This is a genomic window from Hyphomonas sp., assembly GCF_036964145.1.
Taxonomy (GTDB): domain Bacteria; phylum Pseudomonadota; class Alphaproteobacteria; order Caulobacterales; family Hyphomonadaceae; genus Hyphomonas.
This window is the reverse complement of the sequence record NZ_JBALUC010000004.1, coordinates 113221-168830: the sequence shown is the minus strand read 5'-3', so window position 1 is coordinate 168830 and position 55610 is coordinate 113221. Positions and strand designations below refer to the sequence as shown.

General features: G+C 61.7%; 57 protein-coding genes and 2 tRNA genes (2 of these 59 only partly in view). 24 read left to right on the top strand and 35 right to left on the bottom strand.

The genetic code is table 11. The features are described 5' to 3' along the window. From gltX to V7660_RS12965, 3 genes are all read left to right on the top strand, one after another. A protein-coding gene (gltX, locus tag V7660_RS12975; RefSeq protein WP_335603474.1) for a glutamate--tRNA ligase crosses the window boundary here: on the top strand, positions 1-549 show its 3' portion. It extends 792 nt beyond the left edge of the window; only the last 549 of its 1341 coding nucleotides appear in the window; its start codon lies beyond the left edge, outside the window; the stop codon is at positions 547-549. A gap of 9 nt (positions 550-558) precedes the next feature. Beyond that, positions 559-831, top strand: a complete 273-nt coding sequence (locus tag V7660_RS12970; RefSeq protein WP_335603473.1) for a hypothetical protein — start codon at positions 559-561, stop codon at positions 829-831. A 180-nt stretch (positions 832-1011) separates the two neighbouring features. After that, positions 1012-1341, top strand: coding sequence for a hypothetical protein (locus tag V7660_RS12965; protein WP_335603472.1), 330 nt, complete (start codon positions 1012-1014; stop codon positions 1339-1341). Positions 1342-1475: 134 nt separating this feature from the next. On the opposite strand, the gene V7660_RS12960 is transcribed toward V7660_RS12965, so the two are convergent. After that, on the bottom strand, positions 1476-3416 hold the full coding sequence (locus tag V7660_RS12960; protein WP_335603471.1) for an acetyl/propionyl/methylcrotonyl-CoA carboxylase subunit alpha: 1941 nt from the start codon (positions 3414-3416) through the stop codon (positions 1476-1478). Continuing rightward, positions 3349-4254 carry a DUF817 domain-containing protein gene (locus tag V7660_RS12955; RefSeq protein ID WP_335603470.1) on the bottom strand — a complete coding sequence of 302 codons (906 nt, stop codon included), beginning with the start codon at positions 4252-4254 and terminating at the stop codon, positions 3349-3351. The genes V7660_RS12960 and V7660_RS12955 overlap by 68 nt, the downstream gene beginning before the upstream one ends. 132 nt (positions 4255-4386) lie before the next feature. Here V7660_RS12955 and V7660_RS12950 point away from each other — a divergent pair, with 132 nt between their 5' ends. Next, positions 4387-4743 carry a hypothetical protein gene (locus tag V7660_RS12950; protein WP_335603469.1) on the top strand — a complete coding sequence of 119 codons (357 nt, stop codon included), beginning with the start codon at positions 4387-4389 and terminating at the stop codon, positions 4741-4743. Here the strand turns inward: V7660_RS12950 and V7660_RS12945 are convergent. The 6 genes from V7660_RS12945 to V7660_RS12920 form a co-directional block, all read right to left on the bottom strand. Further along, positions 4727-5527: an enoyl-CoA hydratase-related protein gene (locus V7660_RS12945; RefSeq protein WP_335603468.1), complete on the bottom strand. Its 801-nt coding sequence runs from the start codon at positions 5525-5527 to the stop codon at positions 4727-4729. The genes V7660_RS12950 and V7660_RS12945 overlap by 17 nt on opposite strands. A gap of 5 nt (positions 5528-5532) precedes the next feature. Then, entirely contained in the window at positions 5533-6579 is a 1047-nt protein-coding gene (locus V7660_RS12940; RefSeq protein WP_335603467.1) for an acyltransferase family protein, read from the bottom strand. A gap of 83 nt (positions 6580-6662) precedes the next feature. After that, positions 6663-6971 carry an EF-hand domain-containing protein gene (locus V7660_RS12935; protein WP_335603466.1) on the bottom strand — a complete coding sequence of 103 codons (309 nt, stop codon included), beginning with the start codon at positions 6969-6971 and terminating at the stop codon, positions 6663-6665. 118 nt (positions 6972-7089) lie between these two features. Further along, on the bottom strand, positions 7090-7677 hold the full coding sequence (locus V7660_RS12930; RefSeq protein ID WP_335603465.1) for an NAD(P)H-dependent oxidoreductase: 588 nt from the start codon (positions 7675-7677) through the stop codon (positions 7090-7092). Between the two features lie 84 nt (positions 7678-7761). After that, positions 7762-8295, bottom strand: a complete 534-nt coding sequence (locus tag V7660_RS12925; protein ID WP_335603464.1) for a hypothetical protein — start codon at positions 8293-8295, stop codon at positions 7762-7764. 3 nt (positions 8296-8298) lie between these two features. After that, positions 8299-9906, bottom strand: a complete 1608-nt coding sequence (locus V7660_RS12920) for a carboxyl transferase domain-containing protein (protein ID WP_335603463.1) — start codon at positions 9904-9906, stop codon at positions 8299-8301. Positions 9907-10029: 123 nt separating this feature from the next. Here V7660_RS12920 and V7660_RS12915 point away from each other — a divergent pair, with 123 nt between their 5' ends. After that, positions 10030-11820: a patatin-like phospholipase family protein gene (locus V7660_RS12915; protein ID WP_335603462.1), complete on the top strand. Its 1791-nt coding sequence runs from the start codon at positions 10030-10032 to the stop codon at positions 11818-11820. Here V7660_RS12915 and V7660_RS12910 read toward each other — a convergent pair. From V7660_RS12910 to V7660_RS12890, 5 genes are all read right to left on the bottom strand, one after another. Then, positions 11817-12932 (bottom strand): lysozyme inhibitor LprI family protein, encoded by a 1116-nt coding sequence (locus V7660_RS12910; RefSeq protein WP_335603461.1) that lies wholly within the window; start codon positions 12930-12932, stop codon positions 11817-11819. The genes V7660_RS12915 and V7660_RS12910 overlap by 4 nt on opposite strands. 45 nt (positions 12933-12977) lie before the next feature. Further along, positions 12978-14150, bottom strand: coding sequence for an isovaleryl-CoA dehydrogenase (locus V7660_RS12905; RefSeq protein WP_335603460.1), 1173 nt, complete (start codon positions 14148-14150; stop codon positions 12978-12980). 36 nt (positions 14151-14186) lie between these two features. Next, the gene (locus tag V7660_RS12900) at positions 14187-15377 is read right to left on the bottom strand and encodes a lysozyme (protein ID WP_335603459.1); all 1191 of its coding nucleotides are present in this window, start codon (positions 15375-15377) and stop codon (positions 14187-14189) included. A gap of 107 nt (positions 15378-15484) precedes the next feature. Further along, positions 15485-16867, bottom strand: a complete 1383-nt coding sequence (gene mgtE, locus V7660_RS12895; RefSeq protein ID WP_335603458.1) for a magnesium transporter — start codon at positions 16865-16867, stop codon at positions 15485-15487. Between the two features lie 122 nt (positions 16868-16989). Next, entirely contained in the window at positions 16990-17418 is a 429-nt protein-coding gene (locus V7660_RS12890) for a MarR family winged helix-turn-helix transcriptional regulator (RefSeq protein WP_335603457.1), read from the bottom strand. A 243-nt stretch (positions 17419-17661) separates the two neighbouring features. Here V7660_RS12890 and V7660_RS12885 point away from each other — a divergent pair, with 243 nt between their 5' ends. Next, positions 17662-18273 carry a tetratricopeptide repeat protein gene (locus V7660_RS12885; RefSeq protein WP_335603456.1) on the top strand — a complete coding sequence of 204 codons (612 nt, stop codon included), beginning with the start codon at positions 17662-17664 and terminating at the stop codon, positions 18271-18273. An 81-nt stretch (positions 18274-18354) separates the two neighbouring features. Here V7660_RS12885 and V7660_RS12880 read toward each other — a convergent pair. After that, positions 18355-18439: transfer RNA gene (locus tag V7660_RS12880), tRNA-Leu, on the bottom strand. 85 nt (positions 18440-18524) lie between these two features. Between V7660_RS12880 and lipB the strand changes: the two genes are divergently transcribed. Then, the gene (lipB, locus tag V7660_RS12875) at positions 18525-19223 is read left to right on the top strand and encodes a lipoyl(octanoyl) transferase LipB (protein ID WP_442910049.1); all 699 of its coding nucleotides are present in this window, start codon (positions 18525-18527) and stop codon (positions 19221-19223) included. Here lipB and V7660_RS12870 read toward each other — a convergent pair. From V7660_RS12870 to V7660_RS12855, 4 genes are all read right to left on the bottom strand, one after another. Next, positions 19220-19990, bottom strand: a complete 771-nt coding sequence (locus V7660_RS12870; RefSeq protein ID WP_335603454.1) for a hypothetical protein — start codon at positions 19988-19990, stop codon at positions 19220-19222. The two genes, lipB and V7660_RS12870, sit on opposite strands and share 4 nt — an antisense overlap. 23 nt (positions 19991-20013) lie before the next feature. Beyond that, positions 20014-20535 carry a DUF805 domain-containing protein gene (locus V7660_RS12865; RefSeq protein ID WP_335603453.1) on the bottom strand — a complete coding sequence of 174 codons (522 nt, stop codon included), beginning with the start codon at positions 20533-20535 and terminating at the stop codon, positions 20014-20016. A gap of 145 nt (positions 20536-20680) precedes the next feature. Next, positions 20681-21127, bottom strand: coding sequence for a DUF805 domain-containing protein (locus tag V7660_RS12860; RefSeq protein WP_335603452.1), 447 nt, complete (start codon positions 21125-21127; stop codon positions 20681-20683). A 166-nt stretch (positions 21128-21293) separates the two neighbouring features. Beyond that, positions 21294-23297 carry an acetyl/propionyl/methylcrotonyl-CoA carboxylase subunit alpha gene (locus V7660_RS12855; protein ID WP_335603451.1) on the bottom strand — a complete coding sequence of 668 codons (2004 nt, stop codon included), beginning with the start codon at positions 23295-23297 and terminating at the stop codon, positions 21294-21296. A 143-nt stretch (positions 23298-23440) separates the two neighbouring features. Here V7660_RS12855 and V7660_RS12850 point away from each other — a divergent pair, with 143 nt between their 5' ends. Then, entirely contained in the window at positions 23441-24418 is a 978-nt protein-coding gene (locus tag V7660_RS12850) for a hypothetical protein (protein WP_335603450.1), read from the top strand. Here the strand turns inward: V7660_RS12850 and V7660_RS12845 are convergent. Together V7660_RS12845 and V7660_RS12840 are read right to left on the bottom strand one after the other, a co-directional pair. Beyond that, complete coding sequence (locus V7660_RS12845) at positions 24415-24867, bottom strand: ion channel (RefSeq protein ID WP_335603449.1); 453 nt, start codon at positions 24865-24867, stop codon at positions 24415-24417. The genes V7660_RS12850 and V7660_RS12845 overlap by 4 nt on opposite strands. A 16-nt stretch (positions 24868-24883) precedes the next feature. Then, complete coding sequence (locus V7660_RS12840; RefSeq protein WP_335603448.1) at positions 24884-25828, bottom strand: hypothetical protein; 945 nt, start codon at positions 25826-25828, stop codon at positions 24884-24886. 147 nt (positions 25829-25975) lie between these two features. Between V7660_RS12840 and V7660_RS12835 the strand changes: the two genes are divergently transcribed. From V7660_RS12835 to V7660_RS12825, 3 genes are all read left to right on the top strand, one after another. Beyond that, the gene (locus tag V7660_RS12835) at positions 25976-26791 is read left to right on the top strand and encodes an SDR family NAD(P)-dependent oxidoreductase (RefSeq protein WP_335603447.1); all 816 of its coding nucleotides are present in this window, start codon (positions 25976-25978) and stop codon (positions 26789-26791) included. 171 nt (positions 26792-26962) lie between these two features. Continuing rightward, entirely contained in the window at positions 26963-27637 is a 675-nt protein-coding gene (locus tag V7660_RS12830; RefSeq protein ID WP_335603446.1) for a TorF family putative porin, read from the top strand. Positions 27638-27796: 159 nt separating this feature from the next. Next, complete coding sequence (locus tag V7660_RS12825) at positions 27797-29617, top strand: cation:proton antiporter domain-containing protein (RefSeq protein ID WP_335603445.1); 1821 nt, start codon at positions 27797-27799, stop codon at positions 29615-29617. Between the two features lie 13 nt (positions 29618-29630). On the opposite strand, the gene V7660_RS12820 is transcribed toward V7660_RS12825, so the two are convergent. From V7660_RS12820 to V7660_RS12790, 7 genes are all read right to left on the bottom strand, one after another. Further along, the gene (locus tag V7660_RS12820) at positions 29631-30167 is read right to left on the bottom strand and encodes an MlaC/ttg2D family ABC transporter substrate-binding protein (RefSeq protein WP_335603444.1); all 537 of its coding nucleotides are present in this window, start codon (positions 30165-30167) and stop codon (positions 29631-29633) included. Between the two features lie 280 nt (positions 30168-30447). Continuing rightward, positions 30448-30534 (bottom strand) — tRNA-Leu (locus V7660_RS12815). Positions 30535-30607: 73 nt separating this feature from the next. Then, positions 30608-31819, bottom strand: a complete 1212-nt coding sequence (locus V7660_RS12810; protein WP_335603443.1) for an acetyl-CoA C-acetyltransferase — start codon at positions 31817-31819, stop codon at positions 30608-30610. Positions 31820-31825: 6 nt separating this feature from the next. Continuing rightward, complete coding sequence (locus V7660_RS12805) at positions 31826-32608, bottom strand: enoyl-CoA hydratase (protein ID WP_335603442.1); 783 nt, start codon at positions 32606-32608, stop codon at positions 31826-31828. 74 nt (positions 32609-32682) lie between these two features. Next, entirely contained in the window at positions 32683-33168 is a 486-nt protein-coding gene (locus tag V7660_RS12800) for a hypothetical protein (RefSeq protein WP_335603441.1), read from the bottom strand. Further along, positions 33165-33938: a competence/damage-inducible protein A gene (locus V7660_RS12795; protein ID WP_335603440.1), complete on the bottom strand. Its 774-nt coding sequence runs from the start codon at positions 33936-33938 to the stop codon at positions 33165-33167. The genes V7660_RS12800 and V7660_RS12795 overlap by 4 nt, the downstream gene beginning before the upstream one ends. A 23-nt stretch (positions 33939-33961) precedes the next feature. Further along, positions 33962-35302 carry a serine hydrolase domain-containing protein gene (locus V7660_RS12790; protein WP_335603439.1) on the bottom strand — a complete coding sequence of 447 codons (1341 nt, stop codon included), beginning with the start codon at positions 35300-35302 and terminating at the stop codon, positions 33962-33964. 126 nt (positions 35303-35428) lie between these two features. On the opposite strand from V7660_RS12790, the gene V7660_RS12785 reads away from it, so the two are divergent. The 3 genes from V7660_RS12785 to map all read left to right on the top strand — a co-directional run bounded on the left by V7660_RS12785 (position 35429) and on the right by map (position 37047). After that, complete coding sequence (locus V7660_RS12785) at positions 35429-35866, top strand: OsmC family protein (RefSeq protein ID WP_335603438.1); 438 nt, start codon at positions 35429-35431, stop codon at positions 35864-35866. 22 nt (positions 35867-35888) lie between these two features. Continuing rightward, the gene (locus tag V7660_RS12780; protein WP_335603437.1) at positions 35889-36125 is read left to right on the top strand and encodes a hypothetical protein; all 237 of its coding nucleotides are present in this window, start codon (positions 35889-35891) and stop codon (positions 36123-36125) included. Between the two features lie 100 nt (positions 36126-36225). Continuing rightward, positions 36226-37047 (top strand): type I methionyl aminopeptidase, encoded by an 822-nt coding sequence (gene map / locus V7660_RS12775; protein ID WP_335603436.1) that lies wholly within the window; start codon positions 36226-36228, stop codon positions 37045-37047. A gap of 6 nt (positions 37048-37053) precedes the next feature. Here the strand turns inward: map and V7660_RS12770 are convergent, their stop codons facing one another. Continuing rightward, positions 37054-37650: a cupin domain-containing protein gene (locus V7660_RS12770; protein WP_335603435.1), complete on the bottom strand. Its 597-nt coding sequence runs from the start codon at positions 37648-37650 to the stop codon at positions 37054-37056. 137 nt (positions 37651-37787) lie between these two features. Here V7660_RS12770 and radC point away from each other — a divergent pair, with 137 nt between their 5' ends. Beyond that, the gene (gene radC / locus V7660_RS12765; protein ID WP_335603434.1) at positions 37788-38468 is read left to right on the top strand and encodes a RadC family protein; all 681 of its coding nucleotides are present in this window, start codon (positions 37788-37790) and stop codon (positions 38466-38468) included. Between the two features lie 5 nt (positions 38469-38473). Here radC and V7660_RS12760 read toward each other — a convergent pair whose 3' ends face one another. After that, positions 38474-39151, bottom strand: coding sequence for a Fe2+-dependent dioxygenase (locus V7660_RS12760; RefSeq protein ID WP_335603433.1), 678 nt, complete (start codon positions 39149-39151; stop codon positions 38474-38476). Between the two features lie 76 nt (positions 39152-39227). Here V7660_RS12760 and V7660_RS12755 point away from each other — a divergent pair, with 76 nt between their 5' ends. The 6 genes from V7660_RS12755 (at position 39228) to rnhA (ending at position 45323) form a co-directional block, all read left to right on the top strand. Then, positions 39228-40079 carry a hypothetical protein gene (locus V7660_RS12755; RefSeq protein WP_335603432.1) on the top strand — a complete coding sequence of 284 codons (852 nt, stop codon included), beginning with the start codon at positions 39228-39230 and terminating at the stop codon, positions 40077-40079. Between the two features lie 144 nt (positions 40080-40223). Further along, positions 40224-41741, top strand: coding sequence for a spinster family MFS transporter (locus tag V7660_RS12750; protein ID WP_335603431.1), 1518 nt, complete (start codon positions 40224-40226; stop codon positions 41739-41741). Positions 41742-41769: 28 nt separating this feature from the next. After that, positions 41770-43266: a spinster family MFS transporter gene (locus V7660_RS12745; protein WP_335603430.1), complete on the top strand. Its 1497-nt coding sequence runs from the start codon at positions 41770-41772 to the stop codon at positions 43264-43266. 9 nt (positions 43267-43275) lie between these two features. After that, on the top strand, positions 43276-44256 hold the full coding sequence (locus V7660_RS12740; RefSeq protein ID WP_335603429.1) for a homoserine kinase: 981 nt from the start codon (positions 43276-43278) through the stop codon (positions 44254-44256). After that, positions 44253-44840, top strand: coding sequence for a hypothetical protein (locus tag V7660_RS12735; RefSeq protein ID WP_335603428.1), 588 nt, complete (start codon positions 44253-44255; stop codon positions 44838-44840). Before V7660_RS12740 ends, V7660_RS12735 begins: the two co-directional genes overlap by 4 nt. A gap of 39 nt (positions 44841-44879) precedes the next feature. After that, positions 44880-45323, top strand: coding sequence for a ribonuclease HI (gene rnhA / locus V7660_RS12730; RefSeq protein ID WP_335603427.1), 444 nt, complete (start codon positions 44880-44882; stop codon positions 45321-45323). Here rnhA and mnmH read toward each other — a convergent pair. Next, the gene (gene mnmH, locus V7660_RS12725) at positions 45320-46372 is read right to left on the bottom strand and encodes a tRNA 2-selenouridine(34) synthase MnmH (RefSeq protein WP_335603426.1); all 1053 of its coding nucleotides are present in this window, start codon (positions 46370-46372) and stop codon (positions 45320-45322) included. The genes rnhA and mnmH overlap by 4 nt on opposite strands. Before the next feature lie 76 nt (positions 46373-46448). On the opposite strand from mnmH, the gene selD reads away from it, so the two are divergent. Together selD and V7660_RS12715 are read left to right on the top strand one after the other, a co-directional pair. Then, the gene (gene selD, locus V7660_RS12720; protein ID WP_335603425.1) at positions 46449-47507 is read left to right on the top strand and encodes a selenide, water dikinase SelD; all 1059 of its coding nucleotides are present in this window, start codon (positions 46449-46451) and stop codon (positions 47505-47507) included. Between the two features lie 69 nt (positions 47508-47576). Continuing rightward, on the top strand, positions 47577-48017 hold the full coding sequence (locus V7660_RS12715) for a TlpA family protein disulfide reductase (protein ID WP_335603424.1): 441 nt from the start codon (positions 47577-47579) through the stop codon (positions 48015-48017). A 3-nt stretch (positions 48018-48020) separates the two neighbouring features. Here V7660_RS12715 and V7660_RS12710 read toward each other — a convergent pair whose 3' ends face one another. The 4 genes from V7660_RS12710 to pdeM form a co-directional block, all read right to left on the bottom strand. Continuing rightward, entirely contained in the window at positions 48021-48452 is a 432-nt protein-coding gene (locus V7660_RS12710) for a hypothetical protein (RefSeq protein WP_335603423.1), read from the bottom strand. Positions 48453-48475: 23 nt separating this feature from the next. After that, positions 48476-49465, bottom strand: coding sequence for an NAD(P)H-dependent flavin oxidoreductase (locus V7660_RS12705; RefSeq protein WP_335603422.1), 990 nt, complete (start codon positions 49463-49465; stop codon positions 48476-48478). Between the two features lie 89 nt (positions 49466-49554). Continuing rightward, a complete protein-coding gene (locus tag V7660_RS12700) occupies positions 49555-50982 on the bottom strand; it encodes a DEAD/DEAH box helicase (RefSeq protein WP_335603421.1) in 1428 nt (475 codons plus the stop codon). A 219-nt stretch (positions 50983-51201) separates the two neighbouring features. Next, positions 51202-51924 (bottom strand): ligase-associated DNA damage response endonuclease PdeM, encoded by a 723-nt coding sequence (gene pdeM / locus V7660_RS12695; RefSeq protein ID WP_335603420.1) that lies wholly within the window; start codon positions 51922-51924, stop codon positions 51202-51204. A gap of 154 nt (positions 51925-52078) precedes the next feature. On the opposite strand from pdeM, the gene V7660_RS12690 reads away from it, so the two are divergent. After that, entirely contained in the window at positions 52079-53248 is a 1170-nt protein-coding gene (locus V7660_RS12690; protein ID WP_335603419.1) for an acyltransferase family protein, read from the top strand. On the opposite strand, the gene V7660_RS12685 is transcribed toward V7660_RS12690, so the two are convergent. Further along, positions 53245-55610, bottom strand: the 3' portion of a protein-coding gene (locus V7660_RS12685; RefSeq protein ID WP_335603418.1) for a ligase-associated DNA damage response DEXH box helicase. The gene runs 133 nt beyond the window's last position; the window shows 2366 of its 2499 coding nt (coding positions 134-2499); its start codon lies beyond the right edge, outside the window; the stop codon is at positions 53245-53247. The two genes, V7660_RS12690 and V7660_RS12685, sit on opposite strands and share 4 nt — an antisense overlap.

Here is a 55610-nt window from a genome sequence, read left to right as displayed (position 1 = left end):
TCCAGCCTGCTCGCCAAGATCGGCACATCCGATAATGTCGAAGCGCGCGAGACGCTGGACCAGCTGGTCGCGGAATTCGATTTCGGCAAGATAGGCCGCGCCCCGGCGCGCTTTGACGAGGCCGAACTCTTGTCGCTGAACGCGGCGATTTTGCATGGCCTGCCGTTTGATGCGGTGAAGGACCGGCTCGCCGACGTGGACCCCCGCGCCGCCGACGAGGCGTTCTGGACTGTGGTGCGCGAGAATTGCTCCCTGCTGCCGGATGTGGCCAGCTGGGTCGAGACCGTGTTCGGCGAGATCACGCCTCTGGTAGACGCTGAAGACAAGGACTTCGTGGCGACCGCCGCGACCCTGCTGCCCGAGGGCGACCTGACGGGCGAGAGCTGGAGCCAGTGGGCGAATGCCGTGAAGGCCGAGACCGGCCGCAAGGGCCGCGGCCTCTTCATGACGCTCCGCAAGGCGCTGACCGGACAGGAACACGGCCCCGACATGGGCGCGCTGCTGCCGCTGATCGGGCGGGACCGGGCGCTGGAGCGGCTGGAAGGTTAGCCGCATAGAATGAAGCAGCTCACAAAGGTCATGATCATTGGATTTGCTTCGATTTTCGCGGCGTATGGGCTTGCAACGTTCGGAATCGGCTTTTTCACCAATAATGTTGCGGGTATCGCCCTGCTGATCTTTGTGGCGGGTTTCCTCCTTTGGCGCCCTATCTACATTTTCGATCTGCCCCTGTCTGAGGCGGTGCGCGCCAAACCATTCATGACCGCGATGAACATGATCTGGCTGCTTCAAATTTTCATAGCTGGAGTTCTTCTCTGCACCATTTCCTAGAAATGACCGAGAAGAGAAGTCTCAAGCAAACCTCAGAAACTTGAAATCATTTGCCTTTTGATATTTTGGAACAAAGTCAGAACTTTTTCCTTTCCAAAAGGTGAATATTCTGGTTATGTTCCCTTATCGCAGATCAAGCGAAGAACAGGTTCAGCACACAGTTTCACGAGGGGTTTCAGCATGTCGGGTTTGGTGATCAAGGGATGTGAGTACGATCCAATCGAGTCCAAGGATGTCGTCTATGGCGATGGTTTCCGGATGGAGCTGGAACAGGCGATTGCGCTGGCCTCGACGGGCGTTGAATTCTGGGCCGCCGAGCGTGATGGCTCTGCCGCGCCCATCTCTGTCGCCAAGAATGAATATGGCGAACTGATCCTGAAGACCGAGCCGACGGCCTACGCCGCCAACCCGCTTGGCGAGATCAGCGCGCCGCCGATCGTGCACCGCCGCTATCGCCCCGAAGCGCAGATGCCTGCACGGATCCATCCCGGTTACGCTGTCGCGGCCTAGTCACGCAGCGGCCCCTACCCTTTACATGTTTCCTTGCCTGACGCGTCTCCACACCCACTCTCCAGGCGCGCAGGATTGATCCGGCCTCACCTGACCGGATTGGAGGGGTCACACCAGCATGTGAAGGGTGGGGGTTACTCCGCCTCCAGATGAACCAAGATATCGCCCTCGGCGACCTGGTCCCCGGCGGCAGCCTCCACGGCTTCTACCACCCCGTCGCGCGGCGCCGGCAAGGTGTGTTCCATCTTCATCGCTTCCATCACCGCAACCGGATCGCCCTTGGTGACCGTATCGCCCGGCTTCACATGTACGGCGAGCAGCTTGCCCGGCATCGGCGCGCTGACAGTGTCGCCGCCCAGCACCGCCTCCACATCTGCGTCATAGTCCGGCACCTCAACCAGAACCGTGTCTCCGCCGGTCGTCACGGCATAGCGACGCGGCGAGATGTCTGTCACGAAAGGCAGCGGCGCGTCCGGATCGACCTCATGCTCTGACGGATCGAACCAGTCGGCATCGGCGCCTACGGCAATTGCGGCCTTGCGCACAGGCGAAGCGTTCGAGCGGAATCCATCGCGGATTCCCCACGGCGTGATGGCGCCGGCATCATCCAGTTCAACATCACTCACCGCCAGAACTGACGCATGCTGATGTGCGGCGGGCGGATGGGTCAGCGCATCCCCCTGCTCCGCAATCCAGTTCACATGATGCGTGCCTTCGCGGAAGGCCTCCGACAGGGCGCAGCGGCGCAGGAAGCCTGTATTGGCCGGCACGCCCGCCAGCTGTGTGTGCGCCAGCGTCTCGGTCAGCAAATCCACGGCGGCGTCGCGATCCTCTCCGTGCACGATCAGCTTTGCGATCATGGAATCATAGCTCGCCGGCACGCGGTCGCCCGTCTCGAAGCCGGCATCCCAACGAACCGTCTCGCCATCAATCGGCTGCAACAGGCCGAATTCGAGGATCAGGCCCGCGCCGGGGCGAAAGCCATCGGCCGGGTCTTCGGCGCAGATGCGCGCCTCGATGGCATGGCCCATCAACGGGATCTCGTCCTGCGCCAGAGGGATTTCCTCGCCGGAGGCGACCAGCAATTGCCAGGCGACAAGATCCTGCCCGGTAATCATCTCGGTGACGGGATGCTCGACCTGAAGCCGGGTGTTCATTTCAAGGAACCAGAACGTGTCGACGCCCAGCGGCTTGGACCCGTCCACGATGAATTCCACCGTGCCGGCGCCCTGGTATCCAACAGCCTGCGCCAGCTTCACCGCCGCCTCCGTCATGGCCGCGCGAACCTCGTCCGGCATGCCGGGCGCGGGCGCTTCCTCGATGACTTTCTGGCGGCGGCGCTGCAGCGAGCAATCGCGCTCATAGAGGTGGACGACATTGCCATGTGCGTCGCCGAAGACCTGCACTTCGATATGGCGCGGCTGCTCGACCAGCTTTTCCAGCATGACCCGGCCATCGCCAAAGGAACTCTCGGCTTCGCGCACCGCGCTTTCGAGTTCGGCCTTCAGCTCGCCCGCCTTGGAGACGAGGCGGATACCGCGTCCCCCGCCCCCGGCGACCGCCTTGATCAGCAGCGGAAAGCCCACGCCTTTCGCGGCCTTTGCGAGCGTTTCCAGCTCCTGGCCTTCGCCGCGATAGCCGGGCAGCACAGGCACACTGGCCTCTTCGGCAATGCGTTTGGCTTCATCCTTCGGGCCCAGGGACCGGATCGCCTTGGCGGACGGGCCGACCCAGATCAGCCCGGCTGTCTCCACGGCTTCGGCGAAATCGGCATTCTCGGACAGGAAGCCATAGCCCGGATGGATGGCATTGGCGCCGGTCGCCCTGGCCGCGGCAAGGATGGCCTCGACCTTGAGATAGCTTTCGGGCGCAGGTGACGGGCCGATATGGATCGCTTCGTCGGCTTCCCGGACATGTTTCGCGCGCGCATCGGCGTCAGAATAGACGGCGACCGTCGCAATACCGAGCTGGCGACAGGTCTCAAAAATGCGGCAGGCGATCTCGCCCCTATTCGCGACGAGCAGCTTCTGGATCTTCAATGCGTGGCCCTCCCGGCGCCCGGTGGGCTTTGCCATGTACGGCCGCCACCAGGACAAAACTGATTATCATCAGCAGATACCATGATCCGAGTTTCGATAAAGAGACCATCTGCCAGCCATGCTCTTGCCCGGGATAGGCCCAGGCACGGGCGAATGTTCCAAGATTTTCGGCGAACCAGATGAAGATTGCCACCAGCCCGAAGCCGATCACGAGCGGCATCGGCCGGTGCGCCTCATCGGCGCGAAACCAGACCATGCTGGGCCCGTAAACCATCGCTATGCCCACGAACAGGGCGATCCTGACATCCGGCAGCCAGTGATGCGCGAAGAAATTCACATAGATCGCCGTCGCCAGCAGGCCCTGCAACCAGAGCGGCGGGAACCGGTCGAACCGGAACTCGAAGATACGCCAGACCCGTGCAAGATAGGAGCCCACCGCGCCATACATGAAGCCCGTGAACAGCGGCACCGCGCCGATGCGCAGGAAACTGTCTTCCGGATAGATCCAGCTGCCATGTGCGGTCTTGAACAGCTCCATCACCGTGCCGACGACATGGAAGACGAGAATGATCCTCGCCTCCTCCCAGGTCTCAAGGCCCGTCCACAGCATCATGATCTGGATGGCGAGCGCGCCGAGCACGAGGAAATCATAGCGCGAGAGGCGCGCGCCGTCCGGATACCAGACAAAGGTGAGCAGCAGCAGGCCCAGCATGAGGCCGCCAAACAGGCACGCCCAGCCCTGCTTGATGCCGAAGGCAATGAATTCAAAGACCGCCTGACTGACCGGCCCGGTCACGTAGCGGGCATGCAGGGCCGCGCGGGCGGCATGCAGGCGCTGCTGGGCGCGCGTCGGGGCAGGTTTGGGCGTCTCCATCCCCTCTTCTATCCGGGTCAATCACGGCGCAATCGGGGCGCGGCGGGGACCTTTGCCGGTCCAAATTCCGGCTTTGACACCCTTCCGAGCTGTCGTAAGGGTTAACGGGCAGAAACCACACGGGAGTGTCTTATGGCCTATGCATCAGGTATCGGAATCAGCAGTCTTGCCGGCGTGGTCGGCGCCGTTGTCGGGGGCTATATCGGCTTCACGCAGGCGGCGGACATCAGCAATCTGGAGCCGGTTTCCGGCGCGCTGATCCTGGGGGCGATCGGCTTTGTGGCAGGCAGCGCAGGCGCCTTCCTCCTGAAATCCCTGATGCAGTTCGTCATCTACATCATCCTGTTCGGCATTGTGGCGTATTTCTTCCAGCACCAGATCGAGGCGCTCACAGGGATAAACCCGGTGAGCGCGACGCTGAATTTCCTGGCGGACCTTGGCCTGCCCGTGAGCGCGAAGGACAGCGTTCTGGTTACCGACCCCAGCTAGGCGGGCGCTTGTCGAGGAAGGCCTCGATGCCTTCCTTGCCCTCATCCGAAACACGGCGCGCAGCGATGCGCTTTGACGTCTCGTGGCTGAGATCCTTGTCGATGAACACGCCGGAGACGTCGCGCACCAGCGCCTTGCTCTCGGCCACCGCGCCCGGCGCCGCCGCGAAGACGAGATCGGCAAGGTGCTCTTCCATCGCCGTCATCTCGGCTTGGTTTTCGACGACATACTGAACGAGGCCCAGCTTTTCGGCATAGTCTGCGTCGAACGTCTCGGCCGTGGTGAACAGGGCCTTGGCCCAGCGCGCGCCGATCGCCTCGATGACATAGGGGCTGATCGTGGCCGGCGTCAGGCCGAGCCGCGCTTCGGAAAAGCGGAACTTGGTGCCCTTCATCGCCACAGCCACATCACACGCTGCCACGAGGCCGGCCCCGCCGCCCATGGCCGCGCCCTGCACCAGTGCCAGCGTCATCTGGGGCATGTCGTAGAGCGTGCGAAGCATTTCAGCGAGGTTCATCGCATCGCGCTCATTGTCCTCGCGCGTGTGCATGGCCGCCAGCTTCATCCAGTTGAGGTCCGCACCGGCGGAAAAGCTCTTGCCCGCGCCGCGCAGGATCATCATGCGAATAGTGCGCTGGTCGGCGATGGTGTGGAACACATCGGTCAACTCGGCGATCAGTTCGGCATTGAAGGCATTGTGCACGTCCGGCCGGTTGAGCGTGACGACGGCGAGGCCTTCCTGTGTCGCTTCGAGCGTGATGAGATCATAATCGGAATCGCGCATAGGGATCAGTCCTGTTCAGTGTTGGAAGCTACCTTGCGGTAGTGGCTGGATGGGCGCAAGGCGGTCCGCTCGACAAGATGCCACAGCGCATAGCTGGCGGCGATGACCGCAACTGCAGAGAGGAGAAATCCAGCCGCATAGCCGAGCGCCGCAAAGGCCGCGGCCATGACCAGGCCCTGCAGGATCGGGAAATGGGTGATGTAGACACCATAGCTGATGTCGCCGAACCGCGCGACATTGAGGGCCGGCCCCGGCAGGAAGGCGGCGCAGGCAATCAGGCCCGCCAGTCCCGCAGCGCGCAGCGGCTCAAGCCAGGGATGCAGCGCCGACAGGAGGGCCAGCGCCAGCCCCGCCGCACCGAACCAGAGCGGCCTCGCCCTGGCCAGATCCCAGACCTGCCACAGCGCAATGCCACTGGCGAAAAAGGCCATCTGGCCGGGTAGCTGGCGCGCCAGCACAGGGGCGAGCGGATAATCCAGCAGGACCGGCACATAGTGGCGCCACGCCTCCCCTGCCGCATAGAGCGCCACCAGGGCGATCCATTGCGCCCGGCCCATGCGCCGCAGGATCCATCCGATGATGGGCAGGCAGAGATAGAACATGACCTCGATCTTCAGCGTCCACAGGGCGCCATTGACCTCTGTGAAGCGATTGCCCTCGAACAGGCCGGGCAGGTCTGGCGACAGGAAATTCAGGAAGACGAGGTTTGCACCAATATATTCCGCGACGCCGCCAAGATTTCCACCCATCAGCAGGCTGATGAGCGCGGGAATGAGGATCACGGCGGCATAGGCCGGATAGAGTCGTCGCACACGCTTTCCGGCATAATCGGCAAGGCTTTGAGACCGCACAAGCGAGCCGGCGACCAGCGCGCCGGAGACGATGAAAAATCCCTGAATGGCAATTTCGGCGACATGCCCCCAGGCGCGCTCCAATCCGCTCATCGGGGCAAGCGCGGACAGTACAAGGGCATGATAGGCAAACACCGCAGAGGCGAGCGCCAACCGGATGAGATCGAACCTGTTTGCCGCCAATCGGTGCCCTGTCGCCATCGGCGCTGTTTATCTTATCCGTTCCAAATGGAAAGGGGCCCGCTGGACCGGCGGACCCCTTCAGCACCGACTGGGTGGGCAGCCTACCGACCCGGCCGGCCAGCCGCCGTCACGGCGCTGTGCTCGGACCGTCCCCGCCAGGCAGCAAGGGCATCTGCCAGTTCTTCCTCGGAAACGGTTCCGTTCGAATTGAGGTCGAATTTCGTGAACTTGGCTTTCGCCTCCGACTCGCTGGCCATGCCCGCGCTGCCGGAATAGCTCACATATTCATCCTCGCTGATCAGGCCATCATCATCCAGATCCAGCAACGAGAAGTCGGGCATCTCGCCCGCATGACCCATCAGGGCCGTCATCATCGCCGCCGTTACCAGAAAGCTGCTACGTCTGACCATGTTCGAACTCCTTCTCACTCTATGCGTCGCAGGGGACCGCGACAGGACTGAACTTACCCGAAACACCTGGTAATGATGCGTGAAAAGACGTTCACGACGAAGATGTAATGAATGCGGCTCAGACCGCTTCGCCGCCGATCTCTTTCATGAAGGTGAACCAGGATTCCACCTTGGACGGCGTCAGTTCGTCAACGCTGCCGATGATCGTATGGTGCATCGGCTTGAAGCCGGAAAGGCCGAGCACCCCCCGCTCCAGCGCCTTCAGGGCGCCCGCATCCATACCGAAGCGATAGATGAGGTCCGGCATGCCCATCGTCACGACAATGCGCGCCGACTTGCCCTTCATCATCCGCTCCGGCCAGCCAGCATTGGACTCACGCGTCTTCAGGAAGAATTCTGCCCGGGCCGCCTGTTCGAAAAAGGCCTTGAGCCGCGCCGGCATGCCGCCCAGCCAAAGCGGAAACGCGATGAAGACATGGTCGGCCTCGGCGATCTTTTCGCGCTGGCTGAGGATGGGTTCCGGCGGCGGGTCGTTGAATTCTGCCTGCGAGGTCAGGAAGGGCACATTGAGATCTGCTACCCGGATGCGGGATACCTTGTGATTGGTGGCCTCGGCGCCCTCGGCATAGGCATCGCAGAGCGCGTGGATCAGATGATCGGGATCGGGATCGGGGTGGCCATCGATGATACAGATAGAGCGGGTCATGGGGGTCAGCCTCCTGCCATGTGACAGGGGGCTTCTAGCATGGCTCTGCAACAGGTTTTATACGTAGGATTACTACTGACTTGTTCACGTAAGATATGCTGTATCGCCCGCTTGGCGGATGGAATCTCTCGCTCGATCGAACATATCAAACACTTCCAAATGTTCCGCTGTATAATGTTTGGAAAGCGTTCGACTCAATTGGCGTGCAGTGAACGTCGTATTTTCGTAGGCTTTCCAAAAGCGGTCGCTCCGGCGCGCAGCTGATGTAAAGATCGCGCCAAACTCCTGCAGGGCGATCTCATATGACGTGAAATGCTGGTCCACCTTCTCAGGCAGTTTGTCCTTGGACGTTACCATCGTGCGGAGCGTACTAATTCGCTCTCTCAACAATTCAATCATCCAGGTTTCACGATTGGCACCTTCTTGAGTCCAGTTCCGTGTTGCGAAATTGTATAAGCGCCTTTGAATCGTGATAATTTCTTTTACAACAGCCCGTCTTTCGCGCTTGCCAATCTCATGCCGGGAAAACACCGCACCAATCAGCGTAAACAAAACTGCCAGAGTGAGTTCCCAAACATAGGGGCCTATCGATGTAAGCAGATCGCTGTATTTAGTCATACCCTACATCCGGAATAGGCCGAAACCTCGGTCCGGGAACGGAGCATTGAGGCTGGCTGACAGGGCGAGGCCCAGCACGCGGCGGGTGTCGGCCGGGTCGATGATGCCGTCATCCCAGAGGCGCGCGGTGGAGAAATAGGGCGAGCCCTCGGCCTCATAGAGATCGCGGATCGGCTGTTTGAAGCCCTCTTCCTCGGCGGCGGACCATTCACCACCCTTGCGCTCGATGCCGTCGCGCTTGACCGTGGCGAGCACGCTGGCCGCCTGTTCGCCGCCCATGACCGAGATGCGGGAGTTCGGCCACATGAACAGGAAGCGGGGGCTGTAAGCCCGGCCGCACATGCCGTAATTGCCCGCGCCGAAGCTGCCGCCGGTCACGACGGTGAATTTCGGGACGCTGGCGGTGGCCACGGCGGTTACCATCTTGGCGCCATCCTTGGCGATGCCGCCAGCCTCGTATTTTGACCCGACCATGAAGCCGGTAATATTCTGGAGGAATACCAGCGGAATGCGGCGCTGGTCGGCCAGTTCAATGAAATGCGCCGCCTTCTGGGCGCTTTCAGAGAACAGGATGCCGTTATTGGCGAGGATCGCGACCGGCATGCCATAGAGGCGCGCAAAGCCGCAGACGAGCGTTTCGCCATAGAGCTTCTTGAACTCATGGAATTCCGACCCGTCAACGAGGCGCGCGATCACTTCGCGGGCGTCATAGGGTTCGCGGACATCCTGCGGCACGAGGCCATGCATTTCGGCCGGATCATAGAGCGGCTCAGCCGGTTCGGTCAGGTCGAAAGGCTGGGGCTTCGGCTTTGCCAGCGTACGAACAATGGAGCGCACAATGGCAAGCGCATGGGAATCATGGGCCGCGTAATGGTCGGCCACGCCGGACTGGCGGGCATGAACGTCTGCGCCGCCGAGGTCTTCGGCGGAGATCACCTCCCCTGTCGCGGCCTTCACCAGCGGCGGACCGCCGAGGAAGATGGTGCCCTGCTTGCGCACGATGATGGTCTCGTCCGACATGGCCGGCACATAGGCGCCGCCCGCGGTACAGCTGCCCATGACCGCCGCGATCTGGGGAATGCCCTTCGCGCTCATCTGGGCCTGGTTGTAGAAGATGCGGCCGAAATGCTCGCGGTCGGGAAAGACTTCGGACTGGTGCGGCAGGTTCGCGCCGCCGCTATCGACCAGATAGATGCAGGGCAGATGATTCTCGAGCGCCACTTCCTGCGCGCGAAGGTGCTTCTTCACCGTCACCGGGAAGTAGGCGCCGCCCTTCACCGTGGCATCATTGCAGACGATCAGGCATTCGCGGCCTTCGACCCGGCCCACGCCCGTGATGAGACCCGCGCCGGGGGCTTCATTGTCGTACATGCCATTGGCCGCCAGCGCGCCGATCTCAAGGAAGGCCGAGCCCGGATCCAGCAGGCGTTCGACTCGCTCCCGCGGCAGCAATTTGCCCCGCTCGACATGGCGTTTCCGGGACGCTTCCGGCCCGCCAAGTGCCGCTTCGGCGGTTTTTTCGCGCAATTCGGCAAGAAGCGCGCTCATGGCCGCTTTGTTGGCGGCAAATTTGCTACCGGACACATCAAGGCTGGATTTCAGAACCGGCATAACGCCTCCCACTGGAATTTTGTGCCTGCTTAGCGGTGCCCGGCCCACCTGTCACGCGGGCGTCATGCGAATTTGAAACACAGGGGATGAGCGAAAGGCTTTGAAAAGGGAATCGAAATGGGCATGTTCTTCAACATGGGCATTGATATCACTCCCCGCCTGCGGGCCATCGAATTCCTGAAGGATGTCCCGCGCCGGGCCATGAAGGCCGCTGGCAAGGAAGCCGACTGGTTTTCCCTTCCGGCCGGCAAGCCGCTCTACCTCGCGGGCGAGCCCGCAGACACGCTGTATTTCGTCCTGTCCGGCACGCTGGGCATCTTCCGCGAAGGCCCGCACGGCAAGACCGAATTCGTGGGCCATATCCGCTCCGGCGAACCGGCGGGCGAGATGTCCCTGTTCCTGGGCGGGGTCGATCTGACCGGCGACGGCCAGCCGAATGATGCCCCGCACACGAGTTCGGTCTATGCCCTGCGCGACACTGAGCTCGTCGGCGTCTCCCGCAAGGGATGGGACCGGATGGTCCGCGCCGAGCCTGAGCTGCTGGAAGCGATGATCCGGGTGATCCTGCTTCGCCTCGGCAAGTCCGGCGACCGGGTCGCCAGCGCCGCGCCGAAAGTGTTCACGCTGGTGGCGACGTCGCCCACGATTGACCTCAAGCTGCGCGCCCGGTCCCTGAAGCAGGCGCTCGAACGCCTTGGCCGCAAGGCCATCATCGTGGACGAGAAGATGGGCGATGAGCGCCCCGCCGCCTATTTCGACGAGCTGGAGCGCACACATGATGTGGTGATCCTGATCTCGGCCATCGGGGACAATGCCTGGTACCGCCTGTCGATGCGCCAGGCCGACCGGATCTGGGTCGTTGGCCGCGCCGATGCGCGCCCGTCCAATCCGCTGATGCCGGATGACCAATCCCCTGCCCGCGCGCTGAAACTGGTCGATGTCCTGTTGCTGCATCACAGCGACGAACGCCAGGGCGCCAAGCCCGCCCAATGGATGGCGGCCTCCGGCGCGACCCGCGTCTTCCACTGGAGCCGGGTCGAAGGGCAGGACTGCGACCGGCTGGCCCGGATCATGGCCGGCGTGTCGGTCGGCCTGATCCTGTCGGGTGGCGGCGCCCGCGCTTATTCTCATATCGGCGTCGTCCGGGCGATGCGCGAACTGGGCCTGCCGATCGACTTTGTGGGCGGCGCCTCGATGGGGTCGGTCATCGCGGCCTGTGTCGCGATGGGCTGGAGCGATGATGAAATCGAGATGCGTATCCGCAAGGCCTTTGTCGACAGCAATCCGCTTGGGGACTATCACCTCCCCGTGGTCGGCATGGTCAAGGGCGCGCGCGTGAATGCGCGTCTCAAGGAACATTTCGGAGAGGCCGAGATCGGCGATCTCCACCTGCCCTTCTTCTGCACGTCCACCAACCTCACCACCGGCTCGACCCGCATCCATCGCGAAGGCCTGCTGCGCGAGGCCCTGCGGGCCACAATCTCGCTGCCGGGCATCTTGCCGCCGGTCGTGGACGGCAAGGATTTGCTGGTCGATGGCGCTGTGCTGAACAATTTCCCGGCGGACATCATGCGCGACCTGCATCGCGGCTTTGTTGTCGGATCGGATGTCACACGCCAGCCAGAGAATATCGACCTTGAAGAGTTTTCAGAACCGCCGGGCTTTTTCCGCTGGGTGTTCAATAATGGATTCTCCAGCCCGCCGCCGATTGCGGGCCTGTTGATGCGAACAGCGACGATCCGTGCAGATACGAAGTTCGGGCACGACATGGCCGACGTACTGGTCCTGCCCCAACTTGCGGGTGTCCAGTTGCGCGACTGGAAGGCATTCGACGAAACTGTCGAAGCTGGCTACGTCGCCACGATGCAGGCTTTCGAAGGCACGAAGATCAAGGAAAAGTGCTGTCCTGCTTAATCGGCGGATTCATTCAAGCGCATGTGCAATTCCATGAGCAACACATCCGCATATCGTCGCTGGGTCAATCGAAGTCCAATTGCCGCTGCTTCCAGAGAGCCATGAGACTTGTAACGCATTCCATCCGGATGTGCATTGATTTGAAGAGCCATTTCAACTTCTCGATAGCTGACCCACGCAGACTGGGCCGCATCCAAGCTCGCTTCAAAGACAACCTGACCGCGTCGATCATTAAAGCGGTTCCAATAACCCGACTTGAGCCGGATGATCTGCTGCTGCGTAAGCTCATCCAATCGTGCGGCTTCCATACCCATACAAACCCGCATGCCCCCATAGGAGCCACCCTTATCATCCATGCATTCCGTGAACGTCGAAGAACGGCAATCGGTTAAGTCGATGGGTTTATCATAATCTACTCGGTCTCTAGCGCAGGATTCCATTTCCATCAGCGCGGATGACGCATTCTGCTTTCCTACGACGCTATCATGACCCGGCTCTTCTGCTTCATCTGGCAAGCTGGCCGTTTCCGGCGTGCAGTCCGCATTGCTGTACGCGTACGCATACGTAGTTCCGAAACAATGGATCATCCGCTGTAAAACTCGTAAATTCGGCGAGGCCGAATCATATTCCTGCAGTACGTTGGCGTTGCGCTTTAACTCCTGCAGATCACCCTCAAGAAACGCTATTGATCCGAGGGCATACTGGTTCCAGGCACCATAATTCTTGCCCGCTGGCTTGAGACTCTTGCGGAACAGAGCGACCGCCTCTGCAGTCTGCCCGGCGAAAGCGCGCAGCTGCCCCTCATGCCAATACAGGATCCCCACTTCTCCAGTATCTGACAGAGTAACGTCACCTTGCTCGGCTTCCCATATGACGGGTTCGCCCTGCGTCTGCAGCCGTTCATGATACGCTCGAAGCAAGTCCGCAGCCTCCAGCCGACATGCCGGGCGATCAGCAACGGATCGCCACCCCAGTCGGGGATCATGATCAAAGGTGCTGTAGTCCAGGCTGAGTATTTTCTCCCGGTCCGGAATGCAGGCAGTGACTTCATCAGTTCCCGCACGACCAAGAAGTGTCAGACTGAGTATGATCAGGATCAACAAACGTAACATGAGCGCCTCCGCCTCATGTTATAATGTTTCACTTTCGTACGGGATTCAAGCCGTTTCGCCGAAAAGTTCCCGACCAATCAACCAGCGGCGGATTTCCGAGGTCCCTGCCCCGATCTCGTAGAGCTTGGCATCGCGCAGCAGGCGTCCGGTCGGGTATTCATTGATATAGCCATTGCCGCCAAGGATCTGGATCGCGTCGAGCGCGAGCTTGGTCGCGGTTTCGGCCGCATACAGAATGGCGCCGGCGGCATCCTTGCGGGTCGTCTCGCCCCGGTCGCAGGATTTGGCGACCGCATAGACATAGGCCTTGGCCGCATTCATCTGGACATACATGTCCGCCACCTTGCCCTGGATCAGCTGGAATTCGCCAATCGACTGGCCGAATTGTTTCCGGTCATGGATGTAGGGGATCACGACATCCAAGCAGGCCTGCATGATGCCGGTCGGGCCGGCTGACAGGACGGCGCGCTCATAATCGAGCCCGCTCATCAGAACGCCCACGCCGCCATTCAGCGGGCCCATGACATTCTCTTCGGGCACTTCGCAATCCTCAAAGACGAGTTCGCCCGTCTCTGATCCGCGCATACCCAATTTGTCGAGTTTCTGGGCCACCGAGAAGCCCTTGAAGTCGCGCTCGATCAGAAAGGCCGTGATGCCGCGTGAACCCGCCTGCGGCTCGGTCTTGGCATAAACAACCAGCGTGTCGGCGTCCGGTGCGTTGGTGATCCACATCTTGGTGCCGTTCAGCACATAGCGGTCGCCCTTCTTCTCGGCGCGCAGCTTCATGGACACGACATCAGAACCGGCTCCGCTTTCGCTCATTGCGAGGGCGCCCAGATGTTCGCCGGAAACCAGCTTTGGCAGATAGCGGGATTTCTGATCGTCATTGCCCCAGCGGCGCAGCTGGTTGACGCAGAGATTCGAGTGGGCGCCATAGGAGAGGCCCACAGAGGCAGATGCGCGGGAGATTTCTTCCATCGCGACCACATGTTCGAGATAGCCAAGGCCGGTGCCGCCCCACTCTTCCTCTACCGTGATGCCAAGCAGGCCAAGCTCGCCCATCTTGGGCAACAGGTCGCGCGGAAATGTGTCCGTCCGGTCGATTTCAGCGGCGCGCGGCGCGATCTCGTTCTGGGCAAAACTCGCCACAGTCTCGCGGATCATGTCCGCAGTTTCGCCGAGATCGAAGTTCAATGTAGGATATGTGTTCGGGATCATGCGGGTGACTTAGCAAGACTTCCCTTGCCTGTCAGCCTAATCTTCCTGAGCCAGCATCCGGTACAGATAATAGACAGACACGAACAAAAGAAAGCCGCCACCAAGCGCCATCAGGGGGCCGGTATAGGTCTGGCCTGCGGCCTCGCCCATCCGCGTGCCCGACTGCGTCAGGATACGCCGCAGCCCGTCATAAAGGCCAATCGTGCCAAGCCCCGCCAGTAGAGCGAAAGGCAGCCAGCGCCAGCCATGGGCCGGGGCGAAATCGGCCACTTCGTCCTGGGCCGGGGTGGTCAGGCGGGATGTATCGACCTCGACCGGGGCAAGGTCGTCAATCACGACCTTGTCTAACGGGCGAACGGCGAGATTGTCGAGCGTCATGCCCTGCCCTTCCGGGTCAGACAGGTTTGGCGGGCGATAGGCACGGCGGCGTTCCGACATGGAGGCCGGTGGGGGAGCTGTATCACCATTGCCTTCCGGGCCCGCCAGCGCGGAGACGGCGCGGGTAATCTCGGCAACCGTCTCGTCCCCGGCAGGCTGGCCCTCCGGTTCACCGGTCGCGCGGGAGCCATTCTCACCGAGGATCCGGGTCAGGCGCTGGGCTACGGCGCGGGCCGCGGCTTCCGGGGCGCTTTCGCGCTCTGCGCCGCTGCGGCTGCGATCCTGCTCCGGGCGCGGTTCCACCACGATGGAGGTTTCACGCCCGCCATTCAGGCCGGCCAGTCCGTCGCGCTCCGGCCGGACAAGTGCGCTTGGAATCGCCACACGCCTACCCGGTGTATCCAGGAACATGGCCACTTCGACGGCGCGGCGACGCACGAGGCCGTCGATCACGCGAATCTGGCCATCCACCCTGCCCCGGCGCCAGCCACTCATCGCTTCGGCCGCCAGGATGCGGTCGCCCGAATTGAGATGCGCCAGCACGTCAGAGGCGTCGAAGGCTTTCAGGCCGATATTGAACGCAAAGGAGACCAGCGCATCGAACTCGTTCTGGCTCAGCGGCGTGTAGACCTGCCGGGCCAGATGATTTTCAATCCGCTGCAAGTCGCGATAGCGCAGAATCAGTTCGGCATCGAAGGCACTGACCGTCAGCCCGGCCCGTGCGGTTTCCATATGGCCATACCCGATCAGCCATTTGCCATCCGGCAGGCGGCTTGCGCGCGCACGGAAGCCCTCGAAACTCTTGATGAGTTCGACCCCCTTGTCGGACGTGCGCATTTGACGGGCCATGCAGATGGCTCCCGTTTTGGGACAGTTTGACTTTTTACTACGGCCAAGCGCTGCAAATCGCGCGCCCATTCACCCGAGACGCGAGAATCCGCCCAAATGTGCCCACTTTACAGGAGCACGAGGGACGCCAGGCCGAGAAAACTGAAGAAAGCCATCACATCGGTCAGCGTCAGGACGAAGACCGAGGAGGCGACGGCAGGGTCTGCGCCGAGGCGTTTCAGGCCGAGCGGCACGAGGATGCCCGACAGGCCCGCCCAGATAAAGGTCGCGAGCATGGCCACGCTTATGACGAGCGCCAGCTTGATGTCGCGGAACCAGACGAGCGAAATCAGCCCGACGCCAATGGCGAAGATCACGCCATTTACGCAGCCGCTGAGCACTTCGCGCAGGATGGCCCGGCGCGCGGCGGCCCCGTCCAGCTGGCGCTCGGCGATGGCACGCACCGCCACGGCGAGGCCCTGGCTGCCGGCATTGCCGCCCAGCGCCGCCACGACCGGCATCAACACGGCCAGCGCCACGACTTGTGCGATGGCGGCTTCAAACAGGGAAATGATGGCCGAGGCGATGAAGGCAGAAAACAGGTTCACGCCCAGCCACGGGGCGCGCGCCTTGACCGTGTCCCAGACCGTATCGGCGCCATCGGCAGAGCGAACGTTGAGCAGGGAGAGCAGGTCTTCTGCGTTCTCTTCCTGCATGACGTCGACCATGTCATCGACCGTGATCATGCCGACCAGACGGCCGCCTTCATCGGTGACCGGCGCTGCCGCGAGGGAGTATTTGCGAAACTGGAAGGCCACCTCTTCCTGGTCCATCTCCGGCTTCAGGGACGAAAGCGGGTCTTCCATGATGTCGGACAGCTGAACGTCCCGGGGGGTGCGCAGCAATGTGGCCAGCGGGACAATGCCCATCAGGCGGTGGCCGGGATCGGTGACATAGAGTTCGTAGAAGACTTCCGGCAATTCCTCGCCCAGCTCCCGCGCATGATCAATGGCATGACCCACAGTCCAGTATTCCGGCGCGGCCACGAACTCCGTCTGCATGAGACGGCCGGCCGTGTCCTCTTCATAGGAGAGGCCGCGTTCCAGCTGGGCCCGGTCAATCGGGGCGAGATCTTCCAGGATGCGTTCGCGCCGCTCGTCCTCAAGGTCTTCGAGGATTGTGGTCGCGTCATCGGAGTCGAGTTCGTCGAGCGCGCTGGCCACGGCGGCGTCCGGCAGGACTTCCACCGCCTCTTCCCGGTAGGAATCGCGCAGCTCGATGAGAATATCGGCCGGCAGCTCTCCGCCGAGCAATTCCACGGCCTCCGAGAACGTATCGAAGGAGAGGGCTTCGAGCGCATCCGCAGCATCGGCCGGGTGCATGCGCTGCAGCGTCCGCGCCAGCCAGCGCGTGTCCTTTTCATCGACGGCATCGATGATGTCTTCCAGCATTTCCGGGTCGACGTTGGGCGTCTCGGCGGTCTGGCCAGGCTGAGCGGACGAGTCTGTCATGGGGCCTCTCTTGCCGGGGTTACGATGCGTCGGCAAGAACCGAATACGTTGAGCTAGCCGGGATTCGCAGGAATCTCACAGGGTGCCCACAGCAGAGTCTGGAACAGGTGAATTGCCCCGTATCAGCGCAGGCGCTTCAAGCCCGCTGTGAGCTGGGACAAGCCATCCTCGCGCAACCGGCCTTCAATCCGGTCCTGAACCTCCTTCCAGAGCGGATAGGCCTCCTCCAGACGGCGTACCCCAAGCGTGGTGAGCAACAGGCGACGGCGCCGGCCATCTCCCTCCTCTCCCCGAAAGATGAGACCGGCCTTCTCCAGCGGCTTCAGATTGCGGGACAGGGTGGTGCGGTCCAGGGCAAGCAAATCTGCCAGCTCCGAAATGGAGTCGGGTTCAAACCGGCCTACCGCATTCAAGAGCCCGAACTGGGCAATGGTCAGGTCAACCGGGCGCAAGGCATCGTCATACTCGCGTGTAATGCGCCGGGCCGCACGCAGCAGGCGACCAGCCGTACAGCGCTGGGTCACATCTTCATGAATTCTCGTTTGATCCATAGCGTGTAAATACACACTCTTTTCGAAACTTCAAATACATCAGTAAATCTAACACATCCGTTCCAGAGGGCGTCATTGATTCCTATAGATAGTGCATATACATGTTATATGTCGCTAACGCCTCTCTACAAGAGTCAGTTTCCCGTGATGTAGCGACATACCTCCGCCCGGCACATCTTGCCGGGCGGCCTTTTCTAAATGCACGCACCTCATACCGTGCATATACACCATTGGAGCTTTAACATGAAATCTGCCGTCTCAGCCTGTATGCTCTCCGTCCTTTTCAGCATGTCCGCTCCCCATGCCGGTGCCAGCCCGGATGTCTACAGATCCAGCCCCAGCCCGGCCGAGTTATGCGCCACAGAACTCGGGCGCCACTCCGAAGCCACGCTGCGCCTCCAGCGGCTGTGCGATGCGGGCGCAAAGCAGTCAGACCTGACGCTGAGCGGCCGCGCTGCCGCCCACGCAAATGCGGGCACAGTCCGCATCAGGCGGGGCGACCTTGAAGGCGCCGCACGCCTGCTGTCCGAAGCCCATGCCATGCGCGGCGCCTCTGCCGATATCGCCATCAGCCTCAGCGCGGTGCTGATACGAATGGAGCGTTATGACGAGGCCGTCCTAGCACTGGCAGACCTGGATCAGGTATCAGAAGAATTGCTGGCCAAGGCGCTCTACAATCGCGCAACGGCCGAATTGCAGCGCAACAATGTCGAGGCAGCCTTTGTCGATTTGCGCAAGACAGTCCAACTGGCACCGGACTTTGGACCGGCGCAGGACATGTTGAAGCGATTCCAGGTGACGCCCCACGCGCTTACGGCTGATGCGCAAGACAGCACCAGAAACGGACAGCCCTGAGCGCGATCCATCGCACAAAAACCGTGTGTGAATTCAGACAGTCATTTGCAAATGTTTCAGCGAAGCTGGAACGATTGAAAATGGTGCGGTCAAGAGGACTCGAACCTCCACGGGTTGCCCCACAGCGACCTCAACGCTGCGCGTCTACCAATTCCGCCATGACCGCACTGGTCTTCATTGAGGCAGACGGGCCGTATAAGGCGACACCAGCACTTTGTGAAGCCCCGAATGTCGCCTATATGCCCCCAGTGATGCAGAAATTCCCCGACACAGAATGGGCCGTCTCAAAGCGCCTGGTTCCTTATGAGGACGCGGTCCAATTCATGGAGGCACGTGCCCGTGCGATCCGCGAGGAAGGCGCGCCGGAACTGGTGTGGTTCCTGGAGCATCCGCCGCTCTATACGTCCGGGACATCTGCCAAGCCGGATGATCTGCGCGACCCTGCCCGTTTTCCCGTCTTCGATGCCGGACGCGGCGGGCAGTACACCTATCACGGCCCCGGCCAGCGCGTGGCTTATGTGATGCTGGATGTTGCCCGGCGCGGGCGCGACGTGCGCGCCTTCGTGCAGAATCTGGAGACCTGGATCATCACCGGCCTCGCAGCCTTCAATGTGGAGGCGGGCCCGCGTGACGGCCGCGTCGGCGTGTGGGTCGACCGGACAAAAGCGGGCGGGCCGCTTCGTGAGGACAAGATCGCCGCCATTGGCGTGCGGCTGAAGAAATGGGTCAGCTTCCACGGCATCTCGCTGAATGTGGAGCCGGATCTGGAGCACTTTTCTGGCATCACGCCGTGCGGCATCGCCGATCCGCGCTATGGCGTTACCAGCCTGGTCGATCTGGGCATCCCCGCCACGATGGATGAGGTCGACCTTGCCCTGAAGGACGCCTTCGAGAGCGTGTTCGAAAGCCGCCTCGTGCGAGCAGCCGACCCGGTCAGCGAACCCGCCTAAGCCGTTTTATAGGCTTCCAGCCGCTGTTCTTCCTGTGTCAGGTCGCTGCCGGTGCGGAAATTGCCCACCCCGCCATTCGGCAAGCGCGCGACATGCAACAGCGTCCAGAGCATTACGATGAAGGACGAAATCGCCCAGAGCGGCATGGCCAGGCCCATGCCGGCGCCCATCGCCATCTGCATCTGGGTTGGCGGCGGGCCGTCCGGGCGGCGCGGTCCCTTCGCTTCCGGCTGCGCGTCGGCAGGCGGGGCAGCCGCCTCGCCCCCTTCCGCAACCGCGGTTTCAGCTTGCGCCACCTTCGCCTGCTGCGCAGTGAACTGCGCTGAGCCCATCACGACACCGCCCGCAAAGCCCAGCAGGCCCAGGAAAAGCGGGATCAGGACAATGGCGGCCTTCAGTGTGGAACGATTCGTCTCCGCAAAGCGACGCACATGCGCCACCCAGGACGTGAACTCGGTCAGAATGGTGAAGAAGAAGAACGGCACCAGAAGGGCGGGCAATGGCAGGCCGATCGCCTTGATCGGTTTCCACGCGCCGGACATGTCCGCGCCTGCCAGACCGGCAATAGAGGCCACAAAAACCGGCACGATAAACAACAGCACCCGTCCCATGAACATGAAGGTCCAGGCCCGGCTGAAGTGCAGCTTGCCGGTCATCCCCATCGGATTGAACAGGGTCTGGATCCAGTCCATGCGCGCCGGATCATCCCGTACGTCACGTATCCAGGGGCGATGCGGATCGATGGGCGTCGTCGTATGATGGGTCATGCCGGTCGGGTCCTCTGGGGTCTTCAGGAAAAGGTGTTGGACATGGAATTGCGGGATGTGGGCGGGCCATACTGGTTCGCGTCCGGATCGGTGGGCAAGCGTGCCGCAATGAAGCCGAGCAAGGCCGTCGTGAGCAGGAAGCTCGCGAGCGTGGTGAGGGACGTCAGACGTTCGAATTCCTGGATATTCTCGGTCAGGGCCTCCATCGCGCCGGACAGGTCACTCCCGAACTGGGCGTACATCTCGAACGCAACCGGCGACAGGATGGGCATCAACAGCGCGCTCACAATGCTGCCGACCACACCGTAACCGATCAGGAACAACAGGTAGAACCAGCCGGAATGCCCGGCATCGTGCAGTCGCTTGGAGAACAAGCAGACATACACATAGACCATCGGATAAACGAGAATGCCGAAGATTGGCGAAATGAAGGTGTTGGCGATCTGAACGATGATGAAGGCCGCCGTGATGACGGACAGGCCACGCAGGAAGGTGCGCGAGCCAATTCGGCCTTTTGACGACAAGAGGACATATCTCATGTCCATAGGATTTCAGTCTCCTCACTTCGGCGCTGCGCGCCTCAAAGCCGCGAATAGTGTTTCGCGTCCTTATCAATAAACGATAAATACATGCAACAAAAAAGAGCCGGACAACTGCCCGGCTCTCCTGAACTCCGTGTCTGGCATGTGCCTAGACGAAGGTGTCGGCGGCCATTGCGCCGGGGTTTTTCGGATCCGGACCATACTTGTTCGGGCCGACGGTGCCGGGAATACAGGCAATCACGATCTGGGCGATTGATGCCAGCAAATTGATGAACGGGATGAGGCTGGCGACAACAAGGCCGAGATAAATCCAGCCGGTCTGGTTGATATCGTGCAGACGGCGGATGAACAGGGCAATACCCGGAATGATCACGGCCAGGCCATACAGGCCCATCAGAGCGAAAAAGATCATCCCGATCGGGTTCATTTCACCGGTTTCGAAATTGCCGCCGAGGCCGAATGCGAGAGCCGCCAGGACCCCGAACACGATCAGGTTGAAGAGTACGACCCACCAGTATTCCGAGCGGCGTGAGCGGCCCTGAAAGTCCACATAGCGGGAAAAGAACATTTTGACTGCGTCTGGAAAACTGACCATTTTCGGCCCCCTTGATTGCTTTCACCACGAAAGACTGGCGCATTTTCGGCGCACCAGCAGCAAGGTCAAGGGATGACTCGTTAATGGTCCCCTGCCCCATGCGGCGGGATTCCGCGCCGATTTGGTTAGGGCAGGGTTAATAATCGCAGCTTGCGGCGACGTTTGCCTAGTCGAACTCGACCATGATCTCGTCGGCCGCGACGCTGTCGCCGGCGCCGACATTGATCGCTTTAACCGTGCCATTGGCTTCGGCGCGGATGATGTTCTGCATCTTCATCGCCTCGACCACACAGACCGCTTCGCCTTCTTGCACTTCCTGACCCATCTCGACATCAACTGAGACGACAAGGCCCGGCATGGGCGAAATGATCAGCTTGGACGTATCCGGCTTTTCCTTTTCCGGCAGACGGGCATGCAGGTCGGCCACGTTCGGCGTGCAGACCAGGGCCCGCAAAGCGACACCCCGATGACGGAACAGGTAACCCTCGGTGCGGTCGGCAAATTTCACCGCAAACGGCTTGCCATCCAGCAGCCCTTCCACGAGGTGCTGGCCGGGATACCACGGTGTCACCAGCGTATGTGGCTTGCCACCATTAACGGTGATTTCGGCGTCGCCATCTTCGCCCAGATCCAACGTTACCGGGTGGTGCTTGTCGCCCAGAATGACAATCCAGTCGCGACGCGCTTCGGGCAGCGGCGACATGCGGCCGCTCGTATCAGCGGCGCGGCGCGAGAAGAAGCCGTGCACATAGGCAGCGGCGCAGATCAGTTGGGTTTCCTGTTCCTTGGTAGGCTCTACGCCTTCAAATCCTTCCGGGAACTCGTCCTTGATATAGGCGGTGGTGATATTACCGGAGCGGAACCGTTTTTCGTCAATCACGGCCGCGATGAAGGGCATGTTGTCCTGAATGCCCTCGATATGGAATCGGTCAAGCGCCTCGCCATGCACATCCAGCGCGGTGTCGCGATCCTTGCCATGCGTGATCAGCTTGGCGATCATCGGGTCGTAGAACATGGAAATCTCGTCGCCCTCGCGGACGCCGGAATCCATTCGCACTTCACCGCCCGCCAGCTTGCCCTCTTCCGGCGCGTGGAAACGCTTTAGACGGCCAATGGATGGCAGGAAGTTGCGATAAGGATCTTCGGCATAGACGCGGCTTTCCACGGCCCAGCCATTGATCTTGATGTCGGACTGTTTGAGCTTCAGCTTTTCGCCATAGGCGACCCGCAGCATCTGCTCGACAAGGTCGACGCCGGTAATCATCTCGGTCACCGGATGCTCCACCTGCAGGCGGGTGTTCATTTCAAGGAAGTAGAAGCCTTTATCGGCGCCTGAAGCCACGAATTCCACCGTGCCGGCGCTGTCATAATTGACAGCCTTGGCGAGGGCCACGGCCTGTTCGCCCATCTTCTTGCGGGTTTCCGGGTCGAGCAGCGGCGAAGGCGCTTCCTCGATGACCTTCTGGTTGCGGCGCTGGATCGAGCATTCACGCTCGACCAGATAGATGCAATTGCCGTGCTTGTCGCCGAGCACCTGGATCTCGATATGGCGCGGCTCAAGGATGAATTTCTCGATGAAAACGCGGTCGTCGCCGAACGAGGCCTTTGCTTCGGCCTTCACGGCCGGGAAGCCTTCTTCGACTTCCTTGTCATTGGCCGCGACGCGGATGCCCTTGCCGCCGCCGCCGGCAGACGCCTTGATCATCACCGGATAGCCGATCTCGCGCGAGATCTTCACGGCCTCTTTCGTGTCCTCGATCAGGCCCATATGGCCCGGCACGGTCGACACGCCGGCCTCGGCTGCAAGCTTCTTGGAGCTGATCTTGTCGCCCATCGCTTCGATGGCGTAGGCGTTCGGGCCGATCCAGCCGATCCCCTCTTCCTCAAGCCGTTTGGCGAAAACAGGGTTTTCAGACAGGAAGCCAAAGCCCGGATGGATCGCCTCGGCGCCGGTCTGGCGAACAGCGTCAATGATCTTGTCGGCAACAAGGTAGGATTCCGAAGCCGGGGACGCGCCGATGTAAACCGTCTCGTCGGCCATCTCGACGGCCATCGAATCTGCATCTGCGTCGGAATAGACAACGACCGTCTGCACGCCCAACCGTCTACAGGTCTTGATGACCCGAACTGCAATTTCCCCCCGGTTGGCGATCAGAATCTTTTTGAACATGCTGCCTCGATCCATTGTAAAGTCTTTCAGCGACTGCACTAAGCCGCCCGAAACGGGATGTCCACAATTCCCATAGGGGAAGTCTGTTGCCACGATGCCGCAGATATGTTAGTAAGCGCTCACTATTGACGGAGGATGCGCTCATGACCCGGATTACGCTGGACCTCGATGCCTTGCTCGCAAAAGGCCAAATAGACAGTGCCGAAGCGGTGCGACTGCAGGGTTTTGCCCTGCCGGATCGCCAGAATGGGCTGCTGGTGAACATTCTGCTGATTTTTGGCGCGATATCCGTGGCAGGCGGCACGATTGCCCTCGTCCCGAATGCCATGACAGGCCTCATCCTGGCGCTTTTGTCGCTGGGCGGCGCGGAATTCCTGCGCCGCAGCGCACGTGGTAATTCCCTGAAAACCCTTGGCATGGCGCTCACCCTGATGGGCACGCTGGGCTTGGCAGGCTGGGTCGGGTGGGAATTCCGGGAAGTCGATGACGGCACCCTGCCGACCCTTCTGATCGCGCTCATCATGACCGCGTCGGCGCTCTGGTTCCGATCCGCCCTGTTGGCCGCCTTTGCGGTCCTGTCCCTTGGCGCCATTCTCGGCTCGGGCACAGGCTACTGGCATGCCAGTTACGCCCTATTTGTCGAAGAACCGACCATCACCATCATCGTCTTCGGCCTGCTGGCCGCCGGCCTCTACCATGCGCGCAAATCGCTGGCGGACGCTTGGGCCAATCTGGTCACCGTCTCCGCGCGGACGGCCTTCTTCATGATGAATTTCGGGTTCTGGGTCGGCTCGCTCTGGGGCGACCGTGTGGGCGAGCACTGGTTTGCGCCGAGCCGCTGGTCCGACCGGTCGGAGTGGCGCGAAGCCGCGCTGGCAATCCCTGACCATGTCTTCACGCTGGGCTGGATCGGCGCCCTCGTGGCCGTGATCGCCACCTCACGCCGGAGCAGTTTCCTGTCGATCACCTCGATCGTGTTCCTGACGATTCATGGCTACACCCAGTACTTTGAATATCTGGGCGCGAAGCCGGAAACGCTGGTGGTTGGCGGACTGGTGCTCGTCGGGCTGGCGGTCGCGGGCGCGCGCTTCCTGATGCGACCGAATGCGAAGACGTCCTAGTCCTTGTCGTCGAGCTGCTCGATATGCGCCTCGAAGGTGCGGACCTGGGCGGAGACAGACACGAGGAAGGCGGTCGACCAACCCAGCAACAGGAAGCCGATCACCGATTCCGCCGCCCCCAGCATGCGCCAGTCCTGGCTGATCACGACATCGCCAAAGCCGACGGTCGAGAAGGAAGAGGTGGAATAATAGACGGCCGTTTCGATATCCGGGAATACGTCCAGCAGAAGATAGGCAAAGGTGAAGACCCATATCTCCACCGAATGGAGCGCGAACAGGCTGATCAGAATGAAAAAGATCGCTAGTCCCTGTCCCGCCACCGTGGTCAGGTTCACATGCGGCATATCCCGCCGCCGGATGAGCGCTGACAAGCCGACCAGCCCTGCAAAGTGAATGGCGAAGGTAATCGCGACCAGAGCCCCGGCCACAATCAGATTGAGCAAGAGCATGGCAAAATTCCCCGTGTCAGTGCGCCGCGACCACCAAGCCGGCCAGTAGACCTGGCGCTTCACGGTTGAGGAAGTCAACCAAGGCATGGCTTGCCGTCATGATGGGGGTGGGTGGCGGGCTCTTGCGCCACCACACATTTCGCATCGGCGCCGCATCCGGTTTGCGTTTCGCGGCAAGGCTTGCGGCGTGACGGGCCAGGCGCGCGCGCTCTGCTTCGTGACCTATGTGTTCGAACCATCGCCCCTTGTCGAACCCGAGCGCAAGGCAGCCGACAAACTTCCCTGGATGCGCGTCATTCTGGTCGAGCCAGTGCTTGCGGCTGAGCGCGTGCCGCTCGCTGTGGGGATTCGGATGAGCGCTGGCGACCAGATGATTGCCGATGGCGCGCGAAAACAGGAAATTCCAGGCCGGATCATTTTCGCACCCCTCAAGCTGGTCATGGGCCCGCAGGAGGATCGCTGCCTCGGCCCGGCTGAGCCAGGGTGCCTGCTCCGTGCCGAGACGGGACACGATTTCGGCGACCTGTTCGACTATGTCATCCAGCGCGCGGCCATCCCGTACCATTTGCTCACAAAGATGAGTGAGTACGACCAGGCCGTAGCCGTCCGGGGCCTGGCTGGCCTTGCGAAACAGACGCGTGAACAGGCCGGCCAGATTACGGTTGCGTGGCCCGCCACCCAACACGATCCGTTCTTGCAGCCAGTCCAGATTGGATCGGGTCAGGGCGCCATTGGCGCCCTCCCGTGCGAGGACATAGCTGGCCATCACTCGAACAAACCGGCTGTCCCAATCGAGATCGGTGCCATTCATCCGTGTGTTGAAGTCGAACAGGGCCTGCGCCTCGGCGTCGGATTTCGGCCCGCGCGAGCACATTTCGAGCGCGACCTGCCGCGCATCCTCGCGTGAGCGGTGCGAGACGGCCTGAATGCGCTGGATAATACCGCTGGCCGTTCTGACCATGGGTCCCTGTCTCCCGTATAGCCACCGACAGGTAGCAATCAGGGGTTTCTGCTTTCTTGACCAATTCGGTGAAACCTGTTGCCACTATTACGTCGCGCCCCCTACATTCCAGACCATACACATGCGGAAATTCACGGAGAAAACGCGATGACACACCAGAAAGACCTCGCCGGTCGCAAGGCAATTGTAACCGGCTCCGCCACAGGACTCGGGCGGTCCATAGCGCTCAAACTGGCCGAGCGCGGCGCGGATGTGATCATTAATTGCGCACGATCAGTCGAGGACGGCGAAGCTACCGCCGCCGATTGCCAGGCGCTGGGGTCACAGTCACGCCTCGTTCAGGCTGACGTGTCGACGGATGAAGGCTGCCGCAAGCTGGCCGACGCGGCCGCACAATTCGGACGGCTCGATATTCTCGTCAACAATGCCGGCACGACAAAGCATGCCCGCGACCACTCCGACCTCGATGCCCTGACGCGAGAGGATTTCCTGCATCTCTACGCCGTCAATGTCGCTGGCCCCTTCCTGATGATGCAGGCCTGCAAGCCTTTGCTCGTTGAAAGCCACCGTCAAACGGGGCGCGCCGCCACCGTCCTGAATACATCGTCGATTGCCGGTGTGACGGGCATTGGCTCATCCGTCGCCTATGCTGCCACGAAGGGCGCCCTGAACACGATGACGCTGTCGCTAGCCCGCGCGCTGGCGCCGGAGATTCGGGTTAACGCGATCTGCCCCGGCTTCATCGGCACGCGCTGGTTCAAGGACAAGATGGACGAAGACCAGTACAAGCGAATGGAAGCTTCCGTGGCGGCGGCGACCCCGCTGAACGCCGCCAGTGGCCCCGACGACATTGCGGATTCGGCGCTTTTCTTCCTGTCGGATGCGTCGCGTCATGTCACCGGAGAAACCCTTCTGGTGGATGCCGGAACCCACCTCGGTTACGCCCCTTTGGTCGCGCGGTAAGGGAATCCAACACGCCCAAGTCTCAGGCATAGTCGCACCTGCGTGCACAAAATACTGGCGATCCGTTTGCGGTCCAGCAACCTCCATATTTTTGTTTCTGATCCCGGATGAAGCCACGTCATCGTGGTTTTGGCGCTGGCAACAGCGCGATTCAACAACGGGGAATAAAACATGAAACAACAGCTTTTACGCGCAGGGGTTGCGGTGGTAGCGATGCTGGCAGTGGCTGGTACGGCGGCTGCCGAGGGAGAATGGTCTGGCAATGTCGCTCTCAGCACTGACTATGTCTGGCGCGGCGTCTCGCAGTCCAATGAAGACATGGCCATCTCTGGCGGCTTCGACTATGCCAACGGCATCTTCTATGCGGGCACCTGGGCATCGAACATCGACTTTGAAGACGGTTCCGACTCGAACGTGGAACTCGACCTTTATGCCGGTGTCGCCAGCGAATTCGCCAATGGCGTGTCCTGGGATCTGGGGGTTATCTACTATTCCTATCCGGACTCGGACGATGAAGATCTCGACTTCGTCGAACTGCAGGCTGCTCTGGGATACGCCTTTGAAGGCGGCATTGAAGTGGGCGGCGCCGTCTACTGGGATCCGGACAATGAGAACATCTACGTCGAAGGCTCTGCGGGGTATGCCTTCACCGACGTGTTCGCAGCAGACGTGTCCGTCGGCAGCTATTCCTTTGATGGTGGCGGTGACTACACCAACTGGTCGCTCGGCGGCACGTATTCGACATCGGTCGGCATCGATCTCGACCTCCGCTACTGGGATACCGATATCGACGATACGGGCATCGCAGACGAGCGCGTCGTGCTGACCATCGCGAAGAGCCTCTAACGCTCGAAAATTTCTTCTCAAACTGTGTGCGAGACTTTGCCCTCCTTCGTGCGCAGTCTGGTGAAGGCCGCCGGTTCCCTGGAGAACTGGCGGCCTTTATTTTTGGCCAATTCTGCTTACGTTGGGAATTCATAAGCACCCGAATGAAAGAACCCCTCCATGGCCGCTGAAATGAGCCCTGCCGACGCCGTGGGCGCGCTTGTGCCTGCAATCACCCTTCTGGGGTTCGGCGCGGCAGCAGCCCTGGTCTCCCGGGCGCTCAATCTCAGCCCCATTGTCGGCTACCTGCTTGCCGGTATCCTGATCGGACCGGGGATGCTGAACCTGATCCATGAGAGCGGTGGCACGCATCTTCTGGCCGAACTCGGCGTGGTGTTCCTGCTGTTCGATATCGGGATGCATGTCTCTCTGAGGGAGCTGAAGGAGAGCCGCAGCGACCTGCTGGGCCTCGCGCCGATGCATCTGTTGCTGACCGGCCTGATCAGCGCCGGCGCGCTCTACATGCTGGGCATCTCCTGGCCGATTGCCATTGCCGTGGGCCTCAGCCTGGGCCTGTCCTCCACCGCCGTGGTCGCCCGCATCCTGACCGAACGGGAGCAGAATTCCTGTCCGATCGGCCGGACCGCGACGCATGTCCTGATCTTCCAGGACATTGTGGCCATCTTCCTGATGATCTTTGCCACCTCCCTGGGGGAGGAAGAGACCGGCATGGCAGGGCTGGCAGGCCTTGTGTCCGATTACATGCTGAATGGGAACGCTGTCCCGCTGGCGGCGACGCTGTTGCTCGCTTTCGCGCAGGCCCTGATTGCCTTCGGGGCGGCCATGCTGTTCTCGCGCTATTTGCTGAACCCGGTTTTCCGCACGCTGGCCGCCACGCGCAATGACGAGGCCTTCACCGCCTTCACCCTGCTGCTCGTTCTGGCTGCGGCCTGCGCCACGGCGGTTATCGGCCTCTCGCTGACGCTGGGCGCGTTCCTGGCGGGCCTTGCTGTGTCGGGTACGCCCTTCCGCCACCAGGTACAGACAGAGATGGGCCCGTTCCGGGGCCTGCTGCTGTCATTCTTTTTCATCAGCGTCGGCCTGTCGATTGACCTGCCCGGCCTGATGCGAAACCTGCCCCTCGTCGTGATTGCTGCCTTCGGCATCCTGATCGTGAAGACGGCGCTCGGCTATATCGCCGCGCGCGTGAATGGGTGGAGCGTTCCGGGCGCCACGCAGCTCGGCACGCTGCTGGCGCAAGGTTCGGAATTCACCCTGGTCATTCTCTCGCTGGCTTCGATCACCGCCAACATGCCCCCTGCCCTGATGGGCAGCCTGATCGCGGCCATCGCCCTCTCCCTGGCGCTCGCGCCGAGCTGGGCCATGCTTGGCGGCAAGCTGTCGCGTGAACTGGCGCGCCGCAAGCAGGTCACGGTGGAGACGGCGAGCGAGCCGGTGGGCGAACGCCCGGTCATCGTGATCGGCATGACAGCAGCAGGCCGCCTTGCGGTCGACGCACTTGCGGATTTCGACATCCCTTACATTGCCACAGACGGAGACCCGGACCGCTTCCTGTCTGCGGTGGCCGATGGCTACAATGTCTCCTTCGGGGATGCGTCAAATGTGAAGCTGATGGATGCAGTCGGCGGCAGCAACGCCCGCGCTGTCGTACTCGGCAAAGCGCGGTATGAAGTGTCCAAGGAAGTGACGCCCGGCCTCACGCGCCGGTTCCCCGACCTGATCCGTCTCGTAGCGGTCGAGAACATTCACGACCTCGACCGATATCTTGAACTGAATGTCCGCGCGCACCTGGTGGCCAGCGAGCCAAAGGGCATCGAGATGGTTGCGGACATGCTGAGGGTTCTGGGTGTGCCGGACGAGGATCTGGCCGACTGGCTTACCCGCGAAGCCGATTTGTTCACCATCGGGGAGGCGTCAGACCGTCAGGAAAAGGCGGACGAAAAGGAAGATCTGGAAGGCACGGTCGAAGAGGCCGCCTGACCCTTACCCAGGATCAGGAATTGAGGGCCTTGATGGCATCATCAATCGTCGCGCGTGGGCGGTCCATAATGGCCGCAATCTGGGCGCGCTGTTCGATGGCCAGCCACAGGCCGAGCACTTCGACATCCACGACGCGCCATTCGCCATTCTTTTCAATCACACGCCAGCGCACGGTCTGGGGATCTTCGCCGGGACGGGCGACGCGTGTTTCAACAATGGAATCCGTCGGGGTCCGGTCCTTGGAACCGATAACGGTAATCTCGGCATCGTGGAACTTGTCGCGTTGGTCCTCGAAGCTACTGAGCAGATAGGTCTCGAATGCTTCCGCAAAACGGGCACGATCCGCGTCAGACACGCGGCGGGCGTATTTTCCCAACGTGAAGTTGGCGACGGAGTCCAGATCCATGGATTCGCGCAAGGTTTCGCGTCCCTTTTCAGGATCGGAAATGTGCTTGGCCGCGCCTTCGATGACGGCTTCCGCTTCCGGGCCGGCCAAGGCCGGCAGGGCCATGAGTCCGAGGGCAGTCGAGGCGATAAGAGCGCGTAACATGGGGCAAATCCTTGTGACTTCTTGTCGTGTTGCCCTCTAGATATGTACGAGATTGTCCTTTTGTTCCCCGAAAGGCGAGATAGGCTCTATGCGTTTTGGACATGAAACCGGTGCATAGGGGGCCGGCAAACAGGCCCCGGACAGGCGCAGCAGCTGCAGTTTCGGGCGACGGCAGGACAGGATGGCTGGGTACATGACATTTCTCCTCTTGGGCGAGAAATATGCAAGTCACGTACCAGACAGGGGATCTTCTGGTCCTCAGCAAAGGCAGAGAAAGGTATGGTGCGGGCGGCCGGGCTCGAACCGGCAAGGCCTTGCGGCCGAGGGATTTTAAGTCCCTTGCGTATACCAATTTCGCCACGCCCGCATGGCCGGTCCCCGGCATAATCGGTTTTGCCGGGGATGGCTATACAGGATAGGATTTGCAGGATCGCTGCGGCCTAGCTGACCCGCTCGAACACGGCCGCGAGCCCCTGCCCGCCGCCAATGCACATTGTCTCCAGGCCATAGCGTGCCTCGCGGCGCTCCATTTCCCGCAGCATCGTGGTCAGGATGCGTACGCCGGTCGCGCCGACCGGATGGCCGAGCGAAATACCGGAGCCGTTCACGTTCAGCCGCTCCATGTCATCATCGGAGAACTCAAGCGCCTTGGTGCAGGCGAGCACCTGCGCGGCAAAAGCCTCGTTCAGTTCGATGACGTCGATGTCCTTCAGCTCAAGCCCCGCCGTCTTCAGCGCCTTCTGGCTGGAGGGCACCGGGCCGATGCCCATGACTTCCGGGCCAACCCCTGCCACCGACCATGAGACGAGCCGCCCCAGGGGCTTGAGGCCATATGTCTCTGCGGCTTCCCGCGTACAGACGATACAGGCCGCCGCGCCATCATTCTGGCCGGACGCATTGCCCGCCGTCACGGTCGACTGGTCATCCACCTTGCCCCGGATGGCGCGCAGCGTGGACAGTTTCTCCAGGGACGAATCCGGACGGATATGCTCATCCTGATCCACGACCGTGTCGGCCTTGCGACCTTTCACTGTGTACGGAATGATTTCCTCGGCGAACTTGCCGGACTGTTGCGCTGCTGCCGCCTTCATGTGGGAATTGCAGGCGAACTGATCCTGTGCCTCGCGTGTGATTTGGTAGTCCCGGCGGAGATTCTCTGCCGTCTCGATCATGCCGCCCGGCACGGGATGATACTTGCCGCCAGCCGTGTAGCGCCCGCGCGACAGGCCATCATGCAGCATCAGCCCATCGCCCTTGATGTTCCAGCGCATGTCGATGGAAAAGAAGGGTGCATTCGACATGCTCTCCGCCCCGCCCGCGATAACGACATCATTCGCGCCGGTGGCCACTTGCATCACGGCGTTAATCACCGCCTGCAGGCCAGAGCCGCAGCGCCGGTCGATCTGGTAACCGCCGGTGGATGTGGTCAGCCCGGCATCCAGCGCCACCATCCGCCCGAAGGCGGGCGCTTCCATCGTCGGATAGCATTGCGCGAAGATGCAGTCCTCGACTGCCTCGGCGGGCAGTTTTGTTTTCGCCATCAGCTCACGGATGACATGCGATGCCATCTCATGGGCGTGCACGGTCTTGAAGGCGCCGCCAAATCCGCCAACGGCGGTGCGGACGGGTTCGCAGATGACTACATCTCTCATGGCGCCCTACTCCTGCTGGTCCCGGCCACGCGCGGTGACCTGCTTGCGCGCCTCTTCCACGGCGTCTGCCGTCACGGAGTCGGCATGGGCGATGGAGCGTTTGACTTCTTCCTTCATGGCGGAGGCGAAATTCATGCCATAGCCATCATCAATCAACGCCTTGTACTGCTTGAGCAGGTCCGGCTGCGAGCCGCACATATCGTGCGCCAGCTTCATGGCGGCGGGCACGAGTTCGTCGGATTCATAAACCCGGTTCACAAGACCCCAGCGCTCGGCTGTGTGCGCGTCGAGGAAATTGCCGGTGAAGGACAATTCCTTGGCGCGGCTGATGCCGATCATGCGGGACAGTTTCTGCGACAGGCCCCAGCCCGGCACGATGCCGACGCGGGCATGGGTGTCGGCGAATTTGGCATGCTCGGAGGCAAGCAGCACGTCGCACATCAGAGCCAGCTCGAAGCCGCCGGTGATCGCGAAACCATTGATCGCGCCGATGATCGGCCACGGATAGTCCCGCAGTGCGCGGGCCATGTCGATCGATTTGGAATCCTCGTCCGCGCCGAGCGCGAAGCCGGTCTGGCCAGCCTCCTTCAGGTCAATGCCGGCGGTGAAGGCGCGCCCGGCCCCGGTCAGCACGACAGCGCGTACCTCCTTGTTCTGGGCCAGTTCGTTGAAGACGCTGACGATCTCGGCGCGCAGGGCGCGGTTCAGGGCGTTCAGCGCGTCAGGCCGGTTCAGCGTCACAAGCGCGACCGGGCCGTCCAGTTCGACCTTTACGATGTCTTCCGCCATGGGATCCTCCAATTTTCCTGTTTCCCTCTCTTAGCGAGCGGAATTCGGAAGGACCATGCCTGACGTTGCGGCGATCAGGCGCGGCGCTTGCGCAGGAGATTCACGACGCCGATGAGGAGCGCGATTACGGCAAGGCCTGCGGCCAGGAAGAACAGACCGAACTTCAACGGAGTCAGCCAGGCCTTGGCATCCAGCGCATCGACCCATCCGGCAAGGGCCAGCACCTGCACGAGGTTCTCCGTCAGGTCGATAATGACCACACCAAGCGCCGGTAGCGCCGCATATCTCCCGTACCTGCCGAAAAAGCGCAGCGCCAGCCCGCCAAGGAAGGCGCCATAGGCCAGCGGATAGGCCGTATCCAGCAGTACGGTTACCCAGGCATGCGCCGTGCGTTGGGCATCGCTCATCGTGGCAATGATCGTCCGCGCGGCTTCCGGATCGGAGGTCATGTCGAGTAAGGCGCCGCCGACCATGGGCCGGAACAGGCTGAACCCCACGCCGATCACCAACATCAGAACGAAGCTGGTCCAGATCACCGGGGTGCGCGCCAGGAAGCTCATGCGTTTGCGTCCTCGACCCGCTCGGGCTGGACGCCCGTCGCGGAGATGATCGCCTCAAGCTTGTCGGTAATCATCGGGATCAGGCTTTCCTGAATCGTGCTGGCGACGAGGTGGACGCCATTGTCGCCAATGCCCCGGAACCAGGGATAGGAGCCGAGCGCCACGTCCGGCATCTCCTTGGCCAGTGCGCCCAGCGGTTCGGCAATGTCGCCCTCGCGCAAGCCCCTGCCCCGTATCGTAACCTTGTGGATTACTGCGCCTGTCTCCAGTCTCGGCCCGATATCTTCCAGCATGCCGCGCGCAACAGACGGCACACCGGCCAGTGTGAAGACATTCCCGGTCTGGAAGCCCGGCGCCCCGGAGACCGGATTGGCCACGATCTGGGCGCCATGCGGGATGCGCGCCATGCGCCGACGGGCGGGCGTGTAATCCGTGCCCATTTCCTCATAGCGTTTCGCCAGCATGGCGGTCACTTCAGGATGTTCTGAAATCTCCACCCCGAACGCCTTGGCGATGGCATCGGCGGTAATGTCATCATGCGTCGGCCCGATGCCTCCGGTCGTGAAGACATAGGTGTATTTCGCGCGCAGCGAATTCACCGCCTCGACAATCTCCTCCTCCACATCCGGCACGATCCGCGTCTCGCGCACCGGAATGCCGAGCGGCGCAAGATAGGAAGCGATCTGTTGCAGATTGATGTCGCGCGTCCGGCCGGAGAGCAGTTCGTCCCCGATCAGGAGGACGGCTGCCGTAGGAGATTTTTTTATCATACCAACACTTTGCCCAGACTGGCCTATTCTTCAAGCGCCTCATAGACGAGCCGCATCGATTCCTCACGAAAACCTGCGGGCTCCCCCGGCAGCGCGCCGAAGCGCTGGATCATGCCGATGAAGAATAGGTCGTTTTCCGGATCAATCCAGAACCAGGTGCCAGCGGCCCCGCCCCAATAATAAGTGCCGGTCCCGGCGGGGCTGTCCATGGCGACCGGATCGGAGATGATGGCGAAGTCCAGACCGAAGTCGCGGCGCTTCGGCGCGACAGCCCCTCTTTGTGTTCCGTCGAATTCCACGCCGGCATTTGGCGGCAACTGGTTTGTCCGCATCAGGGCCACGGTGCTCTCCTCCAGCACGCGATGGCTATCCAGCGTGCCTCCGTTGAGCATCATCTGGCAGAACCGCGCATAGTCGTCGATCGTCGAGACGAGGCCCCCACCGCCCGATTCGAACGCGATGGTCGACTGCCGGAATTGCACATTCTCAGTGTAGAAAGGCAGGAATGCTTCCTGCTCGGGCGCATAATACATCACGTCGGAAAGGCGGTCATATTCTGCGTCTGGAACGTAGAAGCCGGTGTCATCCATGTTCAGCGGCGTGAAGACGTTTTTCTGCAGGTATTCGCCCAGAGTCATGCCGGAGAATTTCTCCACCAGATAGCCCTGGATATCTACCGCCACAGAATAGTACCAGACCTTGCCCGGCTCATGTAGCAGCGGGATGCCTGCGACCCTGTCTATGAAGGTCTGCGAGTCCGGCGATTTGAGGACATTCTGTTCGCGAAACTGCGCGTTGGCGTAATCGTCCCCGCCGAGGCCATAGGCGAACCCGGCTGAGTGGCTCATCAATTCCCGCATCGTCGCCGGACGCGGCAGATCCTTCAGGATCGGGGTGCCGTCCTCATGCTCACCAGCGAGGACTTTCAGCGCCTCGAACTCGGGAATGTATTGGGTGATCGGGTCGTCGAGATCGAACTTGCCTTCCTCGTAGAGCTGCATCAGAGCCACGCCGGTAATCGGCTTTGTCATGGAGTAGATCCGGTACAGCGTGCCTGCTTGCACCGGCGTCGCCGTCTCGACATCACGCACCCCGTATTCCCCGTAATGGGCAACCTGTCCGTCCTTTACGAGCATGGCCTGAAGGCCGATGACATGCCCGTCCTCCACGAATTTCTGCAGGCGCTCATCGAGCGCGTTCAGTCCGTCCGCACGGAACCCCTTGGCAGAATCGACCTGAATAGGAGATGGCCAGTCTGTCGCCTCATTCTGCTCCGCTGCTGCGGGTAATGCCGGCAGCGACAGGGCCGCCAAGGCGAAGGTGGACCCGATCAGGTGTCGACGACAGGCTTTCAATTTGGGCATTGAGCGCATTCCTTTTTCTCCCGCAGGACTGGATCATGACTGCACCCTTTTAGCGAGGCAAGCGGGAACGTATTGAGGCTGCGCGCATTGCATTTTTCAATACTCAATTGATTGAAAGGACACGCCATGAAACGTCATGCAACGGCCCATTGGTCCGGAAACCTTGCCGAAGGTCAGGGCTCGCTCACGACGCAAAGTGGCGCGCTGACCGATCATGCCTACTCTTTCAAGGCGCGCTTCGAGGATGAAAGCGGCACGTCCGGCACCAATCCGGAAGAATTGCTCGCCGCCGCCCATGCGGGATGTTTCACCATGCAGCTCTCCCACCTGCTGGCCGAGAACGGCACGCCTGCGACTGATCTGGATACAAAATGCATCGTATCCGTCGAGCCGAAGGATGGTGGCGGCTTTGAGATCACGCGCAGCGCCTTGACGCTTACAGCCGTGGTTGAAGGCATTGAAAAGGATGATTTCGACGCCATCGCGGACAAGGCCAAGACTGGTTGCCCGATGTCGGTCGCCCTCGGCGCCATCGACATTACGCTCGGCACTCAGCTCCAGTAACCCCTTCAGAGGAACAAGACCCATGGCACCGGAACTCTTATATGGCGTAGGCGCGCTGCTCTTGCTGATCGCCCTCATCTGGGGGGTCAGCCGGGGCCGGCTGAAATCCCGCACAGCGGAAGCGATCAGCGAGGAAGGCACGCGCGAAATTTACCAGGAACCCGAACGGTTTGATGACGAGCGGCGCGAAGAACTGAAACGCGCTGCAGAGTCCGCCGAAGCGGCCGCTGAAAAGCGCGACAAGACGGACGGCGCCTGAGTCTGCGCCTGTTTGGCAGGCCCGAAGGTGGAACTTCACCGGGCAAATTGCTATCTAGAGGGCAGATACAAATGTTTCTGCCCCTGAAAGGCCCCGATTGATGACCGACACCTCCCTCCTGCTGCCGATGCGCACAGGCGAAATCCGCATTCACGATGCCGAAGGCTTCGAAGGCATGCGCAAGGCGGGTCGCCTGGTTGCGGAATGTCTCGACATGCTGGTGCCGGAAGTGAAGCCGGGCGTGACCACCGAACATCTCGACACTCTCGTCCGCGAATTCGTGATGGATCATGGCGCCACCTCTGCCACGATCGGCTATCGCGGCTATCGCCACGCCAGCTGCATCTCGCTCAACCATGTCATCTGTCACGGTATTCCTAGCGCCAAGCCGCTGAAGGAAGGCGATATTGCCAATATCGACGTCACCCTGATCATTGATGGCTGGCATGGTGACCATTCACGCATGTACGGCGTCGGCAATGTGAAACGGAAGGCCGAGCGCCTGATGGACATCACCTATGACGCGCTGATGGCGGGCATCGCCCAGATCCGGCCCGGCAAGCGTTTCGGCGACATTGGCGGCGCGATTTCCGAAATTGCCCGCCTGAACCGCATGTCGGTCGTCGAGGATTTTTGCGGCCATGGTCTGGGCCGCCTGTTCCATGACGAGCCGAATGTTGTGCACTCCTCGGACTACAATACCGGCCCGGAACTGAAGCCCGGCATGTTCTTCACCGTCGAGCCAATGCTGAACCTTGGCCGCAAAGACGCTGCGATCCTGCCGGATGGCTGGACCGCTGTGACGCGCGATCGCCAGCTGTCGGCGCAATACGAACACTCCGTCGGCGTGACCGAGGATGGCGTGGAAATCTTCACCACCTCCCCGAAAGGCTGGCACCAGCCTCACAAGGTCCAGCTTTAGCGAGGCCTATTCTTCCGGAGGCGGCGGCATGTAAAAGGGCGCGGCCTCTGGCGGCATCTTCTCCATCGAGATTGTAATCCCGTATTCAGCCGCCAGTTCGCCGATCACGGCGCCGGCCGCCTCTGCAGAGTCCGGTTTCGCCTCTGCGATCCGCGGTCCTGCTTCATTCATGAAGCCTTCGAACGATCCGCCCGTCGTGGTCATGATCAACCGGGTCGTCTCATCGCTGGCGTTCCAGAACATGTGCGTATTGCCCCGGTTCAGCGCCGCGAAGTCTCCTGGATAGAGCGACAGGATCTGGTCGCCCGTCATGACGCTGAGCGCGCCGGAGACGATGTAGAAATATTCGTCCTCGCGCGTGTGCGTATGCGGCGGCGAGCCCGGACTGCGCGGCGGCAGCTCGAACTCATAGACCGTGACATCTCCCACTGACTCTTCCGATGACAATAGCAGCCGCACGGGATGGAACGGGTTTTCGATATCGTCCCCTGCCCCTGACACAACCAGCTTGTCCGGGTGGGCGTGCACATGCGCAACCGGAGGGGTCATGCAGGCCGAAAGCGCCAGCGCACCGGCCCCGATAACAATGAGTCTGTTGAGCATTCTGTTGTCCTCCCACGGATTGTCCCACGGCAAGTCTACGCTCAGGCCAGCACTTCTCAAAGCCCCATCCAAAACAAGATGATCGTAGCTACTTTATCGGGATCGCGTTTCGTGGTCTTTCAACCATAATGAGCACGATGCCCGAAGAACCCCACTGGAAAGGCCATCGCGAACGCCTGCGCAGCAAATTGCTGACGCGGGGGGCGACCGCATTGAATAATTACGAAGTCCTGGAAGTGCTGTTGATGGCGTTCATCCCGCGCCGGGATGTGAAGCCAATCGCCAAGGCTTTGGAGACCCGGTTCGGAAGCCTGTCGGCCATCCTCGCCGCGCCAACTTCTGATCTCATCAAGATAGACGGTGTCGGCGAGACCGTCGCCGCCTATCTCAAGGCCATCGCGGAGCTGAATGCGCGGGCCTCCCGGGAGACGATCCGGAAGAAACCTGCCATATCCTCATGGTCGGCGCTGATTGATTATGTCCGCACCGAACTCCAGCATGAAAAGCGCGAACAGTTCCGCATCCTCTTCCTCGACCGGAAGAACCAGCTGATCGCGGACGAGATCATGGGACACGGCACGGTCGACCATGCGCCGGTCTATACGCGCGAGGTGGCCCGCCGCGCGCTGGAGCTGCACGCCTCTGCCCTGATCCTCGTGCACAATCATCCGTCCGGGGACCCGACCCCCTCCCGCGCCGATATCGACATCACGCGCGAGATCATCGACGCGCTGGACCCGTTTGACATCACCGTACATGACCATCTGATCGCCGGGACCGGCGGCGTCACCAGCCTGAAATCAGCTGGCCTGATCTAGACGTCTCAGCTCTGGCCGAACCGGCGCACCAGATTCGAAATGCTTTTCGACAGGACCAGCATTTCCGGCGACTGCATGTCTAGCTTGCCGGACAGGCTGGACTTCAGGTTTTCCAGATCGAAGACAATTTCCCGCACGGCTGCATCGCTCACGCCGCTCTCGATCCAGCCGACACAGACGAGGCGTGTGCCGGACGTAACCGGCACAACCCGATGCAGGCTGGTCGAAGGATAAAGGACCAGGTCCCCCGCCGGCAATTTCACGGTCTGGGTCATGCCCGCCAGCTCGATCTCCAATTCGCCGCCCTCATAACTGTCCGGGTCGGACAGGAAGAGCGTGAAGGAAAGATCCGTCCGCAGGCGTGACTCCCCCGCCCCCATGAACGGATTATCCACATGATGGCCATAACCGCCGCCGTCCTGGGTCCGGCTGATGATCAGTTTCGAGAACTGGCGCGGCTGGGCCGCCGCCCGCAACACCGGATGGCGCTCCACCTTGGCTTTCAGCAACTGACGCACCTGCGCCCCGGTGCGAGACGTCAGATCGGCCTGCTGGTTGCGCTTGACCGCGCGGGCCATGCCGCCCGCCGTTTCGGCGCCATCGCGCCAACCAAGCGTCGCGACCAGATCGCGGGCATCGTTGAGATCTGTTTCATCCAGGACGTTGGAAAGGGTCAAAAGCATGTTGCGCCTACTTGCGAATAATTTGCATTTGCGTCATTCACCGCTATAGCAGATCGACACAAAGAGGAAGTATATCATGGCCTTTGACACCAAACTGAAGCAGTGGACCAGCCTTGGTCTCGGGACCGTGCTGATGACCGGCGCCCTTGCAGGCTGCAGCGAGCCTGCCGCGCCTGCTGACGACGCCGGCACGGAAATTTCCCAGCCGGAAGCGGCCACCGAAACCGACCCTGCAGCAGGCGCCACCACGCTCGCCACTGAAGGCGGCGAAGGCGAAGGCGGCGTGACGATTGATGCGGCCTATACAGACCCGGTCGTCTACAAGGCAGCGCTGGCCATTGCTGCGGCCCACGTGCTGGCTGCCCGCGATGCCCACGCCGAAGGCGAAACCCAAGCCGCCGCCGAGATGTATGCCCACCCGGTCTCGGAAGTCCTGTTCGATATGGAACCGGTCTTCGCCGCTCAGGGCGTCGCCGATTTCACGGACCTGTTCAGCGACACATCCGCCGCGGTCTTCGCTGGCGAGAGCCAGGACGAGATCAGCGCCCGCACCGACAAGATCCTTGCCGCGCTGGACAAGGCCGCCGAGAGCGCCCCAGCCACGGACGCGTCTGATGCCATGATCAGCGCGCGCGTCGCCTCTGACCAGATTGACCGCGCCTCCGACATGTACCGTCTCGCGCTCGATTCCGATTTCTACGAGACCTATCTTGACGGATATGGCTTCTACCAGGCTGCTGAACGCACCTTCCTCGAAGCTGAAAGCGACATTGCGGCCGAGAATGCCGAAGCCGCTGAGGCGATCCGCGCGGCCCTCGCGCTACTGGCCGACGCCTACCCGACGGCCCTGCGCCCCGATCCGATGGAAGCCGATGCCTCGGCCCTCGCCGTGGCCGCATCGGAAGTCCAGCTGGCTCTCAGCCAGTAACGACAATTTTACCAACGCAAGACCTCACTCATACGCTGTCGTAGAGTAAGGTCTTGCGCGCCCTGCGCATCACATTACCGTAGGGAGACTTGTAGAGAGGCGCCGCCAAGACGCGCCCGGTATTTTCGGGAGGAATTTCGGCGGATGACCGACACGACAGCCGGCCAAACGGCCACGGGCGGACATATTACGGGTTTCGGGTCGAAAGGGTATCGCACCTATGTGCTGATCGCCCTGATGCTGGTCTACACGCTGAACTTCATCGACCGCACACTCATCTCGGTCGTTGCCCAGCCGATCATCAACACATTCCAGCTGAATGACACGCAATGGGGCCTGCTGTCAGGCCCGCCTTTCGCGCTGTTCTATGCCGCCATGGGCATTCCAATCGCGATGTGGGCCGACCGCGCCAACCGCGTCATGATCATTGCGCTCTGCATCATCATCTGGTCGGTCATGACCGCCCTGTGCGGGGTCGCCGCGGGCTTCATCTGGCTGCTCATCTTCCGCGTTGGCGTTGCCGTCGGCGAGGCAGGCTGCACGCCGCCCGCCAACTCGCTGATCACCGATTATTACCCGCCCAAGAGCCGGGCTGGCGCGCTCGGCATCTATTCCATGGGCGTGACGCTGGGCGGGGTCTTGGCCCAGTTATTCGGCGGCACGATTGCGGGCATCAAGGGCGCGGATTTCGGCAACTGGATCGGCTCCATTGGCCTCGGCGGCCTGTTCGGAAATCTCGACTGGTCGACCGTGGAGGGCTGGCGCATCGCCTTTGTCGCGGTGGGCGCGCCGGGCGTGCTGATCGCCATCATTCTGATGTTCACCATCAAGGAACCGCCACGCGGCTATTCCGACCCGCCATCGGCCAGAGGTAATGGCAAAGCCCCCTTCTTTGACGCTTTCCGCGAATTCGCGACCAAGCCCACCTTCTGGTGGCTGTCGCTCGGCGCGGCCCTCGTCGCCTTTGTCGGTTATGGCCTGATCAGCTTCCAGGCACCCTTCCTGCAGCGTGTGCACGGCATTGATGTGCGCGACGCAGCCGTGCTCTATGGCGCGCCCCTGGCCGCTGTCGCGGCTTTCGGCACGTTCCTCGGCGGCTTCATTTCCGAGAAACTCGAAGGCCGTTTCAGCACGATCTCCGCTTGGCTGCCCGGCGTCGGCCTGCTGATCGCAATACCAGCCTATGTGGGCGCCTTCTTCGCCCCGACCATCGAGATCGCTTTCGGTCTCTGGATCATCGCCGGCACGATGCATTACGCTTACCTGTCCAGCCAGTACATGGTCGGCACCGCCATCGTCAGCCCGCAATCGCGCGCCACGACGATCGCCGTCCTGCTGCTGATCGTCAGCCTGATCGGCAATGGCATCGGGCCGCTCTTTGTCGGCGCGATGAGCGACTTCTTCATGAGCGAGGAAATCAGCAAGGCAGGGCTCTCGGCCTTTGCAGACAGCTTCAATCCGCGCCTCTGCGGCACGGACCCGGCGGCGCTCGGCGCGGAAGGCCCCGAGCTTTGCCGGGCCTATGCCAATGGCCTGCGCCATTCCATGGCCGCCACGGTCCTTGTCTTCATCGCTGCCGCGATCTGCTACTTCATGGCGGCCCGCTCCTTCATGAAGGACAAGTATAATCCGGATGCACCGACCGCCGGTATGGGCGCCTGAAACACAGCGACGGAAAGACACCAACAGTATGACAGATACGACCGCCGCCCCTTCTGCAACATTGGACGAAAAGCCCGGTTTTGAAACCGGTTACCGCACCAAGGGATATCGGGCCTATGTCCTGTCCTCGCTCCTGATCGTCTACATCTTCAATTTCATCGACCGGTCGATCTTCGGCATCCTGACCGATCCGATCCGCAACAGTCTGGGCCTTGAAGACTGGCAGATGGGCCTGCTGGGCGGGCTCGCCTTTGCCACTTTCTACACAACGCTCGGCATTCCGATTGCCCGTTTCTCGGAAAAGACCAGCCGCATGATGATTATCGTGGTGTCGCTGACCATGTGGAGCCTGATGACCGTCCTGTGCGGATTTGCTGTCAGTTTCGCGACCATGTTCGCCTTCCGCCTTCTGGTCGGAGTTGGTGAGGCCGGGTGCACGCCGCCCGCCCAGTCGGTTATCGCGGACTATTTCAAGCCCGGTAGCCGGGCCACCGCCGCGTCCATCTACGCGCTGGGTGTTCCGCTCGGCGGCATGTGCGCCGGCCTCGCTGCCGGCCCCATCAATGATTACGTTACCGGCGAAAATGTTCATGCCCTGCTCGAAGGCTGGGGCTGGAACTGGGCCACCGGTCTCGTCGACTGGAAAAGCCTTGAGGGCTGGCGGATTGCCTTCATTGCCGTCGGCTTGCCCGGCCTGCTTTTCGCGCTCATCATCGGCCTGACGGTCAAGGAGCCACCGCGCGGCTACACCGATCCGCCGAACGCGTCCAAGCCTGAACGCGAAACCTTTGGCGCCGCCCTGAAGAAACTCAGCAAGAAACCGACCTATGTCCATGTCGTGACCGGCGCGGCCCTGGCCTCCTTTGCTGGCTATGGCATTGCCGCTTTCTCCACCTCCTTCTTGCTACGTACGCACCAGCTCACACTTACCCAGGCAGCCCTGATTTTCTCGCTGGTGCTTGGCCTGATGGCGGCGATCGGCGTCTTCCTGTCAGGCTTCCTGGCCGACCGCCTTTCAAAGCGCTATCCGACAGCCCTGTCCTGGATGCCAGCGCTCGGCATGGGCCTGTCCGTGCCGCTTTACTGGCTCGGCTATCTCAGCCCCAGCGTGGCCCTGATGCTGCCGCCCCTGATGGCCGCTGCCATGCTGCACTATTTCTATCTCGGCCCAATGTATGCTGTCTCTGCCGGTGTCGTGGACGCCCGCACCCGCGCTACCGCTGTGGCGATCACCCTCTTCGCCGTCAATTTGATCGGGCTCGGGCTCGGGCCTACGCTGATTGGCCTGCTGTCAACGGTACTGAAGACCATGATGATTTCCGGGGCGGATCTCGGCCTGACACTGGACCTGTGCAAGGAGGCCGTCGGTCTTACGGCCGATCAGGTCACGGCTTGCAACAGCGCTGACGCAAGGGGCCTGCAATGGTCGATCATCATCTTCGCGTCGATCTATGGCTGGGCCGCCATCCACTATCTGCTGGCGGGCAAGACGCTGCAGCGTGACATGATCGCCAAGACCGCCTAATCGGTCTTCATGGCTGTTTACACTCAGGTTTCGGACGACGCGCTGGTGGCGTTCCTCGAGGAATATGATCTCGGCAAGGCCCTGTCTTTCAAGGGCATTGCCGAGGGTGTGGAGAATTCGAACTATTATCTCAAAACCACGACCGGCCGCTTCATTCTCACCCTGTTCGAGAAACGGGTGAATGCAGACGATTTGCCCTATTTCATCGGCCTGAAACAGCATCTCTCCGCGAAGGGCTTTCCCTGCCCGGAGCCCATCCTCGCAAAAGACGGCAAGGCGCTCCGCACGCTCGAAGGCCGTCCTGCCGTGATCGTGTCCTTTCTGGAGGGTCTCTCCGCGAAAAAGCCAAGCCCCGCCCAGTGCCGCGGCCTCGGCGAAGGTCTCGCGCGCATGCATGTCGCACTCGCAGATTTCGACATGACCCGCCCCAACAGTCTCGGCCCTTCGGCATGGCCCCGCCTCTGGGCGGGCCAGTCCGAGGAAGCCGAAAAGCTGCAGCCGGGCCTGCCGGGCCTGATCGACGAAGCCCTCAGCGACATTGCCGAGGCCAGGCCGCAAAGCCTGATCCTGCCGCGCGGCACGATCCATGCGGATCTGTTTCCGGACAATGCATTTTTCCTCGGTGAGGATTTTTCCGGCATCATCGATTTCTATTTCGCCTGCACCGACGCGCTCGCCTATGACCTGGCCATCTGTCTCAATGCCTGGGCCTTTGATGACAATCCTGGGCGCGGCGCGATCGACTACAATTATTCCAAGGGCGCGAATTTGATCGCCGGGTATGAAAGTGTGCGTCCGCTAGACCCCGCAGAACGTGACGCTCTGCCCCTGCTCGCACGCGGCGCGGCGCTGCGCTTCTTCCTGACGCGGATGGTGGACTGGACCTCGACCCCCGAAGGCGCCCTCGTAAAGCCCAAGAATCCCCTCGAATATGCCGGCCGCCTCGCCTTTCATCGCAAGGTGACACATGCGGAAGGCTATGGTGCATGACAGAATTCGGGCCAAATGGTGCGGTGGCTGGAACCGATTCTTCTGCCCTTCCAGCTGACTATCGCGCCCTCGGTCCTGACCGAAAGATCCGCCGTGTAAAACTCGGCCTGCTCTTGTCCTCCCTGGCGGCCTGTCTTGGCGTGACGCTGATCGGACTTTTCCTCACCTTTGTCTTCGGCCTCCTCGAAGGGGCTGGCCTGTTGCCTACCATGTTCGATCGCCCAAATAGCGGCTTCGTGATGGGCATCCAGATGGCCGCGATGATGTCTTTGTTCAACTTCATCCTGTTCTTCGTCACCGTGCCGGCCGCGTGGCTGGCCATGGGCCTGTCCATCGGCAGGTTCCCGCATCAGGGTATTTCGGCCCGTGCGCCCTACCTGCGCTGGGCCAGCATCTGGGGCGCGCTACTCGTCGGGGGCACGACAAGCGGGTTTGGCGTCACGGCGTCGCTACTGACCGGCCTTGGCGCGGCCCTCACCGGCGCCTGTATCGGCGCGCTGGCTGGCCTCGTCTGCGGCCTGCTCTTCCTGGCCATCGTAAAGCCTGCGGAACAGCTTCATCAGGCAGACATCAGCGTCTTCTGATGCTTGACGGACCTGCCAAAGCCCCGCACCTGAAATCCCATGACTGACAAGATCGAAATCTGGACAGATGGCGCCTGCAGCGGCAATCCCGGCCCCGGCGGCTGGGGCGCCCTGCTCGTGGCGGGCGACAAGCGCAAGGAATTGTGGGGCGGCGACAAGGCCACCACCAACAACCGGATGGAAATGCTGGCCGTGATCGAGGCGCTGAACGCGTTGAAGGGCCCGTCCAAGATCACGCTGCATGTGGATTCCATGTATGTGAAAGACGGCCTGACCAAATGGATTCATGGCTGGAAACGCAATGGCTGGAAAACCGCCGCAAAAAAGCCGGTCAAGAATCAGGATCTCTGGATGGCCATGGACGAAGCCTGCCAGCGCCATGACATCACCTGGAAATGGGTGAAAGGGCATGATGGGGATCCGGGCAATGAAAAGGCCGACGAACTGGCCCGCCGCGGCACCCACGAAGCCCGCGGACGCTAGGCGCCGGACACGAGTCTCTCTGCCGCCTGCTTCAGCGCGGCATCATCCAGGCTTTCCAACCTGACCACATCGGCCGGCGCATCCTCGCGCCGCTTGCGGCTGCGTGCATAGAGCGGATCGTAGTGCCGGTCCATCAGCTGCCGCGCCAGCGCGCGATAGTCGTTCGCCTCCGCCAAGGCCTGCCACTCGGCCAGTGTCTCTTTCGACTGCAAGCCCTTCAGCTTGGCGAGTGCCTCCATCAGCCGGTCCTTGTCCCGGATAATGTCCTCATAGGCAGAGAGCAGGAATTTCGCCCGCACGTCTGACGGGACCCTCATCTCGATACGCCGCGCCGCCAGCATGGACTGCCACAGGCGACGGGGCACACGGCACCGGCCGACCAATGCGGATTCCGCCTCCACAAAGACCGGACGGCTCAGATCGAACTGACGCAGCTGGTCCCAGATGCCGCTTTCGAACAGGCGCTGGGCCGGCTGCAGCTCGTCATCAAAATCGCCAAAGGCCGAGCCGCGATGATGGGCAAGCCCCTCAAGGTCGATCACCTGCCCGCCCGCCGCTGCAATGGCCTGCAGCAGAGCCGTCTTGCCCGTTCCGGTCTGGCCATCGATCAGGCGTACCGGCAACAGGCTGGTCTCATGGTCGAGCCCCGTCACAACTTCTCGCCGCCACGTCTTGTAGCCGCCCTTCACCACCCCGCTCGGCCAGCCGACCGATGAGAGGATCGTCGCCATCGCGTTCGAGCGCATGCCGCCCCGCCAGCAATAGACCAGCGGCCGCCAGCTCTTCGGCATGTCGGCCAGTGCCGTCTCCAGATGATGCGCAATGTTGCGCGCGACCAAGGCCCCGCCGACACGATTGGCGCGGAAAGGGCTTTCCTGCTTGTAGATCGTCCCGACGCGCGCACGCTCTTCATTCGACAGCACCGGCAGGCTGATGGCGCCCGGCATGTGATCGTCCTCGAACTCGGCCGGAGACCGCACATCAATGACCGCATCATAGCGCGAGAGGTTTTTGGGGCTGATATCCGTGACGGTTTCGAGATAAGGCATCCCACCCCGATTAGCAGGTTTTGTTTGCCCCGCCAGTGGCGAGCGCGGTAAGCCTGCAGCCCAAGAGGAGCCCGCCATGCCAGCCGACCTGACAGCCAGCCAGACTGAACCCCGCCTGACCTCCCTTGCGCATGGGGGCGGCTGCGGCTGCAAGCTCGCGCCAAATGTGCTGGCTGACATATTGAGCGAGATGCCCCTCTCGCTCGGCCATTCCGACCTGATCGTGGATGCGGGCAAGAGCGATGACGCCGCCGTCTACCTCATCAACGAGACAACCACGCTCGTCGCCACGACGGACTTCTTCACGCCCATCGTCGACGATCCCCATACATTCGGGCGCATCGCGGCGACGAATGCGCTGTCGGATATCTTCGCCATGGGCGCGAAACCCATTTTCTGTCTCGCCATTGTCGGCATGCCCATCGGCAAGATTGCCAATGAGACCATCCGCGCCATTCTCGCAGGCGGGCGCAGCGTGGCGGAAGCCGCCGGCGCGCCCATTGCGGGCGGGCATTCGATTGACTCCGCTGAGCCGATCTATGGCCTCGTCGCGCTGGGCATGGGTCATCCGGACCATTTGCTGCTGAACTCCAAGGCGGAGGCAGGCGACGTCCTGATCCTCGGCAAGCCGCTCGGCATCGGCATCTATTCTGCCGCCCTGAAGCGCGAGATCCTCTCCCCTGCCGAATACGACGAAATGGTCGCCTCGACGACGCGGCTCAATACGCCGGGAACAGAGCTCTCCGAACTTGCGGGCGTGCATGCCGCGACCGATGTGACGGGCTTCGGCCTGCTTGGCCATGCCAGCGAAATGGCGCGCGGCGCAGGCGTTCAGATCGTGATCGAGAAGAATGAGGTGCCGGTCTTCGAGGGCGCGCGGCGCCATGCCGAGGCCGGCGTCAAGACCGGCGCCTCGGGCCGCAACTGGGAGTCGGTGTCCCATATGGTCAGTGGCCAGATGTCCGAGATGGAAACGGATATTCTCTGCGATCCGCAAACCAGCGGCGGCCTGCTCGTCTCCTGCGCGCCCTATGCTGCCCGCGCCGTGCTCGACATCTTTGCACAGCATGGACATGACGGCGCAACCATTGTCGGCCGGGTCGAGGCAGGCCCCGCCGGCGTGTGCGTCGCATAACGCAAGTGTGACCACGTCCCGCATCCGCCTGTGCCAGGACCGTCTCAACATCGCTACTGGAGAAACACCATGCGTTTCAGTTTTGCCGCGCTTTCCTTCGCCGTCCTCGCTGCGTGTGGCCCGTCCGTCGCCGCGCCTGGCAGCCTGGCCGACGTCAAGGCGGTCACCGCCCCGGCCGAAGACACGCAAGTGCTCGCCGTGCTGAGCTATGCGAGCTGGTGCGGTAGCTGCAAAGTGCTCGATCCCAAGGTCGAAACCGTGCGCGCTGCAAATGATTTTGAAGGTGTCGAATTCTTCGCCCTCGACTATTCCGCCAAGGACGAGGCCGCCTATTTCGCAGACGCCGAAACCCTTGGTATTGCGGAAACGATGCGCGGAATCTTCCCCGAAAACATAAAGACCGGCCAACTCTATCTGATTGACCGGTCTTCTGGAAATGTGCTCGGCACCGTGACAAAATCCATGTCAGAAGCCGAGATCGTTGCCGCAATTTATGGGGCGCTGTCCTGACGATCAGGGCGCCGTGCAGGCGCTATCATCCTTGTTGAGTTCACGGCGGACAACATCGAAATATTTCCCAGTTGTCTCGAACTCGCTGGAGGAGACGCCATACGCCTCGCTCGAACCATCCGCTCCGAAGGATTTGTCGACACCCTCGGCGGCGTCTTCCAGACCGACATTTCGTTCTTCCCGAATGTCGCCGATCACCTGACTGACCTTCAGGATAGCTGTCTGATCCGCTTCAGGCTGATCAGCCAGCAACTGGCCAAAACAGCCACAATAGGCCGCGACCGTCTCGCCATCTTCGGCCAGATCTTCCTCAATCTCCGGATCCCCTGCCAGCATGCCATTACAGGCAGATACGGCATCCTTGGTGACGGAATTGCCTGCGCCACACGCTGCAAGAGCGAAACAGGCACTGGCAAAAAGGGAGATACGGATCATGAGGAGTCTTTCTGGATCTGGAATTAAGCCGGAACCTTTCCTGCGAGCATGCCCGCGAGACGGTTCGTGATGATGTCTTCGGCTTCTTTCATGATTCGGTCGATCAATTCTTTACAGGTCGGAATGTCATGGATCAGGCCGGCAACCATACCGCATGACCATGCGCCGGCATCCATGTCGCCGTCTTTCATGATGCGCGGATAGACGCCTGCGACTTCCTCGATGATGTCCTTGAATTCCAGCTTGTCGCCCAAGGCCTTCTCCTTTTCGATCAGGCGCTCAACTGCCGCATTGTTCAGCACACGCTCGGTATTGCGCAGGGAGCGCATGACAAGGCGCGTGTCGAGTTCGCTGGCAGCAACAATCGCGTCTTTCACGTTCTGGTGCACAGGCGCTTCTTTCGTCGCGATGAAGCGCGTGCCCATGTTCATGCCGGAGGCGCCCATGGCGAGCGAGGCGACAAGGCTGCGCCCGTCTGCCTGACCACCGGAAGACACGAACGGAATGTCCAGCTCATCTGCCGCGCGGGGCAGCAGGATCATGTTCGGAATGTCGTCTTCGCCGGGATGGCCGCCGCATTCGAAGCCATCGACGCTGACCGCATCACAGCCAATCGACTGGGCTTTCAGCGCATGGCGCACAGCGGTACATTTGTGGATCACCTTGATGCCGTGTTCCTTCAGGATCGGCAGGACCTGCACCGGGTTGTTCCCGGCGGTCTCAACGGCTTTCACGCCGCCTTCGATGATCGCTTTCACATAGCCCGGATAGTCCGGCGCGTTGACGACCGGCAGGAAGGTGAGGTTCACGCCGATCGGCTTGTCGGTCATGTCCCGGCAGCGCGCGATCTCATTGGCGAGGTCAGCGGGGGTTTTCTGCGTCAGGGCCGTGATGATGCCGAGGCCGCCGGCGTTCGAGACGGCAGCAGCCATTTCGGCGAACCCGACATAGTGCATACCGCCCTGAATGATCGGATGCTCGATTCCGAACATTTCTGTGATGGCAGTCTTCATGGCATGTCCTCCTTGTTTTCCGGCCTATCCTTGGCGGAAGGCAGGCGCGGAAACAAGGCTGACATTGGGGAAAGAGTGCCTGGCGGCCCTTAGCTTACAGGCGACCAGGACTTGGTGGATTTGCTGCGGCGCTTCTGGCCGCCGCCCTGACGGGAGGCGCCTCCACCGGACTCGGAGCGGGCAGCGCTTCTGTCGCCGCCGTCACGCGAACCACCGGGCTTGCCGCCGGCCTTGCGGGGACCTTTACCACCGCCGGAGCGATTGCGGTTCTGGGACTGCCCGCCCTGACGGTGTCCACCGCCCTGGCCTCTGCCACGACCGCCGCCACCACCGCGGCTCTGCTTGGTGTGCGGGCCCGGCTCTTCCGGCAGGGACAGGTCGAGCGCCATGTCTTCGGCCAGTTCGATCCGGTCGATCTTGCGGCCGATCAGCTTTTCGATGTCGCGCAGATAGCCGCGCTCATCATTGCCCACAAAGGACAGCGCAATGCCGCTCTTGCCGGCGCGGGCCGTCCGGCCGATGCGGTGAACATAGGATTCCGGCAGGTTCGGCATGTCCATGTTCACGACATGGCTGACGCCATCGACATCAATGCCGCGTGCGGCAATGTCGGTCGCAACCAGGATCGGGGCCTTGCCCTTCTTGAAATTGTCCAGGGCGCGAATGCGCTGGTTCTGGCTCTTGTTGCCGTGAATGGCTTCTGCATAGAGGCCTTCATTGGCAAGGTAGCGGACCACTTTGTCGGCGCCGTGCTTGGTGCGGGTGAACACGATGGCCCGGTCCATGTCATCAGCCGACAGGAGTTCGGCCAGCAGGCGTGGCTTGGCGTCGCCCTTCACCATGTAGACCGCTTGGTCAATCTTTTCGGCAGGCCTGGAAACGGCGGCGACGGTGACTTCTGCCGGATCATTCAGGAAATCATTCGCGAGCGAGCGGATTTCCTTCGGCATCGTCGCCGAGAAGAGCAGCGTCTGGCGGCGGGTCGGGATGGCCTTCATGACTTTCCGGATCGCAGGCAGGAAGCCCATATCCATCATCTGGTCGGCTTCATCGAGCACAACGGCTTCGGTGCCGCTCAATTTCACGGCGCCGGTTTCCATATGGTCCAGCAGGCGTCCAGGCGTTGCCACCAGAACGTCCACACCGCGCGCAAGGGCGCGAACCTGGCCACCGGGCTTCACGCCGCCAACGACGATTGTCGTGGTCAGCTTCATCTGGCTGCCATAGACGCGCACGCTTTCGGCAATCTGGGCGGCCAGCTCGCGCGTCGGCGCCAGGATCACGATGCGGGCCATCTTGGAGACCGGGCGGCCCGGATTGGCGGCCAGACGGCTCAGCAGCGGCAGCACGAAGGCCGCCGTCTTGCCTGTGCCGGTCTGGGCAATGCCCACCAGGTCACGGCCTGTCAGCAGTGTCGGGATCGCCTGCTCCTGAATCGGAGTCGGCTTGGTATAGCCCTCAGCAGCAATGGCCTTGAGGACGGGCTCGGCGAGGCCGAGTTCGGTAAACTGTGTCAAATCAATACTTTCATGTGCGGGCGCCCAGCGGACTCAATAGTCCGCCCGCCCTGTTAGGCTCTAAGTTTTAGGAAGCCTGCTTTTAATCGGCATCCCGGTTGTTTGCGCACTCGACGCGAACCCGGAAAAGGCAACGATCAATGCGAGAGCAGCAGCTATTCGCCCTGCTACAGCGGCATATGGCACGCTTTTGTGCAATGCACAAACGATTATAACCGCTCAGAATTTCCAGCGCGCTGTGCGTGGCAAATCGGCCACAAGGCTTTTTGCCGCGACCATGAACACCCGCTCCTGCCCCAGCGCGAAGGCCATTGCCCCTTCCGGGAAGATCGGCGCGAAGGCGTCGTCCAGCACGTTGAGCCCGCCGGTAAAGGCGCCCATGGCCGGCATGACCAGCCGCGCGCCATCACTGGCGAAACAGCGCCGCCGCACGGATCGCCCCCGTCCGATGATCTTGGCCGCCGGATGCAAGTGCCCGGAAATCTCGCCCACTTCGCCCGTCGGCTCGTGCCGGAAAACCAGCGATCCGATGCGCAGCACCTTGCTGGCCCGCCCGCCGAGATGCGCCGGCGGGTCGGGGTCATGATTGCCCTCAACCCAGACCCAGTCATGCGCCGTCGTCAGTGCCTGAATGCGCCGGGCATAGGGTTCTGGCAGGCGCAGTTCGGCCGCCCGGTCATGGAAACTGTCGCCGAGGGAGATCACCGTCTGCGGCTTGAGCGCAGCGCACAGCCGCTCGACCAGCGACAGCGTCGCGCCCGTATCATAGGGCGGCAGCATCTGCCCCCGCGCCGCATAGGCACTGCCCTTCTCGAAATGGAGATCGGACACGACCAGCACCCGCTCGGCCGCCCACCACAACGCCCCCTCCGGCAGCGGCCTCAGCAGCTCCCCGGCCAGGTGCAGATGTGTTTCAACGGGTTTCGTGGCGGCGGCAGTCATCGGAGAAGAATCTGGCGTGCATTTGGGCAGCGGTCAATTCGCCATGGCAGGCTGGGCTGAAAGAAACGTGCCTTGCTGCTTTACATGGCCTTAAGCCCATCATGCCTATGCTTGGTCGGTCGCATTGGCGCACAAGCAAACCGCACCGGGACGCATGAACAGGAATTTTCCGCATCACACGCCAAGTGAGGAGATCGCCGCGCGATCGGTTATGAATCGCGGGTTTTCCCTCTATCTTGATGCCGTCCGGCTCGGTGCTGCGCTGATGGTCGTTGCCTCTCATCTGGCCTATGCGCGCTACACGAACGGCCAATTCCAGTGGGTACGGGACCTGAATATCGGCAGTGATGCGGTCGTGATCTTTTTCGTTCTGTCCGGCTTTGTCATTGCTCACACAACCTACCGCAAGGACCGCCCGGCACAGGACTATGCTACCGCCCGGCTGGCCCGCCTGTATTCGGTTGTGCTGCCCGCCATCATTCTGACCGTCTGTCTCGATACCTTGGGTGCCAGACTGTTCCCGGACGTCTACGCAGCGCATTGGTATAATGGCGATCAGCGCATCTCGCAGATCGTCACGGCGCTCACCTTCATGTCCCAAGGATGGGGCGGTGACATTCGTCTCGGCACGAATGGCCCGTTCTGGTCCGTCGCCTATGAGGCCTGGTATTATGCTGCCTTTGGCGTCGCCGTATACTGCCAGGCCCGAACCCGCACCCTGCTGCTGGCTGTGATCGCCTTGATTGCCGGTCCGCGCATCCTACTGTTAGCGCCATGCTGGCTGATCGGCGTGGGATTGCAAAGACTCATGCGGTCATCGGCATACGACGCAATCGAACGACCGGCGGCCCTCGCCCTGTGCCTCCTGCCCGTCGCGCTTTACGGCACGGCCCAGGCCGTCGGCCTGCCACACATACTGACCGAACTCACCACCCAACTGCTCGGCGGAAAATCCCCGAATGCCTTGTTCGGCTTTTCAGACGAATTTATCTGGAATTTCCTGCTTGGCTGTTTGGTCGCCCTTCACTTTATGGGCGCTGCACAGATCTTGGAGTCAGCAGGCCAGAGAGCGACAGGACTGGAACCAGTGATCCGCTGGGGAGCGGGGGCAACCTTCTCGATTTATCTATTCCACAATCCTCTTCTGTCCTTCCTTCATGCCCTGCCCGCCTACAACGCGGCCAATCCGGTGCATTGGGCGGCACTGGCCGTCACAACTCTTGGCGCATGTCTGCTGTTGGCGGAAGTTTCAGAGCGCCGACTGCTGGCTTGGAAGGCGTTGATCTTGCGCCTTCTGTCGGGGTTCACCCGCCAGCCCGCCTAACTCATTGCATCGCGGACCAGCTCTGCTTCCGCTTCGCCCAGGATGGCGTCCTGCACGGATGCGCCAGAAACCGGCTCCTTGCCGATTTCCAGCATGACGGGCACGGCGAAGGGGCTGATCTTTTCCAGCGCCTGATGGTCGATCTTGCCACGGATACGCACCAGCGCGTCCGACAGGCGGCGCACATCCAGCAGACCCGTCGCCGCGTCCTGCCGGGCGGCCTGCAGCAGGATATGGTCCGGCTCATGGCTGCGCAGCACGTCATAGATCAGGTCGGACGAGAAACTCACCTGCCGGGAATTCTTCTCCTTGCCCGGAAGGTTGCGATGGATAAGGCCGGAAATCTGCGCGCACTGGCCGAAGGTCCGCTTCATCAGCGCGCTCTCATCGAGCCAGCTTTCGAGATCGTCGCCCATCATGTCCGGATGGAACAGCGCGTCCATGTCCACTTCGGACATGTCCTCCATCCCCCACACTGCCAGCGCATATTCACTGGCGACAAAGCCGGTGGGCTTGGCGCCCATCCGCTCCAGCCGCCGCGTCAGTAACATGCCGAGCGTCTGGTGGGCCAGCCGTCCCTCGAAGGGGTAGCAGACGAGGTAATGCCGGTCGCCGCGCGGGAAGGTTTCCACGAGCAAATGATCCGGCGGCGGAATTTTCGATTTCAGCTTCTGGATCTCGAACCATTCGCGTACGGGGTCTGGCAGACCTTCCCATTGCTCCGGGTCATGGATCATCTTGCGGACACGATCCGCCAGGAACGTCGTCAGCGGGAACTTGCCGCCATTATAGGACGGTATCGCCGGCCGGTCGCCGACTGCGCGCACGACCAGCGCGTCCATGCCCTCCACGCCGACAAGCCGCAGAATTTCGCCGGCGAAGAGGAATGTGTCGCCCGGCGTCAGGGTGGAGAGGAAATATTCCTCCATCTCCCCCAGCTTGAGCCCCGCCCGTACGCTACGCTTCTCGCCCTGCTTTTCCTTGCCCATGAATTGCGCCAGCCGCACGGCCAGCATGGGCGATTCCACAATTGCGCCGACATTCATCCGGTGCGCCTGTGCGTCGCGGGCCGTGCGCGCCACCCACACCCCGTCCGGCCTGCGCACGATGCGGTGGAACCGGTCATAGGTCTTCAGCGCATAGCCGCCGCTCGCCACGAAATCGACGATCCGCTCATACGTCTCCCAGTCGAGCCACGCATAGGGCGCGGCCCGGACAATATCCTCATAGAGCACCTCCAGCCGGAACCCGTCGCCACACGCCCGGCCCATGACATGCTGGGCCAGCACGTCCAGCGAGCCCTCGCGCACCCCTTCCCCGTCAATCTCGCCAGCCTCGACCGCTGCCTCGGCCGCACGGCATTCAAGCACCTCGAACCGGTTCGTTGGCACAAGGACGGCCCGGCTGGCCTCGTCCATCCGGTGATTGGCCCGTCCGATCCGCTGGATCAGGCGCGCGGCTCCTTTCGGCGCGCCCATCTGGATCACGAGGTCCACCTCGCCCCAGTCGATACCGAGATCGAGTGTGGACGTACAGACCACTGCCTTCAGGGCGCCAGCCGCCATCGCCGCCTCGACCTTGGTGCGCTGTTCCCGCGCGAGCGAGCCATGATGCAACGCAATCGGCAGCCCGTCCTCATTGGCGTGCCACAGCTCCTGGAACATCAGTTCGGCCTGGCTGCGCGTGTTGACGAAGACCAGCGTCATCGTCGCCTTCTTGATGGCCTCATATACTTCCGGCACGGCAAACCGTCCGGAATGCCCCGACCACGGAATCCGCTGTTTCGAGATCAGGATATCCACATCCGCCGAGACGCCGCCCTCAGCCGTCAGGATGCGCACATCATGCCCGCCGGGGCGCAAATCCAGCCAGTCCGCCAGAACTTCCGGCTCGCGCACCGTCGCCGACAGGCCGATGAACCGGCAGGCCGGGGCCCAGCTTGCCAGCGTTGCAAGGCCGAGCGCCAGCAGGTCGCCGCGCTTTGAGGCCGCCATGGCATGGATTTCATCCACGATCACGCATTTGAGGTCGGCAAAGAATTCCTTCGCATGGTCGGAGGCAAGAAACAGCGCGAGCTGTTCCGGCGTGGTCAGCAATATATCCGGCGGCGTCCGTCTCTGGCGCTGACGCACATGGGAGGGCGTATCCCCCGTCCGGCTCTCGATCCTGATGCCCAGCCCCATCTCTTCGACCGGGCCCGTGAGGTTGCGCTGCACGTCGGCCGCCAGCGCCTTCAGCGGCGATATGTAGAGCGTGTGCAGGGCGGGCCGGTCGGAATTCGCCGCCCGCTTGCGCGCGCGCAGTTCAATCAGGCTGCCGAGGAAGCCTGCCAGCGTCTTGCCCCCGCCCGTCGGCGCGATCA

Excerpts from the sequence above, each read along its gene's own strand:
- V7660_RS12970 (WP_335603473.1), top strand. The coding sequence starts at position 559 with ATGAAGCAGCTCACAAAGGTCATGATCATTGGATTTGCTTCGATTTTC.
- V7660_RS12965 (WP_335603472.1), top strand. The coding sequence starts at position 1,012 with ATGTCGGGTTTGGTGATCAAGGGATGTGAGTACGATCCAATCGAGTCC.
- V7660_RS12960 (WP_335603471.1), bottom strand. The coding sequence starts at position 3,416 with ATGGCAAAGCCCACCGGGCGCCGGGAGGGCCACGCATTGAAGATCCAG.
- V7660_RS12955 (WP_335603470.1), bottom strand. The coding sequence starts at position 4,254 with ATGGAGACGCCCAAACCTGCCCCGACGCGCGCCCAGCAGCGCCTGCAT.
- V7660_RS12950 (WP_335603469.1), top strand. The coding sequence starts at position 4,387 with ATGGCCTATGCATCAGGTATCGGAATCAGCAGTCTTGCCGGCGTGGTC.
- V7660_RS12945 (WP_335603468.1), bottom strand. The coding sequence starts at position 5,527 with ATGCGCGATTCCGATTATGATCTCATCACGCTCGAAGCGACACAGGAA.
- V7660_RS12940 (WP_335603467.1), bottom strand. The coding sequence starts at position 6,579 with ATGGCGACAGGGCACCGATTGGCGGCAAACAGGTTCGATCTCATCCGG.
- V7660_RS12935 (WP_335603466.1), bottom strand. The coding sequence starts at position 6,971 with ATGGTCAGACGTAGCAGCTTTCTGGTAACGGCGGCGATGATGACGGCC.
- V7660_RS12930 (WP_335603465.1), bottom strand. The coding sequence starts at position 7,677 with ATGACCCGCTCTATCTGTATCATCGATGGCCACCCCGATCCCGATCCC.
- V7660_RS12925 (WP_335603464.1), bottom strand. The coding sequence starts at position 8,295 with ATGACTAAATACAGCGATCTGCTTACATCGATAGGCCCCTATGTTTGG.
- V7660_RS12920 (WP_335603463.1), bottom strand. The coding sequence starts at position 9,906 with ATGCCGGTTCTGAAATCCAGCCTTGATGTGTCCGGTAGCAAATTTGCC.
- V7660_RS12915 (WP_335603462.1), top strand. The coding sequence starts at position 10,030 with ATGTTCTTCAACATGGGCATTGATATCACTCCCCGCCTGCGGGCCATC.
- V7660_RS12910 (WP_335603461.1), bottom strand. The coding sequence starts at position 12,932 with ATGTTACGTTTGTTGATCCTGATCATACTCAGTCTGACACTTCTTGGT.
- V7660_RS12905 (WP_335603460.1), bottom strand. The coding sequence starts at position 14,150 with ATGATCCCGAACACATATCCTACATTGAACTTCGATCTCGGCGAAACT.
- V7660_RS12900 (WP_335603459.1), bottom strand. The coding sequence starts at position 15,377 with ATGGCCCGTCAAATGCGCACGTCCGACAAGGGGGTCGAACTCATCAAG.
- mgtE (WP_335603458.1), bottom strand. The coding sequence starts at position 16,867 with ATGACAGACTCGTCCGCTCAGCCTGGCCAGACCGCCGAGACGCCCAAC.
- V7660_RS12890 (WP_335603457.1), bottom strand. The coding sequence starts at position 17,418 with ATGGATCAAACGAGAATTCATGAAGATGTGACCCAGCGCTGTACGGCT.
- V7660_RS12885 (WP_335603456.1), top strand. The coding sequence starts at position 17,662 with ATGAAATCTGCCGTCTCAGCCTGTATGCTCTCCGTCCTTTTCAGCATG.
- lipB (WP_442910049.1), top strand. The coding sequence starts at position 18,525 with ATGCAGAAATTCCCCGACACAGAATGGGCCGTCTCAAAGCGCCTGGTT.
- V7660_RS12870 (WP_335603454.1), bottom strand. The coding sequence starts at position 19,990 with ATGACCCATCATACGACGACGCCCATCGATCCGCATCGCCCCTGGATA.
- V7660_RS12865 (WP_335603453.1), bottom strand. The coding sequence starts at position 20,535 with ATGGACATGAGATATGTCCTCTTGTCGTCAAAAGGCCGAATTGGCTCG.
- V7660_RS12860 (WP_335603452.1), bottom strand. The coding sequence starts at position 21,127 with ATGGTCAGTTTTCCAGACGCAGTCAAAATGTTCTTTTCCCGCTATGTG.
- V7660_RS12855 (WP_335603451.1), bottom strand. The coding sequence starts at position 23,297 with ATGTTCAAAAAGATTCTGATCGCCAACCGGGGGGAAATTGCAGTTCGG.
- V7660_RS12850 (WP_335603450.1), top strand. The coding sequence starts at position 23,441 with ATGACCCGGATTACGCTGGACCTCGATGCCTTGCTCGCAAAAGGCCAA.
- V7660_RS12845 (WP_335603449.1), bottom strand. The coding sequence starts at position 24,867 with ATGCTCTTGCTCAATCTGATTGTGGCCGGGGCTCTGGTCGCGATTACC.
- V7660_RS12840 (WP_335603448.1), bottom strand. The coding sequence starts at position 25,828 with ATGGTCAGAACGGCCAGCGGTATTATCCAGCGCATTCAGGCCGTCTCG.
- V7660_RS12835 (WP_335603447.1), top strand. The coding sequence starts at position 25,976 with ATGACACACCAGAAAGACCTCGCCGGTCGCAAGGCAATTGTAACCGGC.
- V7660_RS12830 (WP_335603446.1), top strand. The coding sequence starts at position 26,963 with ATGAAACAACAGCTTTTACGCGCAGGGGTTGCGGTGGTAGCGATGCTG.
- V7660_RS12825 (WP_335603445.1), top strand. The coding sequence starts at position 27,797 with ATGGCCGCTGAAATGAGCCCTGCCGACGCCGTGGGCGCGCTTGTGCCT.
- V7660_RS12820 (WP_335603444.1), bottom strand. The coding sequence starts at position 30,167 with ATGTTACGCGCTCTTATCGCCTCGACTGCCCTCGGACTCATGGCCCTG.
- V7660_RS12810 (WP_335603443.1), bottom strand. The coding sequence starts at position 31,819 with ATGAGAGATGTAGTCATCTGCGAACCCGTCCGCACCGCCGTTGGCGGA.
- V7660_RS12805 (WP_335603442.1), bottom strand. The coding sequence starts at position 32,608 with ATGGCGGAAGACATCGTAAAGGTCGAACTGGACGGCCCGGTCGCGCTT.
- V7660_RS12800 (WP_335603441.1), bottom strand. The coding sequence starts at position 33,168 with ATGAGCTTCCTGGCGCGCACCCCGGTGATCTGGACCAGCTTCGTTCTG.
- V7660_RS12795 (WP_335603440.1), bottom strand. The coding sequence starts at position 33,938 with ATGATAAAAAAATCTCCTACGGCAGCCGTCCTCCTGATCGGGGACGAA.
- V7660_RS12790 (WP_335603439.1), bottom strand. The coding sequence starts at position 35,302 with ATGCCCAAATTGAAAGCCTGTCGTCGACACCTGATCGGGTCCACCTTC.
- V7660_RS12785 (WP_335603438.1), top strand. The coding sequence starts at position 35,429 with ATGAAACGTCATGCAACGGCCCATTGGTCCGGAAACCTTGCCGAAGGT.
- V7660_RS12780 (WP_335603437.1), top strand. The coding sequence starts at position 35,889 with ATGGCACCGGAACTCTTATATGGCGTAGGCGCGCTGCTCTTGCTGATC.
- map (WP_335603436.1), top strand. The coding sequence starts at position 36,226 with ATGACCGACACCTCCCTCCTGCTGCCGATGCGCACAGGCGAAATCCGC.
- V7660_RS12770 (WP_335603435.1), bottom strand. The coding sequence starts at position 37,650 with ATGCTCAACAGACTCATTGTTATCGGGGCCGGTGCGCTGGCGCTTTCG.
- radC (WP_335603434.1), top strand. The coding sequence starts at position 37,788 with ATGCCCGAAGAACCCCACTGGAAAGGCCATCGCGAACGCCTGCGCAGC.
- V7660_RS12760 (WP_335603433.1), bottom strand. The coding sequence starts at position 39,151 with ATGCTTTTGACCCTTTCCAACGTCCTGGATGAAACAGATCTCAACGAT.
- V7660_RS12755 (WP_335603432.1), top strand. The coding sequence starts at position 39,228 with ATGGCCTTTGACACCAAACTGAAGCAGTGGACCAGCCTTGGTCTCGGG.
- V7660_RS12750 (WP_335603431.1), top strand. The coding sequence starts at position 40,224 with ATGACCGACACGACAGCCGGCCAAACGGCCACGGGCGGACATATTACG.
- V7660_RS12745 (WP_335603430.1), top strand. The coding sequence starts at position 41,770 with ATGACAGATACGACCGCCGCCCCTTCTGCAACATTGGACGAAAAGCCC.
- V7660_RS12740 (WP_335603429.1), top strand. The coding sequence starts at position 43,276 with ATGGCTGTTTACACTCAGGTTTCGGACGACGCGCTGGTGGCGTTCCTC.
- V7660_RS12735 (WP_335603428.1), top strand. The coding sequence starts at position 44,253 with ATGACAGAATTCGGGCCAAATGGTGCGGTGGCTGGAACCGATTCTTCT.
- rnhA (WP_335603427.1), top strand. The coding sequence starts at position 44,880 with ATGACTGACAAGATCGAAATCTGGACAGATGGCGCCTGCAGCGGCAAT.
- mnmH (WP_335603426.1), bottom strand. The coding sequence starts at position 46,372 with ATGCCTTATCTCGAAACCGTCACGGATATCAGCCCCAAAAACCTCTCG.
- selD (WP_335603425.1), top strand. The coding sequence starts at position 46,449 with ATGCCAGCCGACCTGACAGCCAGCCAGACTGAACCCCGCCTGACCTCC.
- V7660_RS12715 (WP_335603424.1), top strand. The coding sequence starts at position 47,577 with ATGCGTTTCAGTTTTGCCGCGCTTTCCTTCGCCGTCCTCGCTGCGTGT.
- V7660_RS12710 (WP_335603423.1), bottom strand. The coding sequence starts at position 48,452 with ATGATCCGTATCTCCCTTTTTGCCAGTGCCTGTTTCGCTCTTGCAGCG.
- V7660_RS12705 (WP_335603422.1), bottom strand. The coding sequence starts at position 49,465 with ATGAAGACTGCCATCACAGAAATGTTCGGAATCGAGCATCCGATCATT.
- pdeM (WP_335603420.1), bottom strand. The coding sequence starts at position 51,924 with ATGACTGCCGCCGCCACGAAACCCGTTGAAACACATCTGCACCTGGCC.
- V7660_RS12690 (WP_335603419.1), top strand. The coding sequence starts at position 52,079 with ATGAACAGGAATTTTCCGCATCACACGCCAAGTGAGGAGATCGCCGCG.